This window comes from Paucisalibacillus algeriensis (genome assembly GCF_000577245.1).
Classification (GTDB): Bacteria; Bacillota; Bacilli; order Bacillales; family Amphibacillaceae; genus Ornithinibacillus.
In genome coordinates this window covers 1-57,671 of record NZ_CBYO010000011.1, presented here as the reverse complement: position 1 = coordinate 57,671, position 57,671 = coordinate 1, and the positions used below count along the sequence as shown (strand labels likewise).

Here is a 57,671-nt window from a genome sequence, read left to right as displayed (position 1 = left end):
TTATAATGGAATAGGCATTTGTCACAACTTTATTGCTCTCTACGTATAATAAGATGACTAAGGAGTGATAAAGTTGGGTACTCAAAGGATTCATCATAAAAATGGAAAAATAAATATTGTCTTACAAGATAATCACGCTGCTAAACTAGATAGTGTTCAACAAGAATATATTGGAAAAGACCCATTTGCTCATATTGATCAAGAACTATCCACTTTTGTTGGAATGGATAATTTAAAACGAAAAATAAAAGAAATCTATGCATCTATTGTTATTAATGAAAAACGAACTCAGATGGGTCTTTCCAATACAAAGCAAGTATTGCATATGCTATTCAAAGGAAACCCAGGGACTGGAAAAACAACTGTCGCTAGAAAATTAGCTAAGATATATTTTGATATGAACTTATTATCTAAAGGACATTTTATTGAGGCCGAAAGAGCAGATTTAGTTGGGGAATATATAGGTCAAACAGCACAGAAAACTCGTGCCTTAATTCATAAAGCGATGGGTGGAATTCTCTTTATCGATGAAGCTTATTCTTTAGCAAGAGGAGGGGAAAGAGATTTTGGAAAGGAAGCGATTGACACACTAGTGAAACATATGGAAGATAGTGGTGATGACTTTGTGTTAATCCTAGCCGGTTATCCATATGAAATGGACCGATTTTTAACACTTAACCCTGGATTGAAATCAAGATTTCCTTTCATTCTCGAATTCCCGGATTATGAAGTCGATGAATTGCTTGAAATTTCACGGCAAATGGCATCTGATAGAGAATATCAATTGTCAAAAGATGCCGAATGGAAATTAAGGAATTATCTATATAAGCAAAAGAATAATATTAATAGAAACTTTTCCAATGCCCGATTTATCCGAAATGTTATTGAACATGCTATACGAATGCAGGCGGTAAGATTACTTTATAAGGATAATATCTCACCAGACGAACTTATACTACTAACAGGAAATGATTTAAAATTAGAGGATATCGAGTCGATTTGGTAAGCCTTATATCATCTAATCATACTCATATATTCAGCAACAAAAGAAGGAGAGAAAAAGAACTCATGTCAGAAGAAAGAATTATTGCAATAGCTGTAAAAAAACCTAACCAACCTGATGATTTTTTTGAATCCTCCTTGGAAGAACTAATCTCTTTAGCAGATACTGCGGGAGGTAAAGTTGTAGAAGTGATTACACAAAACAGGGAGAGAATTCATTCTGCTTTTTATATTGGTGAAGGTAAGATGGCAGAAATAAAAGAAAGAATTGACGAACTAGACATAGACTTAGTGATATCCAATGATGAGTTATCCGCAGGACAGTCTAGAAATTTAAGTGATTTTTTCGAATGTCGTGTTATTGATCGAAGCCAATTAATTCTTGATATATTTGCTAGTAGAGCTAGAACGAAGGAAGGAAAGCTTCAAGTTGAATTAGCACAGCTTCAATATTTATTACCAAGATTACGCGGGCAAGGAGTCCAGTTATCTAGATTAGGTGCTGGAATTGGAACAAGAGGACCTGGTGAAACGAAATTAGAAGCGGATCAACGACATATTAGAAGACGTATCGACGATATTAAAAGACGCTTAAAACAAGTGGTAAGACAACGTGATCAATATCGGAAACGCAGAAAACAAAATGAAGTTTTTCAAATTGCGATTGTCGGGTATACCAACGCCGGTAAATCAACTATGTTTAATCGGTTAACAGGCAGTGACTCATTAGAAGAGAATAAATTATTCGCAACATTGGATCCATTAACAAGAAAAATTCAATTACCATCAGGTTTTCAAGTGTTACTTACTGATACGGTTGGTTTTATTCAGCAACTACCAACTACGTTAATTGCAGCCTTTCGTTCCACATTGGAAGAAGTAAGTGAAGCAGACTTCATACTTCATGTTGTCGATAGTTCACACCCAGATAATCAGCAACATCAGGATACCGTTTTAAAATTATTAGACGAACTAGATTGTAGCTCTATTCCGATGCTCACGGTGTATAATAAAAAGGACCTAGTAGATGATGAGTTCATACCTATCAATCGTCCCCATATAACAATTAGCGCCCTTGATGAAGGAGACTTGAAATTCTTAATCCAAAAAGTGGAAGATGTTCTAAAAGCAGAATGGGATCCATATCAAATTTCTTTAGAGGCAAAGGAAGGAAATTTGATAAATCGCTTTGAGCATGAGACAATTCTAGAGGAGAAAATATTTGATGAATCAAAGGAATCCTATATATTAAGTGGTTTTATTCGTCCAGAACATCCACTTAAAGGTAGTGTAAAGGAGAAAGATTAGAAATATGATAGAGAAAGTCGCAGAACAAGCAGAAAAAGATATTGCAACTATACATCAAAAAATCAATCAGACAGTTGAAGTAAATCAAAAAAGGGTACTTGACGCTTTTAAAAAGAATAGAGTAAGTGATAGCCACTTTAATTCAACAAGTGGCTATGGTTATGATGATATTGGACGAGATACACTTGAAGCGGTTTATGCCGATGTCTTTGGAGGGGAATCGGCAATTGTTAGACCCCAACTAGTATCTGGTACACATGCTATTACAACTGTATTATTTGGCTTACTAAGACCAGGGGATGAACTTCTCTATATCACGGGAAAACCGTATGACACACTTGAAGAGGTAATAGGAAATAGAGAAGAGAACACAGGTTCTTTAAAAGATTTTAACATTACATATAATGAGGTAGCTTTAAAAAAAGATGGAAGTATTGATTATCCTGCAATTAAAGAAAAGATTAATGCTAGAACAAAAGTTGTTGCTATTCAACGTTCTAAAGGATATGCAGATCGCCCATCTTTTACAGTCGACGAAATTGCTGAAATGGTTTCGTTTGTTAAATCAATTCGAGAGGATATAATTATTTTCGTGGATAACTGTTATGGCGAATTTGTAGAAGATAGGGAACCTTTACATGTTGGAGTAGATATCATAGCTGGCTCTTTAATTAAAAACCCAGGTGGGGGAATTGTACGAGCTGGTGGATATATCGTTGGTAAAGACGATTTAGTGACATTTTGTTCCTACCGTTTAACAGCACCAGGTTTAGGGAAAGAGTTAGGTGCTACCTTCCATTTACTGCAAGAAATGTATCAAGGTTTTTTCTTAGCACCACATATTGTTGGTGAAGCACTAAAAGGTGCTGTGTTTACATCTAGGTTTTTGGATTTATTAGGATTTATAACAAAACCACATTATCAAGCAAAAAGAACAGATCTTATTCAAACTGTAACCTTTGAAACGACTGAACAAATGATAGCCTTTTGCCAAGCAATTCAAAAGAACTCACCAGTCAATTCTTTTGTCACCCCGTATCCTAGTGAGATGCCAGGATATGAGGATGAAGTAATTATGGCAGCGGGTACCTTTATACAAGGATCAAGTATTGAATTATCAGCAGATGGACCAATCCGTTCACCATACACTGCATTTGTGCAAGGTGGATTGACCTACGCCCATGTAAAAATAGCTTTAATAGATGCAGTTAAAGTAATGAATTCATTGAAATAAAGAGTTATTAATAACTCTTTATTTTTTTGTAAGAAAACCTTACATAGCGTTGACAGAAAACCTAACACACTGTATACTAATTTTTATAAAAGGGAGGTCAGGTCATGAATGATAAGGATCGTCGTTCGATGCCTTTATTTGGAATTGGAATAGTTATGAAGCTTACAGAACTTACCGCAAGACAAATACGCTATTACGAAGAGCAAGGATTAATAAATCCTGAACGAACGGATGGCAACCAACGATTATTTTCATTCAATGATGTTGATCGTCTTCTAGAGATTAAAAACTACTTAGATAAGGGATTAAACCTTGCTGGAATTAAATTATTGCTATCCGAAGAGGAACTAAAAGAAATACCGGTTCAAGAGAAAAAACAGACTGAAATTTCTAAAAGAGAATTAAGAGAAATCTTAAAAAGCGAAATCTCTGGAGCTGGCCGTTTTGGAAAAGCAAGTTTACGCCAAGGGGAACTATCACGATTCTTTGTGAATCGTTAGTTAAATAATAACTACACTATAGGAGGGAATTAATTTATGGGTTATTCTCGTGAGGAAATTGAAAGAAAAATTAAAGAGGAAAATGTTAGGTTTATTAGACTTCAGTTCACAGATATGTTAGGTACGATTAAAAATGTTGAAATTCCTCTTAGTCAATTGGATAAGGCATTGGACAATAAAATGATGTTCGATGGATCATCTATTGAAGGTTTTGTACGAATTGAAGAATCTGACATGTATTTATATCCTGATTTAGATACCTTCGTTGTATTTCCTTGGACATCTGAAAAAGGAAAAGTAGCTCGCTTTATTTGTGACATTTATAATCCAGATGGTACACCATTTGAGGGGTGCCCAAGATACAATCTAAAGCGCAATCTTATAATGATGGAAGAGTTAGGTTTCGATGCGTTTAATATTGGAACAGAGCCGGAATTTTTCTTGTTTAAATTAAATGAAAATGGAGAACCTTCACTAGAGTTAAATGACCATGGTGGATATTTTGATTTAGCTCCAACTGATTTAGGAGAAAACTGTCGTCGTGATATTGTACTTGAACTAGAGGAAATGGGATTTGAAATTGAAGCATCTCATCATGAAGTTGCTCCTGGACAGCATGAAATTGATTTTAAATACTCTGATGCTGTTAAACACGCTGATGATATCCAAACTTTTAAATTAGTGGTTAAAACTATAGCAAGAAAGCATAATTTGCATGCAACGTTTATGCCAAAACCTTTATTCGGTGTGAATGGTTCTGGAATGCATGTAAATATGTCTTTGTTTAAAAATGGCGAAAATGCATTCTTCAACCCTAACGGTGAGTTACAATTAAGTGAAACTGCTTACCAATTCATTGCAGGTATTATGAAACACGCACTAGGTTTTACTGCGGTTACCAACCCAACTGTGAATTCTTATAAGCGCTTAGTTCCTGGTTATGAGGCACCAAGTTACGTTGCTTGGTCAGCCATGAACAGAAGCCCATTATTACGTATTCCAAATTCAAGGGGAGTTAGTACCCGTGTAGAAGTACGTAGTGTAGATCCTGCTGCCAATCCTTATATGGCATTGTCAGTTTTACTAGCGGCTGGACTTGATGGTGTAAAATCTAAATTAACACCACCACCAGCTGTCGACAGAAACATTTATGTGATGACCCATGAAGAGCGGATGGAAAACCATATTCAAAATTTACCTGCTACACTAATGGATGCTTTAGGTTTACTGAAGGAAAATGAAATTATTGTAAACTCATTAGGTGAGCATTTATTTGAACATTTTGTGGAAGCAAAAGAGATTGAATGGGATATGTTCCGTACGACAGTACACCCTTGGGAACGTGAGCAATACTTAACTATGTATTAAAAGATCATTTCAAATAGCTGTTTTCATAAAGTTTGTTGTTTTTATTTTCCGTATTGATAGATATTGTGCGGTAACTAGAGATTTATGGTTGAGCAACAACCCGCTACGGAAAGCGGAGTATTCTGCCGAAGCGGTATCTATAGCACTCTATTCGTCAAGAAAGTGATATTAGACAGTAGTTACCGCACAGTTTCTATCAATTGTATGAGAATCAACAATTCTATAAAAAACAGCCTTTTGAACAAAATAAAAAGCTGATTGACACAGGATATCCTGTGTTAACCGGCTTTTTTATTTTGTAAAACTATTTTATATGACGATATAGACCGACAACCTTGCCGAGAATAGAAACGTTATTATAGATTAGTGGTTCCATTGTAGCATTCTCCGGTTGCAGCCGAATATAATTTTTTTCTTTAAAAAATCGCTTTACAGTTGCCTCATTATCCTCTGTCATGGCAACAACAATGTCTCCATTTTGGGCACTGTTTTGTTGTTTGACAATTACCATGTCCCCATCCAAAATTCCTGCTTCAATCATACTTTCACCATCAATGACAAGTACAAATAAATTCTCATCTGGTCCAGCAGTAGAGCTAGGGATTGGGACGAATTCCTCGATATTCTCAACAGCTGTTATTGGTATACCTGCTGTTACTTTACCAATTACAGGAGCATAACGAGCTTCATCTTTTGGTATATTATTTTCTTCTTCCAAATCTAGTATTTCTATTGCTCTTGGTTTAGTAGGGTCACGACGGATAAAGCCTTTACTCTCTAATCTGGAAAGGTGGCCATGAACAGTGGAACTAGAAGCTAGACCTACCGCTTCAGCAATCTCTCTTACAGAAGGTGGATAACCTTTTATCTTAACTTGTTCTTTTATGTAATCAAGAATTGCTTGTTGTCTAGTTGATAATTTTGTCATCTATTAAACACCTCACACATATTATTTATTAATGATAGTTTACCATTGATAAACAGGAAAAGCAAACATTCGTTCGAAAAAGTGTTGACAAGAGCGTACGTTCTGTTATACTAGATGTAGCGAACAAAGGTTCTTACATTGAATAATCAGGAAAGGATGTTGAAGAAATGTTTAGTAAAGTAAATAAAACGGATCTTTTTTATATTGTTGCTTTTGCTTTAACCTTAGGTTTCTTATACATTTCATTAATTAGTGCATAATAGGAGTTTTTTAATTGGAAGTAATCATTTATTGTAGGGTAAGTACTGATAAAAAAGTGCAAGAAACATCATTATCAAGACAAAAGGAAGAATTGTATAGATTAGCAGAAAAATATAACTTCCATGTAGTAAAATGTATCGAGGAACAAGCAAGTGGATATGAGGTAGAGCGAGAAGGGATATTTGAAATGCTTGCTCTATTTGAGAGTGGACAAGCTAATGCACTTCTGATACAAGATGAAACCAGACTTGGTAGAGGCAATACAAAGATCGCTTTATATCACCAACTAGCAAAACAAAATATACCCATTTATACAGCCATACATGACGGAAAGTTAGAACTATCGGAATCAGATTCCATGGTATTACAAATTGTAGGAATCGTGGAAGAATATCAACGTAAAATTCATAATATAAAAATTAAACGTGGAATGAAAAAAGCAATCGAAAAAGGATACAAACCCATTAAAAACCTTTCTAATAATCACATGTCACCAGGGCGAGAGCGAAAGGATGTTCCGATAGCCGAAATAGTTCGGTTGCGAAATAACAACCTAACTTTTGGTGAAATAGCTAAAACTCTAAATGGACTAGGTTACCAAATTTCTAAAGCAACTATCCATCGAAGATATCAAGAATACCTATTGATTGATTCAAATAAATTGAACAGGTAATATTAAAAAGCAAGGGCATTTTATGTTCTTGCTTTTTAATATGGACTTAAATTTAGTTTAAATAGACGAATATAGGAGGTTATTGAAATGCTATCAAAGGAAAAGTTAGAACGAATTAATACGTTAGCCAAAAAAGCAAAAACGGAGGTGGGATTAACCGAAGAAGAGAAAACGGAACAGAAACAATTACGAGAAGAGTATTTAAAAAATATCCGTGGTTCCTTTAAGAATCAATTAAAAACAATGACCGTTATTGATCCAGCAGGAAATGATGTCACTCCTAAAAAGCTTCGAGATATGCAAGAACGAAACCGCCAGCATTAATCATAGTTATTCTAGTAATAGGCATACTATTACTTGTGAACCTCTATTAAAACTTGGTGTAACAACTGGTTAAAAATGAAAGGAGTTACAAAGTATGTCAAATAACGTCGAACAATTATCGATTGACACAATACGAACATTATCAATTGATGCAATTGAAAACGCAAACTCTGGTCATCCAGGTTTACCAATGGGTGCTGCACCGATGGCATATACATTATGGACAGATTTTATGAAACATAATCCGAAGAATTCAAAATGGTTCGACCGTGATCGATTCGTTTTGTCGGCAGGTCATGGATCCATGCTTCTTTATAGTCTACTTCATTTATCTGGTTATGACGTAACGATGGATGATGTAAAAGAATTCCGTCAGTGGGGCTCAAGAACACCAGGTCATCCCGAAGTTCATCATACAGACGGTGTTGAAGCAACAACAGGACCACTTGGTCAGGGGATTGCTATGGCTGTAGGAATGGCAATGGCAGAGGCACATTTAGCGTCAAAATATAATAAGGATGATGCAACTATTATTGATCATTGTACATACTCTTTAGTTGGTGATGGTGACTTAATGGAAGGTATTTCACATGAAGCTGCATCACTCGCTGGACATCTTAGATTAGGAAAGTTAGTTGTATTATATGATTCTAATGATATTTCACTTGATGGTGAATTAAATCGTTCGTTCTCTGATAATACTGAAGAGCGATTTAAAGCGTATGGATGGCAAGTAATAAGGGTTGAAGATGGAAATGACTTAAGTCAATTACGCTCAGCTATTAAGGCAGCAAAGGAAAACACGGAACATCCAACACTTATTGAAATCAAGACTGTAATTGGATACGGTTCCCCTAATAAATCTGCTTCATCTGCCTCACATGGCTCACCTCTAGGAAAGGATGAAGTGGTTTTAACAAAGGATTTTTATAAGTGGGGCCACGAAGAATTCTACGTTCCTGAAGATGTTTATGCTGATTTCAAAGAAAAGATTGTTGTTCGAGGTGTAAAAGAAGAAAGGGAGTGGGATTCAAAACTCCAATTATATAAAGAAAAATATCCGAATGAAGCGAAGGAATTAGAAGCGGCTATCAATGGAGAATTACCTGAGGGCTGGGACGATTCTCTGCCAAAATTTGAAGTTGGTAAATCGCTTGCAACTAGAGCTTCATCTGGTGAAGTTTTAAATGCTATTTCTAAAGTTGTTCCATATTTCATTGGTGGAAGTGCTGATCTAGCAGGATCTAATAAAACAACCATTAATGGCGAGGAAGATTTAACTAGAAATAATTACGGTGGTAAAAATATTTGGTTTGGAGTTCGTGAACATGCAATGGGCGCGGCTTTAAATGGAATGGCCTTACATGGTGGATTAAAAGTATATGGTGGAACATTCTTTGTGTTCAGTGATTATTTACGGCCATCAATCCGTTTATCTGCTATTATGAAAACACCGGTAACCTATGTTTTTACACATGATTCCATAGCTGTTGGAGAAGATGGACCAACACATGAACCAATAGAACATTTGTCTTCATTTAGAGGAGTCCCAAACCTTTCTGTTATTCGTCCAGCTGATGGTAATGAGACACAAGCTGCTTGGAGACTCGCAATAGAATCTACAGATCGACCAACAATGCTTGTATTAACAAGACAAAATTTACCGATACTTGAAGGTACAGATGAACATGCCTACGAAGGTGTGAAACGCGGCGGCTACGTAATTAGCGACTCCAAGAAAACAACAGCAGACGCAATTTTAATTGCTTCAGGTTCTGAAGTTCAATTAGCTATTGAAGCTCAAGAAGTACTTCGTGAAGATGATATTGATGTAAGGGTTGTTAGCCTTGCTTCTTGGGACCGTTTCGAAGATCAGGATGAAAATTATAAAGAACAAGTTCTTCCGAAATCTATCAAGAAACGTGTTGCAATCGAAATGGGATCTTCACTTGGTTGGGAACGATATGTTGGTCTAGACGGTAAAATTATGGGTATTGATACATTTGGCGCATCTGCAAATGGTGAAAAACTTATCGAAGAATATGGGTTTACAGTAAAGAATGTAGTGAAAAACGTAAAAGAATTAATTAAATAAAAGGATAAATGAGAGTGGACTGTTCGTCATAAAAATGGACAGTCCACTTTTAAATAGTGAAGATAGCACTTCCTAGCAGATATGATTTATGTAATTACCTCTAATTTTCACCTTCAATCAATAGTACGATTCAATACTTAGTTAATCTTCTATTTCGACAAAACTAGTGTTTTTTTATTTCATATAGTGACATAATTTTTTAATAGAATCGGTATAATAGAAGAAAAGGGGAGGGACGCTAACACAATGAAAGAATACAAGATTTACTGGATTAAAGAAGAATTCGCTAAACATTACTATTATAAAAGTGATATACTATATCGATTTTTAAGAGAATTTCATAACAAACAATATCGAGTAGATTTAGTATCGCAATTTAATTTCATTACAGAAAGCTTCCCTAAGGATCTATTAATGTTCCAATTACTAAGACAACCCAAAAACAAATTACAGAGCGACCATACTTTTGATAAAATTGAACTTGAAAATAAGCATAGCTTTATCTCTTTACATATCGAGGAAAAACAGATAAAATTTCGTTGTGAAACATTACAGGATGCTGAAACATTATTATTTCCTGCCTTAAGACGATTTCACCCATACCTTTTCATTATCGATGATTATTATGAAAACTATGGTTGGATTTCTCCTGTAAGGACAAGTGTTGGATATAATAATGAACAAGTATTGTATTCTTAGAACTGTTTTACTATACTGTATAAGAGACAGCACGAAGGAGGAAAACGATAGATGGACGTAATTTGGGTAGTACTTATTGCTATTGCAGCTTTAATCGCTGGTGTTGCTCTTGGATTTTTTATCGCAAGAAAATACATGATGAGTTATTTGAAAAAGAATCCACCAATTAATGAGCAAATGCTTCGTACGTTAATGATGCAAATGGGTCAAAAGCCTTCACAAAAGAAAATCAATCAAATGATGCGTGCAATGAATAATCAAATGGATAAATAGTATACCGGAATAATTACTATCATATTTTACATTGCACTGAGATACCCCATACTAACGATTAGTAGGGGTTTTTTCATGACAATATATTGTCATATTCATTACAAAAGTGTTAATCATATTCTGCTATAATGAAGGTAGAATAACAATTCAGGAGGATTCTTATGTCTGAAGTTAATATGTTTCTTGCCTTTGGTGCAGGATTTCTGTCTTTCATTTCACCTTGTGTATTACCACTCTATCCAGCTTTCTTATCATATATAACTGGAATGAGTGTAAGTGAGATAAAAGCAGACAATAAAATGTTGAATCGGAATAGTATATTACACACCATATTCTTTTTATTAGGATTTTCAACTATTTTTATTATTTTTGGCTTTTTTACATCTGCTCTCGCACAATTTCTAATTACATATCAAGATATTATTAGACAAGTAGGAGCGCTATTAATCATTTTCTTTGGCCTTGTTATTGTAGGTATTTTTAATTTCAAGTTTTTAATGAAAGATAAAAAAATCACCTTTAAAAATCGGCCATCAGGTTTTTTAGGCTCCTTTATAATTGGGCTGGCATTTTCTTTGGGGTGGACTCCATGTACAGGTCCTATTCTTGGGGTAGTATTTACTTTAACAGCAACTGACCCAAGTAAGGGCATGGTTATGATGATAGCTTATATCCTAGGTTTTTCAGTCCCATTCCTTGTATTATCTTTCTTTATCGGAAAATTAGGATGGATAAAAAGAAACAGTCATAAACTAGTTAAAATTGGTGGCTATATTATGATTTTATTGGGCATCGCATTATTCTTTGACTGGATGACAAAACTAACTGCTTTCCTAGCAGGTTGGATAGGTTTCTATGGATTTTAGTGGAAATCTGTATTATGATAATACGTAAAGATTCTACATAAGGACGTGTTATCATTGAACAAACCTAATAATTTGATTCTACAAACAGCTACTTCACTAATCGCTTTTCTTCTATTAGGGTTTTCCTTATATTTATTTTTTGCAGGGCATAATTCACCAGGTGGAGGATTTGTTGGAGGTCTTGTTACCGCTGCTGCAATCGTATTACTTTATATGGCATACGGTACAGATTTTGTAGATAAGATTCTACCAATAAATTTCCGAGTCCTAATACCAATAGGGTTATTAATTGCACTTTTGACAAGTATGGGATCGTTTTTATTCAATGTCCCGTTCTTATCTCACACATATGATTACTTTACTTTTCCAATTTTTGGAAAGGTGGAGCTCGCTACTGCAACATTATTTGATTTAGGGGTTTATCTTACGGTTGTTGGTGTGACAGTTACAATAATTGTTAATATAGCTAACGATCGAAAAGCGTAGATTTGGATTATTAAATAGTGGGGGATCTGTTAAATGTCTAGAATTCTAATCGTTGATGATGCAAAATTTATGCGCACGACACTCCATGCAATCTTATCTAAAGATAATCATGAGATTGTTGGAGAGGCAGAAAATGGTGAAGTGGCAGTTTCACTTTATGAAAAAACTAAACCTGATTTAGTAATTATGGATATTACAATGCCTGTTATGAATGGTATTGATGCAATAAAAAAAATAAAGGAAATTGATGTTAACGCTCAAATAGTTGTATGTTCGGCGATGGGGCATCAAAAGGTAGTTGTCGATGCTATTGAACTTGGCGCTAAAGACTTTATTGTGAAACCATTTGACGAGCATCGTGTACTAGAAACAGTAGAACGTGTATTGTCATATATTACTAGCTAATCATTAGACTGAAAAGAGTGTTACTATGTTTTGGATTATAGCAAGTACTATTGTAGCCTTTTTTATGGCATCATTGATGATTGTTGTGCGACTTAGAGCTTCCAGAAGACCAGCGTCTGTAAAGCGTATTATTTTACCACCGTTATTCATGAGTACTGGTGCATTTATGTTTGTTTTCCCAGAATTTCGTGTACAGTGGATGCAAGTTTTAGAGGCGTTAATAATTGGGGTTTTGTTTTCAGTCCTTTTAATTAAGACCTCAAAATTTGAGATTCGAAGAGATCAAATCTATCTTATTCCTTCTAAAGCATTTGCGTTTATTTTAGTTGGTCTTTTAATTATAAGACTGATTCTAAAACTAATTATAGGAAGTACAATTACATTGGGTGAAACAAGTGGGATGTTCTTTTTATTAGCCTTTGGAATGCTTGTTAGTTGGAGAATAGCAATGTTATATAAATATAAGCAATTAGAGAAACAGATAAAGGTGCCTTCATCAACGTGAAGGCACCTTTAACTAATTCTTCTTGTATTGTGCTTGCCAATTAGTTCGATAATCATCTTTAGAAAGTTTAAATAATGGTTCGTATAGCGTGACATCAATTCGCTTTTCTTTTAATTTTTTCCTTAGAAATTTATGGTCACGTTTTGGTGTTGCTAAGATATAGCCTTCAATAACAATCTCTTGATTAATTTTTGACTTTCCTTTTTCAAGAGCGACTTGTCCAATTTTACTAGCTATTTTTTGCCTTGCAACATCACGAAATAACTCTGGCACAGGGGAGACTAACTCCTCAAGTAATACTTTTTCATTTTCATCCCACATATGTTTCGACTTTTCAAGATAATGAACTTCCCAATCCATCATGGATTTTCCATCTGCTTTTGGTATCTGTTTTAGAAATTTACGAAACATGAAGTAACCACCGATTGCCATAAATATTATCATAAAAAATCCCCAAAACACTATAACATATGACATAATATCCACCTTTTTTCAGCCTATTTATTTACTAGATATCAACATTTTTGTTGAATTATATGTAACAATGCTGTAATTTTACTACTAAAGAGATAAATAATTCTGATAAGCCATTACTTTTAACTATTATCTATGCTACTATTATTATAATTATAGTTTTGATTTTAAACAACTTTCATATTTGTATATCATTCAACATATAGTATTATTAAGCTATGAAAAAGGATGAATTTGTAATAAAGGGGCGGATTCAATGGGGAAAGAACCAAATAAAAATAATTTAGATCCTGTTTCGTCAGTTACAATCAGCCCTTTTGAAAAAGTTTTTGCGATATCTAATAACTCTAGTCTAGTAAATTTACCCGATGCAATAGTTAGTTGGATTGGAGAGAATAGTAGTGACTTTTTCTCAGTATGGGATGAAAAAGGATACGGTCAATATTTCTCACCGGCAGTTGAGCGGGTGCTCGGCTTTAAAGCGGACGAACTAGTAGGAAAATCTTACCTTGATTTAGTTCTTCCCGAAGATATTAAGTATTTAAGAAAAGAGTTCAATAAAGAATCATTTACAAATCAAACATTTAATGTGAATATTCTAAGTCTTGAACAGAAATACATATGGTGTGAATGTAAACTTGCAAGATTAAAGGATTCTTCGAATGTAAATACATATTATGTAGCTAGTGTTCGGGACATTACAGAAAAGAAAGAAACAGAAGAGATGATGATTCGTTCAGAAAAAATGTCCATTGCTGGTCAACTTGCAGCCGGTATTGCACATGAAATAAGAAATCCCCTCACATCAATAAAAGGTTTTCTTCAATTGCTACAAGCAGGGGTTAACCGTAAAGATGTATATTATAAAATAATGATTGATGAAATCGAAAAGATGGAAACCATAACATCGGAATTACTGTTTATTTCTAAACCGCTTACAGATAATAAAAAACAAGAATCTATCTTAGAAATGATACGAGATGTGTCAGAGCTTTTAAAACCTCAAGCCAAATTAAAAAACATATTATTAGAGACGATTGGGGAAGATCAATTTGTTTTTTGTGATAGATCCCAGGTTAAACAAGTATTAATCAACATTATTAAAAATGCCATTGAAGCAATGGAGGAAGCCGGGAAGATAATTGTAAAGATAGTGGATTCAGAAATTGAAGTTAGAATAGACATAGTAGATGAAGGTCCAGGAATTGATGAGGAAGTCATACATAAATTAGGTGAACCATTCTTTACGACCAAACAACAAGGAACTGGTTTAGGATTAATGATTACAAAACAATTATTAGAAAGACATAATGCAAAGCTTGAGATACTACAGAATAAAGAAAAAGGTAGTACATTCCGGATTATTTTTCCAAAACCGAACTAATTCCATATACTTCATTATAATTAACTGTGAAAACAATAAATACAACCATATAAGAAACGCTTATCACCTTGAATAAGTTTTTCGTATAGTCAATCGAGTATGAAACAATTGTTTTATACTCGATTTTCATTTAATATGAATATGTAGAAAACTATTAGAATTTGGATATGCTTATTAGATTAATGAATGACCTAAGTTTCATAGCAAACATTCCAATTCTTGAAAAACAGCAGAAAGGGGTTTTTGCGAGTGGGAGAGAATTCTATCTTCGATGCAAAGAAGAAGTTCGACCTTAATGGTAAAACCTATAACTATTATGAATTAAAAGCTTTAGAAGAAGCTGGCCTAGGTAAAATTGACAGACTACCATTTTCTATTCGTGTTTTACTAGAATCTTTAGTTCGTCAATATGATGGCCGTGTAATTAATGATGATCATGTAAAAGCATTAACAAAATGGGGTACAAAAGAGGGCGTTGGGGTAGATGTACCTTTCAAACCATCTAGAGTTATCTTACAGGACTTCACTGGTGTACCAGCTGTAGTTGATCTTGCTTCTCTACGTAAAGCAATGGTTGATTTAGGTGGTAATGCAGAGGTAATTAACCCAGAAGTTCCAGTTGATTTAGTTATTGACCACTCTGTACAAGTAGATCAATATGGTACAGCAAGTGCTCTACAAGCTAATATGGATTTGGAATTTCAGCGTAATGGAGAGCGTTATGAATTCTTACACTGGGCTCAAAAAGCATTTAAAAACTATCGTGCTGTTCCTCCAGCAACTGGAATTGTACACCAAGTAAACCTTGAGTATATTGCCAGTGTTGTTCATGAACTTGAAAATGAGAATGGTGAATTTGATGCATTTCCTGATACATTAGTTGGTACTGATTCCCATACCACAATGATCAACGGTCTAGGAGTACTAGGTTGGGGAGTTGGAGGTATTGAAGCAGAAGCTGGAATGCTTGGTCAACCATCATACTTCCCACAACCAGAAGTAATTGGTGTTAAATTCACTGGTAGCTTCCCTCAAGGAACTACCGCAACTGACTTAGCTCTGAAAGTTACACAAGTACTACGCGCACAAAATGTAGTAGGAAAATTTGTTGAGTACTATGGTCCAGGCCTTGCTGACATGCCACTTGCTGATCGTGCTACAATTTCAAACATGGCTCCAGAATATGGTGCAACTTGTGGTTTCTTCCCTGTTGACGAAGAAGCACTCAACTATTTACGCCTAACTGGACGTAGTGAAGAGCATATTCAATTAGTTGAAAAATATTGTAAAGAAAATGACCTTTGGTATTCAGCTGATATGAAAGATCCTGAATATACGAACGTTATTGAAATTAATTTATCAGAATTAGAACCAAACCTTTCTGGTCCTAAACGTCCACAGGACTTGATTCCACTATCTAACATGCAAAAGGAATTCAAGAAGGCTATTACTGCTCCTCAAGGAAACCAAGGATTTGGTCTAGATAAATCAGAGTTTGACAAAGAAGTAACAGTTAAACTTTCTAATGGTAAAGAAACTGTTATGAAAACAGGTTCTCTTGCTATTGCAGCCATTACATCTTGTACGAATACTTCCAACCCATATGTAATGTTAGGCGCAGGACTGCTAGCTAAGAAAGCGGTAGAAAAGGGATTAGAAGTACCGGCTTATGTGAAAACTTCATTAGCTCCTGGTTCTAAAGTTGTTACACGTTACCTAGAAGATGCTGGTTTAATGCCATATCTTGATAAATTAGGATTTAGCTTAGTTGGTTATGGTTGTACAACATGTATCGGTAACTCAGGACCACTTCTTCCTGAAATCGAAGAAGCTATTGCTAAGAATGACTTAACGGTTTCATCTGTTCTATCTGGTAATCGTAACTTTGAAGGTCGTATCCATCCATTTGTAAAAGCAAACTATCTTGCATCACCTCCATTAGTTGTTGCTTATGCACTTGCTGGAACTGTGGATGTTGACTTAGCTAAGGATGCAATCGGTACAGATGCAGATGGCGAACCTATTTACTTAAATGATATTTGGCCATCAATGGAAGAAATTAAGCATGAAGTAAATCGTGTAGTAAACCCAGAAATTTTCCGTAAAGAATATGAAAATGTATTTAGCTCTAACGATAAATGGAATGAAATTCAAACAACTGATGAGCCTATTTTTGAATGGGATGAAGAATCAACTTATATTCAAAACCCACCTTATTTCGAAGGTTTATCAAAAGAACCTGGAAAAGTGGAAGCACTTAATAACTTGCGCGTAATTGGTAAGTTTGGTGATTCCGTGACAACTGACCATATCTCACCAGCAGGTGCTATCGCGAAGGATATGCCAGCAGGACTTTATCTACAAGAAAAAGGAGTTTCACCAAGAAACTTCAACTCTTACGGTTCTCGTCGTGGTAACCATGAAGTAATGATGCGTGGTACTTTCGCAAATATACGTATCCGTAACCAAATTGCTCCTGGTACAGAGGGTGGTTACACAACTTACTGGCCAACTGGTGAAGTTATGCCAATTTATGATGCAGCAATGAAGTATCAACAAGATGGAACTGGTTTAGCAATTCTTGCTGGTAAAGACTATGGTATGGGATCTTCTCGTGACTGGGCAGCAAAAGGTACTAACCTTCTTGGAATAAAGATGGTTATCGCTGAAAGCTTCGAACGTATTCACCGCTCCAACTTAGTTATGATGGGTGTTTTACCATTAGAATTTGAAAAAGGGCAAAGCGCCGAGACTTTAGGCCTGACTGGAAAAGAAGCATTCAACCTAGAAATTGGTGAAGATGTTAAACCACATGATCTTGTAAAAGTTACTGCTACTGACGAAAATGGCAAAACAACTGAATTTAAAGTCGTAGTTCGCTTTGATAGTGAGGTTGAAATTGATTATTACCGTCATGGTGGTATTTTACAAATGGTATTACGTAATAGATTAGCTAACTAATTTTTTAACGGGCTCCTATAGAAGGAGCCTGTTTTTTATTATATATGGTTCATTATGTACAAATTGAATATGTGAAATCTCTTTGACTTTTGTGTTTAATTCTTTATTAATGTAACCTAGAATGTATACTATTAATATAAGCGATAAAAACATATTGGTTGGGAGCACATAAAATGTTTAAAAAGATAATAGGGATAGCAGTTTTAGTAGTTCTAGGTGTTTTTTTAGTAATAAATATAATTGAAACGAATAAAAAAGAAGAAGCATCAGGGCCAAATATGGTGGATGTAACGGGAGATACTTCTGTTGAAGGGGTTCAAATTGTTTCTCCGGGTTCTGTAGGAATCCAAGAAGGTGATCAAGCTCCGGATTTTGAATTACCACTATTGGATGGTGAAATGGTAAAGCTATCCGAATTAAGTGGCCAAAAAGTGCTAATTAATTTCTGGGCTTCCTGGTGTGGACCATGTAAAAAGGAAATGCCTGAACTTGAACAATTATACGCAGAACATGGAGATGAAATTAAAATTATTGCAATTAATGCAACTGATTCTGAAAGAAATGAACAGGTTGTTCGAGAATACATCGATGAAAATGGTTATACATTTCCAGTTGCATTAGATGCAGACATGAGTGTTACGGATCAAATGTATAGAGTAGTATCTATTCCAACATCTTACTTTATAGATACAGAGGGTAAAATTCAAACTCGATATGTTGGACCAATGACTTATGAATTTATGATTAATACAATCAACTCTTTAAATTAAGCGGTTATAATTTTGCAAAAATTATTATAAAAAGAAGAAGAAATGGTAATACTTCTTATTAAAAGGGGTGATTACCATTTCTTTAAAGAAAAGACTTTCATTTGAAGAGCTGGTTCAAGCTAATCGTCAGCAAATATTAGAAGACAGGGCATTCTTGGACCGAATTGAAGATAATCTAGAAAAAAGAGCGAAAGAATTATTAACGAAACGTAAAGAAGCATGACAGTTTTATTGGATGTTCATGAATGTTACCTCTTAATGTTGTAATCAAATTGTTACAATATTAAGAGGTTTTTTCATTATCCTAATGATATTTATTGGTATAGTTACGCTAGATAATCAAAGAATAACAATGAAGTTTGACAACTATTAAAAAGGAGGATGTCAAATGACTGATCAACAACATACACCGAAACCTGACGATCGTAGCGATAATGTAGAAAAGCTGCAAAATATGATTCAAGACACCATTGAAAATATAGAAGCTGCACATGAAACAATGCAATTTGCTTCCGGTGAAGAGAAGCAGAATATTTCTGAAAAGAATAAACGTCGTGAAGAAGCAATCGAAGGGTTTCGTTCAGAAATTAAAGATGAAGTAAATAGTCAAAAATAAGCATCACAACCCCAAATTTTTAACCGATTTGGGGTTTTTTCTTGTGATTATAGGGTGCTTAATCAGTCTTGGAATAGAGAGAATTGTGGTAAACTTAGAATGGAGAGTAAGGAGGAATTATAGTTGTATAGTGTTAAAGTTCCAATTGAGGTTAGATATCAAGAAACAGATCAAATGGGTGTTGTGTATCATGCTAATTATTTAGTTTGGTTTGAAATTGGACGAACTAAATTCATTGAGCATTTAGGATTAAGCTATGTGGAGATGGAAATGAATAATGTTGTTTCACCAGTAGTTGATGCGCAGATCTCATTTAAAAAGCCAGTTAAATATGGTGAAAAGGTCTTTGTCGAGACTTGGATTGAACAATATGATGGACTAAGAACGGTTTATGGATACAAGATTATTGATGATAACGAGGAAGTAAGGGTTTCAGGAAGCACCAAGCATGTTATCGTTAAAAAAGATAGTTTTAGACCGCTATCGTTACGAAGGACGTTTCCTGAATGGCACGAATTATATTTGCAAAATATTGCAGGTGAAAAATAATGGCCTTTGGATTGAAAAGAAAAGAGGTTTTAAGATGGAAAACAAAAGTGGAAAATGGAGAAATAGCATTTTTAACACATTATTGGTTAGATGATCGTTTTCCTGGATGTACAACCGTTACAAAAGTAGGCTGTAAGAATATTAGTTCACTTATTGATTGGGGCCAACGATATGATTTAGATCCAAAATGGATACATCGTGATGAGAAGCATCCTCACTTTGATTTATTTGGTGAAAAACAAAAAGAAGTATTATCAAGGGAAGGGAAGTGGGATCAAATAGAAAGATTTAACCTATAATATAACGCTCAAGAAAATTATCTTGAGCGCGTTTTCTCTTTCTTATCAGGAACGTAATCTACACCACCAGGATGAAATGGATGGCATTTACTAATCCGCTTTATTGTTAAATACCCGCCTTTAATTGCTCCAAACTTTCTGATTGCCTCGAGCCCGTATTCAGAACAAGTAGGATAGAATCGGCATGTAGAAGGTGTGAATGGACTAATAGCACTTCGGTAAAATTTGATTAGTCCGATAAAAATGTATTTCATGAAATGACCTTCTTATAAAAGTTATTATATATCGTAACGTATTGTTGCGATTGCATCATGCATATGAATTGACTCTTCATTCTGGCATGTAACGGAAAAGCCTTTAACAAACGGTAATTCATATAAATCTGCTGCTACTAAACGTGCCATATCTTCAACGAATCGTGGATTTTCATAAGCTTCTTCCGTAACCATTTTTTCATCTGGACGTTTTAGAATAGGATGTAGTCTAGAACTTGCATTACTTTCAGCTGCTTCTAATAATGCATATTTCCAGTCTTCTGTATCATCAAAGCTATCTGAAAGAGTAACCTCCATAGTCACATTTCCTCGTTGATTATGTGCGCTATATTCACTTATTTCTTTTGAACATGGACAAAGTGTCGTGACAAGCACGGACATCCCAACACGTATTTGGTAACCTTTTGTTTCGTCATATGATACTTTTATTGTTAAATCCGCATGGTTCAATCCGGTTATGCCAGTACTCGGTCCCTTACGCTCATAAAACCAGGGGAAAGTAAATTCGACTGTTGCATCGCTTTGTCCTAAACGATCCGCTAGTTCTCTCGTAAATTCTTTTAAAACAGAGAATTCAACATGAAACCCATTCTTACTATAAGTCGCTAATTGCTCCATAAATCGACTCATATTTGTACCTTTACTTGATTGCTTAATACTAGATGTAAAGGTAAAAGATGCAATACTTGTTTGGACCTTCGGCTCTGCTTTGCTATGAATTAAGATAGGATGTTTCACATTTGTAATTCCAACAGCATCAAGTTCAAAGAGAAAATCCTTCTGTAAATTTTGTAGGTCTGCCATTTTTTCTTTCTCAACAGGCTTATTTTTAGGACCAGGTTCAACAGAGCCAAATAGTTTATGTCTTTCTTCCTTTGTAGGTAGACTTTTTGGCGATATATGATTTGAATTCATGATTGTTATCCCTTTCTTCACTGCAAGACTTGTCTCATATCAAAGTATAATCTAACTCCTTATTTTATTTCAATTATACCGCTTCTACATCCATTTGATTTTTGGTTCCGTTTTATTAATAATCCGTTTAATATTAGCAATGTGACGATATATAACAAATAACGTTAATGCTCCAACTACGATCATTAACCCAATATCCCCGAAAAAAATGGACACTATAAATGAAATCACACCAGTAATCATGGAAGAAAGTGAAACGTATTTAGAAATTTTTAATGATAATAAGAACGTGACAATCATAACAGCAAATAAGATTGGGTTTACTCCAAGGATAATTCCACCTGAGGTTGCTACTGCCTTACCACCTTTAAAACGAGCAAATATCGGATAAGTATGACCCAACACAGCAAAGATACCAATTGCAAGTTGATACACATCTACATCGAAGAATACTGGCATTAATGTTGCTAACGTTCCTTTTAAAATATCCGCTAACGTTACGATAATACCAGCCTTAACGCCTAACACACGAAATGTATTGGTACCACCTAAATTACCACTCCCATGCTGGCGAATATCAATGTTAAAGCCAACCTTTCCAACAATTAAGGCAGAAGGTATAGACCCCAAAAGATAAGCAACTATAGCAAATAGAACATATTCCATTTAATTCCCTACTTTCATTGATTATTTACTTAACATTATGTATACTCCATCCATTTTATCATGAACTATTAAGATTAGGTATTAATATATTAAGAATAGGGTATATCCTATTCAAAATTATACAAAAGATCTTTAAACTATAAAATATTTTTGTGGCAAAGTACTAAGATTGTCTGAAAGGATAAAACTGATAATATTTTAGTTAACATGTTAAACTAATACTAAGTATCAATCAAAAAGGAGAAACTTATCATGAAAAATCCATCAAACGATCAAATAAAAGAATTGCTAGAAACCGCAAAAACCATTGCAGTAGTTGGACTATCAGATAATCCCGAAAGAACATCTTACCAAATCTCAAAAATAATGCAAGATAGTGGATATCGAATTATTCCAGTAAATCCTACTGTTGAGGAGGTATTGGGTGAAAAAGCATACCATTCTTTACTCGATATCAAAGAACCTATAGATATAATTAATGTATTTAGAAGACCAGAATTTTTACCTGAGATCGCTAGAGAAGCTACAATGACAGACTGCAAAGTTTTCTGGGCACAACAAGGCATAGTAAACGAAGAAGCTTATCAATTTCTCACAGAAAAGGATTTTACCGTGATCATGGATTTGTGTATAAAAGTTGCTCATGCTGTACTTCTGAAAAATAAAAATAGGTAGCGCTATAGAACTTTCATTCTGAAATAACTTTCTTTACTTTTGTAAAAGGATGGCAATTGTCATCCTTTTCAAATTTGCAGAATCTATTAAGATAACCATGGATAATATGCAGGAGCGCAATAGAACTTCTATACATTTCAAAATATCTTGTAGTATACTAATTAGGATGCTGTTTTGGTAATTAACAGAGACTTTACAAAAACAAACACCTGTTCTACTATATAAAATATGACAATTTGAATTATTGGTGAAGGGAGAAAACGGAATTGGACAAGACACCATTACATTATTCTGATGATTCAATCCAAGTACTAGAAGGTCTTGAAGCGGTGAGAAAAAGACCTGGAATGTATATCGGTAGTACCGATCATCGAGGTTTACATCATCTTGTATTTGAGATTGTTGATAATGCGGTTGATGAGGCTTTAGCTGGCTACGGAAATGTTATTAAGGTAAAGATACATAATGATAATAGTATTTCTGTTGAAGATAGTGGTAGAGGGATTCCTAGTGGGAAACATAGCTCAGGAAAATCAACTATGGAAGTAATTTTTACAATACTCCATGCTGGTGGTAAATTTGGACAAGGCGGCTATAAAACAAGTGGAGGGCTACATGGTGTAGGTGCATCCGTAGTAAATGCACTTTCGGAGTGGTTAGAAGTAACTTCGCATCGAGATGGTGAATCATTTTTCCAACGCTTTGAAAATGGTGGTAAACCAATTGGAACAATCAAAAAGATTGGGACAACTAGGAAAACAGGAAGCCTGATTCACTTTAAACCAGATCCATCTATTTTTTCGACAACTGTTTTTAGCTTTGAAACCATTTCTGAACGATTGCGAGAAGCTGCATTTCTACTAAAAGGCCTTCGAATCGAACTAACAGATGAACGCACTGAAGTAACAGAAGTATATGAATATCCTGATGGGTTAAAATCATTTGTTCATTATCTAAATGAGGATAAAGATACCCTACATGAAGTGGTTCCTTTTGATGGAGAACAACAAGAAATTGAAGTTGAATTTGCATTTCAATTTAATGATGGTTTTTCTGAAAATATGCTATCCTTTGTAAACCATGTTCGAACAAAGGATGGTGGCACACATGAATCCGGAGCAAAAACAGCCATTACGAGAATTTTTAATGATTATGCAAGAAGAACAAACGCCCTCAAAGAAAAAGACAAGAACCTAGAAGGTACTGATATTCGTGAGGGGTTAACGGCAATTGTTTCCGTAAGAATCCCGGAGGAAAAATTGCAATTTGAAGGTCAAACTAAGGGTAAGCTCGGAACATCAGAAGCACGCTCGGCAGTTGACTCCGTAGTCTCCGAAAAGCTTAATTTCTTTTTAGAGGAAAATCCAGATGTATCAGGTCTGCTAGTAAAAAAGGCAATTAAAGCCAAAGAGGCACGTGAAGCAGCCCGAAAAGCACGTGATGATGCAAGAACTGGTAAAAAGAAACGACGTAAGGATACGATTCTTAGTGGTAAATTAACTCCTGCACAATCAAAGAATCCCGATAAAAATGAACTTTATCTAGTGGAGGGAGATTCTGCAGGTGGCTCTGCGAAACAGGGTAGAGACCGTAAATTCCAGGCTGTCTTACCTTTAAGAGGTAAGGTTATTAATACGGAAAAGGCAAAGCTTCAAGACGTGTTTAAGAATGAAGAGATTTCGACAATCATTCATACAATTGGGGCTGGAATCGGTCCAGAATTCACATTAGAGGATGCTAGCTACGATAAAATTATTATCATGACCGATGCTGATACAGATGGTGCACATATCCAAGTTTTATTATTAACATTTTTCTATCGTTACATGAGACCTTTAATTGAAGCAGGGAAGATTTATATTGCATTGCCTCCTTTATATAAAGTTTCTAAAGGAATAGGCAAAAAAGAGCAAATTGCTTATGCATGGGATGATGAAGAAATGCGTGCTGCTGTTAATAAGTTCAAGAACGGGTATATTATTCAGCGCTATAAAGGTCTTGGTGAGATGAATGCGGATCAATTATGGGATACGACGATGAATCCAGAGACTAGAACCTTAATCCGGGTAACAATTGATGATATTGCACGTGCAGAAAGACGTGTTACCACATTAATGGGTGATAAGGTAGAACCTAGAAGAAAATGGATTGAATCCAATGTTGCATTTGGACTTGATGACGAAACAAATATACTAGAAAACGAAAAAATACAATCCTAAAATATAGAGAGTTGTAAAAAGAAAGAGAAGGGGGAAATGACTTGACACAGTCAGAAAAATTTCTCGATCTTCCATTAGAAGAAGTAATAGGTGATCGATTTGGTAGATATAGTAAATATATAATTCAAGACCGTGCTATTCCAGATGCACGAGACGGACTAAAACCAGTTCAACGTAGAATCCTTTATGCAATGTACCGTGAGAAGAATACACATGATAAACACTTCCGTAAGTCTGCTAAAACCGTTGGTAATGTAATTGGTAACTATCACCCACATGGGGATTCGTCTGTTTATGAAGCAATGGTTCGTATGAGTCAGGACTGGAAGATGCGTAATGTACTAATCGAGATGCACGGAAATAACGGAAGTATGGATGGCGACCCACCTGCTGCGATGCGTTATACCGAAGCAAGATTGTCTAAAATATCATCTGAACTACTGCGTGACCTCAATAAAGAGACGGTAGATTTAATGCCAAACTTTGATGATACAGATTTTGAGCCAGTTGTATTACCAGCAAAGTTTCCAAACCTATTAGTAAATGGAACAACCGGTATTTCTGCTGGTTACGCTACTGATATTCCACCACATAATCTTGGTGAAGTAATTGATGGTGTAATAAAGCGTATTGATAATCCAGAAATTACTACAGATGAATTAATGAAAATCATTAAAGGTCCAGATTTCCCAACTGGTGGTATTATTCAAGGTGTAGATGAAATTAAAAAAGCTTATGAGACTGGAAAAGGTAAAATTGTTGTTCGTGGGAAGGCAACAGTTGAGCCGCTTCGTGGAAATCGCGAGCAGATTGTCATTGATGAAATTCCATTTGAGGTCAATAAAGCGTTACTCGTTAAAAAAATGGATGAACTTCGTTTTGATCGTAAAGTAGAAGGTATTGCAGAGATCCGAGATGAAACAGACCGAACTGGTCTACGCATCGTAATCGAACTCAAAAAAGATGTAAACAGTGAAGGTGTCTTAAATTACCTTTATAAAAATACTGACCTACAGGTAACCTATCATTTCAATATGGTTGCTATTTTAGATAGAACGCCAAAGCTATTATCCTTGGCAGCAATGCTTGATGCCTATATAGGACATCAAAAAGAAGTTGTAACGAGATCAACAAAATTTGATTTAAAACAAGCAAAAGATCGTTCTCATATTGTGGAAGGTTTAATTAAAGCAATTTCTATTTTAGATGAATTAGTAGCTACCATCCGTGCATCAAAGGACAAACAAGATGCCAAGAAGCAAATTATCGAAAAATATGGATTTACTGAAAAACAATCTGAAGCAATTGTTATGTTACAGCTTTATCGTCTAACAAACACCGATGTTACACTCCTTGAGGCAGAAGCTGAAGAATTGCGCAATAAAATCATGGAGCTAGAATCTATTTTAGCTAGCGAAGAAAAACTTTTAGAAACCATAAAAAACGACTTAAAACAAATGAAAAAACAATTTGCTGAACGTCGTAGAACAATGATAGAAGAAAAAATCGAAGAACTAAAAATAGATATTGAAGTGACTGTAGCTAGTGAGGATGTATTAATCTCTGTCACGAGAGATGGCTATGTTAAACGGACAAGTCTTCGTTCCTATGCAGCCTCAAATGGTGAGGACTTTGCAATCAAGGAGGAAGACCACCTCGTTGGTTTAATTGAGGCAAATACTACTGATAAGATTTTACTATTTACCAATAAAGGGAAGTATCTATATTTACCAGTTCATGAACTTCCTGACATACGTTGGAAAGATATTGGACAACATGTATCGAATATCGTCCAAATAGATAAGGATGAGTATTTCATTCACTCGTTACCTGTCCGGGAATTTAAAGAAGGCGACTTCCTTATTTTCTTTACGAAAAACGGAATGGTTAAACGTAGTGAAATGAAGATATACGATGCACAACGTCATTCTAAAGCACTTATTGCCTTAAATCTTAAAAAAGATGATGAAGTAATTAGTGTATGCCAAACAAAAGGCTATTCTGACATATTTATCGCATCCAATAAGGGGTTTGGGCTGTGGTACCATGAATCAGAAGTACCGGTAGTTGGGCAGAGAGCGGCCGGTGTAAAAGCAATTCAATTAAAAGAAGGAGAATTTGTAGTTGGTGGTCAGGTATTTGATGACCTTTCAGAACCTTCTTTAGTTGTTGTTACACAGCGCGGAGCCTGCAAACGTATGAAACTGAGAGAGTTTGAAAAATCAAGTAGAGCAAAACGTGGTTTAATCATGCTGAGAGAGCTTAAAAACAAACCACATCGTATTGTTGGATTCTTTGCGACTTATAAAAATGATTCAATCTGCTTCTCAACATCAAAAGGCGAAAGACATCATTTCTTACCACTTGACTTATCCAATAGTGACCGTTATAGCAATGGTTCATTTGTAATTGATGCGGATACACAAGGGGAAGTAATTGATGTATGGAAAGAAGCAAATTATGAAAAACCATTTGATCCATCATTAGATTAAGTATAGGGCAGACTGTTATAAAAAACAGTCTGCTCTTTATAAATGGCTGTTTTATATAAGATTGTTGTCTCTCGTACAAAAACAATTATGAATACTGATACAGGAAGAAATTTAGTAGTAAATTGAGGTATTACAGAAAGTTAGATGGGAAGATATTATTATGATAATTACAACACCTGGTAAGTCGTCTAGTAAAATTGTGGGAAGAGCAAAGAAACTTTCTATTTATTATGGTCTACCTTATAAAGAAAGACTTGGAGTATCAATTCAAACGATGAAGAAAAAGTATCGGGACGATATTGTTATTGTAGAAAATGATCGAATCGTTATATCTCCTCTTCATAGTGAGAAGGAAATGTTTTATCACCCAAATTTAGCGTTGATTAGAGCTAAACGGATTATGAATGGTGGAAAGGGTGGGCAGGAACCACTAATTTCAATAGCTAAACTAAAGGAAGGCATGTCCTTTCTTGATTGTACACTAGGATTAGCGTCTGATAGTATTATTGCCAGCCTAATTGTCGGTCCAACAGGTAAGGTAACCGGAATCGAGGGGAATCAGCTTCTTCATTTCTTAACACATGCAGGTTTAGCTTCATTTTCAAGTGGACATGAAGAGGTTGATGCTGCGATGAGAAGAATTGATGTTATCCATCAAGATCATTTAAATTATTTACGGGAATGTGAAACAGATTCTTTTGATGTCGTTTATTTAGACCCCATGTTTCACGAGTCTATTGACACTTCTAACGGCATAAATTTAATTAGGGAACAAGCATTAAGGACTAATATTTCAGATGAACTGATACATGAAGCGATACGTGTGGCAAGAGCTCGAGTTGTATTAAAAGATCACTGGAAAAGTGATAGATTTGCTCGGTTTGGGTTTACACAGTATAAAAGACAGTCCTCTTCGACTAATTATGGTATGATTGAAGTTTAAACTGAATTAAAATTACCTTTACTATTTTATGAAAATTGTGATAAGCTAATATAGGTAATGAAGAAAGGAGGACTTGTGACGAATTTAAGAGATAAAATCATCCATTCATCCTTACACTTATTTGAAAAACATGGTTTCCACGGTGTAACCGTCAACCAAATTGTTGAAAGTACGGGAACCTCAAAAGGTGGATTCTACCATCATTTCACATCTAAAGACGAACTATTATTTGTAATTCACGATACTTTTATTACGTATGTGCTTGAAAAAGCATACATAGCAAAAAACACCTATGACTCTCCAACAAAAAAACTACAAGAAATCATTAAAAGCTTTGTGCAAGTTTTTGATTTGTATAAACCTCATATCTCAGTATTTTACCAGGAAAATGTTTATTTAAAGGCAGATTACGAAGAATTGATTAAGAAAAAGCGAGACCAGTTCAAGAATATTATTATTGATACCATCCACGAAGGAAAAGCAAGTGGGGATTTTAGAGAGGATTTGTCAGAGGAAATTACTGGTATGGCAATACTCGGAATGGTGAACTGGACGTATAAATGGTATAAAAAGTCGGGAGAAAAATCTATTGATGAAATTGGTAATATTTACGTAGATTTAATTATGCGTTCTATTTTAAACAACTAAAATGAAAGCGCTATATTTATGAAACCATAGAGTAATAGCTTTATAAAAAGCTATATTTTTTAAGATAAGAACAGACCAACCAGTCGGTCTTAAATTATAGGAGGGGAAACTTATGGATTTTAATTTAACCAAAGAACAAACAATGATACGAAAAATGGTACGGGATTTTGCAGAGGAAGTAATTAGACCAAGGACTATCGAGATTGATACAGAGGCAAAATTCCCATTAGATATATTTGAACAGATGGGTGAGCTTGGCCTATTAGGAATTCCATTTCCAGAAGAATATGGTGGATCTGGTGGGGATACACTGTCCTACGCCATTGCAGTAGAGGAAATAGGTCGTGTATGTGGAAGTACAGGCTTAAGTTATGCAGCAGCTGTTTCTTTAGGGGCAAGTCCAATCTATTATTTCGGTACGGAAGAACAAAAGAAAGAATTTTTAACACCATTAGCATCAGGAGAAGCTTTAGGTGCTTTTGGTTTAACGGAGCCAAATGCAGGATCTGATGCTGGGGGTACGAAAACAACAGCTGTTCTGGATGGTGAAGACTTTGTTATCAATGGTGAAAAATGTTTTATTACCAATGCTAGCTTTGCAAAAACATTAATTGTTACAGCAGTTACAGGTAAAAATGAAAAAGGAAAGAATATCATCTCAGCTATTATTGTTCCAACTGATGCTGAAGGTGTTACTATAACAAGCAATTATGACAAAATGGGTGTACGTGGGTCAGATACTGCAGAAATTGTACTCGATAATGTTCGTGTTCCAAAAGCAAATCTATTAGGAGACGAGAAAAAAGGATTTAGCCAATTCTTATATACATTAGATGGAGGGAGAATTTCAATTGCAGCTTTAGGTTTAGGTATTGCACAAGCTTCATTAGAAAAAGCTCTGCAATATGCAAAAGAAAGAAAACAATTTGGTAAATCTATTTCTAATTTCCAAGCCATCCAGTTCAAGCTTGCTGATATTGCGATGGAAGTAGAATTAGCTAGAAATATGGTTTATAAGTCTGCTTGGTTAAAAGATAATGATAAACCATTTACGAAAGAATCCGCTTATGCCAAATTGTTTGCTACTGAAACAGCTTTCAGAGCTGCAAACCAGGCGATCCAAATTCATGGGGGATATGGGTATATGCGTGAATACGAGGTAGAACGATATTTACGTGATGCAAAGTTATTAGAAATCGGTGAAGGTACATCTGAGATTCAAAGACTTGTAATTGCTAGACAATTAGGTTGCTAATATCTGTACCAGATTTCCTATAAGTAAAGGAGAGAAGAAATGATTTCAAAGGTATTAATTGCAAATCGTGGGGAAATAGCTGCAAGAGTTATTAGGACTTGCAAAAAGTTAGGGATTCAAACTGTAGCTGTTTATTCAGAAGCAGATGCCAGTGCTCCGTTTGTTCTTATGGCTAATGAAAGCTATTTATTAGGCCCAGCACGGGTTAATGAAAGCTACCTAAATGTTGATAAGATCCTTTCTATTGCAAAAGAAGCGGGAGTTGATGCTATTCATCCTGGCTATGGATTTTTAAGTGAGAGTGGTCGATTTGCGGAAAAATGTGAAGCGGAAGGGATTACTTTCATTGGGCCAACAAGTAAAGTTATGGATATGATGGGGAGTAAAATTGAGGCAAGAAAAGCTATGAAACTTGCTAATGTACCGATTGTTCCCGGAACAGAAGATGCGATACCAACAGCTGAGGAAGCGGTAGAATTAGCAAAACAGATTGGTTACCCTATTATGCTTAAAGCTTCTGCTGGTGGTGGTGGTATAGGAATGCAGGTTGTGAACAGTGATGATGAATTACTGAAAGCATTTCAAAATAATGCTAAGCGAGCAGAGACATTCTTTGGTGATGGAGCAATGTTTTTGGAGAAAAAAATTGATGATGCAAGACATATTGAAATTCAATTATTAGCAGATAGTCATGGTAATGTAGTTCATTTATTTGAACGAGAATGCTCCATTCAAAGAAGAAATCAAAAGGTCATAGAAGAAGCTCCGTCACCGTTTATTTCAGGAACAACTAGAACCAAAATGGGTAACGCAGCAGTTGATGCAGCACTTGCACTAGGATATACAAATGCTGGTACCATTGAATTTCTAGTCGATAAAGATGAGAACTTTTATTTCCTTGAGATGAATACTAGAATCCAAGTAGAACATCCGATTACTGAAGAGATTACGGGTATTGACATTGTCGAAGAGCAAATTAATATTGCTAATGGAAAGGAATTATCTTTTAAACAAGAAGACCTAACCATTAATGGTCATGCCATTGAAGCTCGAATTTACGCGGAGGATCCAAAAACATTTTTCCCTTCACCTGGACATATCACATCTTTTGAAGTACCTAGCGGGAAAAATATCCGCTTGGAGTCTACTGTTACAGGTAATTATCAGGTAACACCATTTTATGATCCGATGATTAGTAAACTAATTGTTAAAGGTAGTTCAAGAGAAGCTGCAATCGAATTATTAAAAGAAACATTAACAAATACAAGGGTAGAAGGAATTAAAACGAATGTTCCTCTACTGCTAGAAATCGTAAATCATCCAGAATTTAATTCCGGAAATACAACAACTAAATTTATAGAAGAACATTTTAACCCAATTAAAAAATAGATGCCTACGAGGAGGAGAAAATAATGGAAGAAGTAAAAGCAATGATGGCAGGTAACGTTTGGAAGATTGTCGTAGCGGTAGGTGACACTGTTGAGGAGGATCAAGATATCGTTATCCTAGAATCAATGAAAATGGAAATTCCAATTGTAGCGGAGGAAGCTGGAACAGTAAAAGAAATTAAAGTTACTGAAGGGGATTTTGTGAACGAAGGCGATGTAATAGCTATTATTGAGTCTTAGTATAAGGCTGTTTCCAAAAGATTGTTACTAAGTAAAAGAAATAATAAGTAGCTATAATTAAGTTTTACAAGCGTAGTATAATTAAAAAATCTATTATTCGGGGAGGAAACTATGACCTTAGTAGATTTAAAAGTAATCGATGGTAATGTGGCCCTAATTACGTTAAATAGACCTGAGGCCGCTAATGCCATGTCAAAGGGATTATTAGATGATTTAAATTCTACTGTAAAAGAAATAAATAGTAATAAACAAATTAATTGTGTAATTATTACTGGATCCGGCGATAAAGCTTTTTGTGCAGGTGCAGATTTAAAAGAACGTAGCGGAATGAATGATGATCAAGTAGTGGATGCTGTCAGGTATATTGGACAATCGGTACGTGCAGTTGAATCTATTAAAGTACCTGTTATTGCCGCTTTAAATGGTGTGGCGTTTGGTGGTGGATTAGAGCTAGCTCTAGGCTGCGACATTCGTATTGCAGCAGATACTGCCAAAATGGGATTAACAGAAACATCTTTAGCAATTATTCCTGGTGCTGGGGGCACACAGCGTTTGCCACGATTAATTGGGATTGGCCGTGCTAAACAATTAATTTTTTCTGCAAAAGCAATATCAGCGAATGATGCACTTTCTATAGGATTAGTTGAAGAGATTATTCCTAAGGAAGAGCTACTTAGCTATGCAATTGACGTAGCAAAATCTATTGCTAAGAATGGCCCTATAGCTTTACGTCAAGCTAAAACTGCAATTAATCAGGGGATGCAAACTGAATTATCGACAGGTCTAGAAATTGAGCATTTATGCTATAAAGGAACAATTAAAACAAACGATCGTTTGGAAGGTCTAAAAGCATTCAAAGAAAAACGTACTCCAAATTACCAAGGAAATTAACCCTTCAAGGAGGTAATGCAAATTGTCTTATATAGAAGAGCTACAAAAAAGAGTACAACATATAGAAAAAGGCGGACAGGAGAAATATCACCAAAAGAACGAAGAAAAAGGGAAACTATTTGTCCGGAAGCGTTTAGAATTATTATTTGATGAAGGCATAGACATAGAAGATGCATTTTTCGCCAACTGTATGGATGATTCTTTACCATCAGATGGTGTCGTAACTGGTATTGGTAAAATCAATGGCCAAGATGTCTGCGTCATGGCAAATGATTCTACTGTGAAAGCAGGTTCTTGGGGTAAAAGAACCGTTGAAAAGATTCTTCGCATCCAAGAATCTGCGCTTACTTTAGAATTACCTATCCTATATCTGGTTGATTCTGCTGGTGCCAGAATCACAGATCAAATTGAGATGTTCCCTGGAAGAAGAGGGGCAGGACGAATTTTTCATAATCAAATCAAACTCTCTGGACGTGTACCACAAATCTGCTTGCTGTTCGGGCCATCTGCTGCAGGAGGAGCATATATTCCAGCATTCTGTGATATCGTTGTTATGGTTGACGGAAATGCATCCATGTATCTTGGATCTCCAAGAATGGCAGAAAAGGTTATCGGAGAAAAGGTTACGCTTGAAGAGATGGGTGGAGCTAAGATGCATTGCTCGGTTTCTGGAGTTGGCGATGTTTTAGTGAAAACAGAGCCTGATGCAATTAGTTATGCGCGTAATTATTTATCTTATTTCCCTAAGAACTTTAGGGAAAAGCCAAGAACATATGAAGCTAAAGCAGTAAAAGAATTTGAAAAGTCAATTGAGGACATCATACCAGAAAATCAAAACGCACCATTCAATATGTATGATTTTATTAATAGAATCATTGATGAAGATAGTTTTTGTGAAATCAAAAAGAAATTTGCTCCAGAATTGATAACAGGCCTTTCAAGAATAAATGGTAAATCAGTCGGTATTATTGCAAATCAGCCAAGAATGAAGGGTGGAGTGCTTTTTCCGGATTCGGCTGATAAAGCAGCGAAGTTTATCCAATTATGTGATGCATTTAATATCTCATTACTATTCCTTATGGACGTTCCTGGATTTATGATTGGAACGAAGGTTGAGCGAGCTGGAATTATTCGCCACGGAGCAAAGATGCTTGCTGCAATGAGTGAAGCAACGGTTCCAAAAATCTCTGTGATCGTTCGAAAGGCATATGGTGCTGGACTTTACGCAATGGCTGGTCCAGCATTTGAACCTGACGCAGTAATTGCTTTACCGACTGCTCAAATTGCGGTTATGGGACCAGAAGCAGCTGTTAATGCTGTTTATGCTAATAAAATTGCTGAATTACCAGAAGAAGAGCGCGCGGCATTTATTAAACAAAAACAAGATGAATATCGTGATGATATCGATATTTATCGTCTAGCAAGTGAAATGGTAATTGATGCAATCGTGGAACCAAACAACTTAAGGAAAGAATTAGTAAAACGCTATCAAATTTATGATGCGAAAAATGTTGTCTTTACCGAACGAAAACATGGTGTATATCCAGTGTAATAGAGAAGTCTCAGATGGGATCTGTTCCTATCTGGGACTTCTTTTTTGTATTAGGTAAGTATAAAAGTAACTACAAGAATGTGTTTTAAAAGGAGGGTGATTGAATCGGAATTCTAACAGATTAGCATAAAGTACATACACTATTGTAAAACGATTATTTAGTTTACCATAATAAAATTATGTTAACTAAATTAAGTTTCATAACTTTTGATATTCGAGTTATGATATAAGTAGGAAACAATGGTGAAAGTGGGGAAATAAATGGAAGAACGACAATTTCGAAACGCAATGGGGAAATTTGCAACCGGAATTACTGTTGTTTCAATAGAATATAACAATGAAATTATGGCCATGACTGTTAATGCGTTTATGTCTGTTTCTCTGTCCCCCAGACTAATTGCGATTTCTATCGATGAAAAGGCAAGGATGTACGCTAAATTAGATGAAGTGAAAGAATTTGGATTAAGTATTTTATCGAAGAATCAAGAAGATTACTCTAGAATATTTGCAAAACAAGAGGAGACCCAGGATAAGATTCAATTTATTAGCTTAGACACTGTTCCTGTATTACAAGGAGCATTAGCAACATTATCTTGTCGCATTATCAGTTCTTTAAAAGCTGGGGATCATATAGTTTATATAGGGGAAGTGACAGATTACACGACAATGGAAGAAGAACCAGTCATTTTTTTTAGTGGCAAGTACCGTTATTTAGATTAACAACAGAAACATACGATAAGTTGGTGAATTCATGCAAGTAAAAGACTTTATGATTCGAGATGTAATTAGTGTAACGGAAGGAACAACAATTAGGGAATTACTTGAAATTCTAGTAAACCACAAAATCGGCGGTGTACCAGTAATATCTAATGAAAATAAGTTAGTTGGAATGATAAGTGATGGTGATGTTATCCGTTATCTAAAACCTAATAGTAGAACTGTATTTGATATGTTTGCCATAATTATGGTAAATGAACAAGAAAAATTAACGGATAAATTAGGTTATTCATTGGAGAAGAATGTTTCAAACTTAATGAAAACAAGGGATATAAAAACAGTTAAACCCGAAAGTGATTTAGATATAGCATTAGCTATCTTTTCTAAACACCACTTTAAGAAAATTCCCGTTGTAGACAGAGAAGATAAAGTAGTAGGAGTAATAAGCAGAGGAGATTTACTCCGACATATTACCATGGAAATCATAAACAAAGAAAAAACTTCTTAAGATCTAGGAAGTTTTTTTTTGCTGTGTTAGTATTATGCTGTTATAAAGGGCTTTAACACAAACTTATTACCCACCATTTCTAAAAAATGCAATCATTCTGTTAGATAACACCTTTCCATTTTAAACAGGGTAGTAATAAGCCTTAAGTATGCGCTATAATAAAGATATTATGTTGAAACAAAGGGGTTTATTTCACGTGAAGGCAATCAAACAGTATACTTCAGTGTTAGATGATGATAATCTAACTGGAATCTATCATGTTATGAAAGAACATGGAGATGACATAAACGCAGAAAAAGTAATTGATTTATATAAGAAAAAACGATCAGATGAATTTACTATAAGTTTCACAGGGCATTTTTCAGCAGGTAAATCATCAATCATTAACGCTTTAATAGGTAGTGATATCTTACCAAAGAGTCCTATTCCAACCAGTGCTAATATTGTCAAGTTATCTTCTGGTGAGGGAGTTGCACGTTTATTTTTCCGCAATGATGATCCAATTGAATACGATGAACCTTATGATTTAGATATGATTAAAGAATATGCAAAAGATAAAGATACGATCACCAAAATAGAGATTAGCTCGAGTAAGCAAATTATTCCAGAAAAATGCGCCATCATTGATACTCCTGGTATTGATGCAGCAGATGACACAGATCGAATTATTACAGAATCATCACTTCACCTAGTTGATGTATTATTTTATGTTATGGACTATAACCATGTCCAATCTGAATTAAATATGAAGTTCCTAAAGAACATTCAAACTATGAAAATACCGTTCTATATCATCATTAACCAGATTGATAAACATAATGAAAATGAATTAACTTTCCAATCATTTGATAATAGTGTCAAACAAACGTTTGACCAATGGGGATTATCTCCTGAAGCAATATACTATTCATCATTATTAATTCCAGATGCTATGCATAATCAATTCCATATTATTAAAAGTAAAATTAAAAGCTTATTTACCGACGACAGAATTCAGCGATTAGATTTATCCGTGAAAAATATACTTACAGCTCATAAACGTTATTTAGATGAAAAGCGTGATGAAGATATCGGTAATCTGCCACTTGATGATCAAGCAGATGAAAGTTTACTGGAGATAGTAGATTCCATACAACGTTCGATTGAAACTTTGAAAAACATGTCAAATGATTTTCAAAACGATTATATAGAGGACTTAGATCACACATTAAAAAATGCATATCTCATGCCGGCCAACATCCGTGACAAGGCATTAAATTTTCTAGAATCGCAACAAAAAGATTTTAAAATCGGTTTTATTGGTGCTAAGAAAAAGACTGAAGAAGAAAGAACAAAAAGATTAGACGACTTTTTAAATAGTGTCAAAGAAAGTATGCAGGCAAGTATTGAATGGAAGCTACGTGAAAAATTTGCTGAACGATTAAAATCATATTCGATTACGGAACAAACGCTTTATTCTACTGTACAGCAATTAAGTGTTGCTATTAACGAGGAAGATTTACTTGATAACATAAAAAAAGGTGCGCAAGTAAACGGTGATTCGGTGTTGAATTATACAAATGACCTTGCAAGTAGCATTAAAAATAAATACCGAAAAGCTGCTCGTAAGACTCTTTCAGCTATCATCGATGTAATTGAACGTGAATCAGAAGAAAAGCAAACTAAATACAAAGAGCAACTTCAAACCTATAAAGAACTCGTAAAGGTGAATGAGGAATACCAAGCCATAGAGGAGAAGTATCAAAAGCAAATACACCGAATTGAGAACCAACTTCACACACCGGAGTTCTCTAAAGAAACGGAAAAAACAATCCAGAAAAGATTAGAAAAAGTTGTATTTGTAAAAGGGCAAACAATTTCCCATGTAAAAGTTATAAAAGAAACATCTACTGAAGTAAATACTGATGAAAGAGCAGAAGAAAAAGAAGGCTTACCAACTGTACAACGAGTTGTTCATGCCATTGATAAAACGGTAAAAGTCCTAGAAGATATGCCTACTTTTAAGTCTTTAGTTACTGAATTAACTGCTCGAAAAGGCAAACTATCAAATCGACAGTTAACGATTGCATTATTTGGTGCATTCAGTGCTGGTAAATCTTCCTTTGCGAATGCATTAATTGGAGAAGGGGTTTTACCTTCCTCTCCGAATCCAACGACTGCTGTAATTAATCGAATTACTCCGGTTACGGAAGATTATGAACATGGTACAGTAGTTATTCATCTAAAAGACCAAAAAACTATGCTACAGGATTTAGTAAACATTCTTAAACACTTTTCACCACCAACATCAGAAGATATTGGTGAATTGGTAAATTGGATTAAAGAACACGATATTCAGAACAATGATGAATTAAGTCATATGTTTCAAAGCTACTTACAAGCCATACTGAAAGGGTATTATGACCATAAAGAATTAATTGGTAAAAGTAAAACAATCCATTTAGAAGATTTTGAAGCATATGTAACGGATGAATCAAAGGCTTGCTTTGTAGAATCTATTGATTTGTATTATGACTGTTCCATAACTAAAAAAGGTATAACATTAGTAGATACCCCAGGAGCAGATTCTGTTAATGCAAGACACACTAATGTAGCATTTGACTACATTAAGAATGCAGATGCGATTCTTTATGTAACGTATTTTAATCATGCCATTACAAAGGCAGACAAAGATTTTGTTATGCAATTAGGTCGAGTAAAAGAATCGTTCCAGCTTGATAAAATGTTTTTTATTATTAATGCTTCAGATCTTGCCCAGGATAATACAGAATTAAATCTAGTAGTTAATTATGTAAAAGAACAACTAAACAAGTTAGGAATTCGTAATCCAAGATTATATCCTATTTCAAGTAAAAAATCCTTAAAGGAAAAACAAGAAAAGAAACAAATTAACGATCAAATACACAAATTTGAAGAAGATTTCTATGCATTTTTAGAGAATGAACTGTCTCATTTAGCAGTTAAATCAGCAGTCCATGAGCTAAAGCGCTCAATGCAATTAGTCAAGCAATTTAAGCATAAAGCTAGCCTAAATGAACAGGAAAAATCCAAGTATAAACAGATATTACTGGAAAGAAAAGACAGATTACTTAATACGGTTGATTCTGGTGATGATAGCACTTATAATGAACGAGTCTACCAGAAGATTTCGAAGCAGTTACACTATGTGGTTGAAAGAATTAGCATCCGCTTCCACGACATGTTTAAAGACAAATTCAACCCTACAACTGTTACCGAATCTGGGCGTAAAGCTATAATGCAACTTGAGAGAAACACCATGGACTTATTAGACTATTGTGGTTATGAATTATTACAAGAGGCGCGAGCAGTTTCACTTCGAATCGAAGCATTTATTAATGAACAGAATGTAGAACTGATGGAAGTATACAAACAGAAAATTAATGAGGTTGATAAAGATTTTACTCTACCAGCATTACAAAGTGTAAATTTAACAACGCCTGATTATCTACAGCCACTTCAGGATTTAGATGTAAGGATGTTCAAACAAGCTTTTTCACTTTTCAGAGGTACAAAATCATTCTTTGAAAAAAATGAGAAAGAAAAAATGAAGGGCGTAATGTACCAGATTCTAGTACCTGAAATACAACAATTTACTGAACAAACAAAAATAACGATGACTGATTCTTATGGTCAGCAATGGGACTCATTAGTTAGTCAAAACGTACAGGATATTCAAAATGAAATACACCAATATGTAATGAACAGCCTGGCTGCGTTAGAAGATCCTATTGACATCAATATTTTGATCAACAAGGAAAAAGAATTAGAGCAAATATTGAAGAGAATACATTAAAGGACGTGGAATAGATTGCAGCAATCAATTTTATTAGTAGATGGTATGGCCCTTTTATTTAGAGGATTTTTCGCAACATCAATTCGAGGTAACTTCATGAAAAATGAAAATGGGGTACCTACAAATGGTGTGTACCAATTTCTACGCTATTTTCTAAATGCGGTGGACACATTTCAACCAACACATGTTATTTGTTGCTGGGATATGGGAAGTAAAACATTTCGCACATCGATGTATGAAGATTATAAAGGTAATCGGTCAGCTCCTCCTGAAGAATTAATTCCGCAATTTGATTTAGTTAAAGAGGTTGTTGATGCATTTGATATGCCCAATATAGGAGTTGAAAATTTTGAAGCGGATGATTGTATTGGTACACTTGCCAAACAATTCTCTAAAGAGAATGAAGTGCTAATACTAACTGGTGATCAAGATATTCTTCAATTAGTTGAATCGGGAATTAGTGTAGCCATTATGAGAAAAGGTCAAGGGAATTATGATGTATTCACTGAGGAAAATTTTTATGAGAAGAAGGGACTTTACCCCAAACAAATAATTGACCTTAAAGGTTTAATGGGAGACACATCCGATAACTATCCAGGGGTTAAGGGTGTAGGGGAAAAAACAGCCTTAAAGCTATTACAAGAACATGAAACAATTGATTGTTTATTAGAGAATATTGATCAGTTACCTAAAGGTGTACAAACAAAAATAAAAGCAAATCTAGATATGCTTCATTTGTCCAGACGTCTTGCTGAAATTCGTTGTGATGTACCGATTGAAATCTCATTAGAAAAAGCGGGCTGGAAATACAACCGAGAAAAAGTAACTCAGAAATTTGAAGAATTACAAGTGAAAAATTTAATTAAACTTTTATCGTAGTACCGAAGTAAAAACCTGTATTGTATGACAATACAGGTTTTTACTTTTAATACTACTATTTACGTTTGTTGTTGTTACGATTGTTGTTGTTGCGATTATTATTATCGTTATTGTTGTTATCTAAATTATCATCATTTAGAAACTCATTCGCAAACTCAACATTATCATTATTATTGTTGTTATTATTGTTGTTGTTATTGTTGTTATTGCGATTTTTGTTATTCGCCATTTTCTACATACCTCCTATATTTTTTTAGTGAAAAGAACAAAGTAGTTCTATTTCACCTTACAAAATGTATGATACCCCGATTATATTTTTTAATTCATTTTTTTTACAAATTTACCCTTTTACTTTAATTATTTTTCTATTGTACATAAGAGTATCGATATGGGATAATCGTAATTAGATTCTGAAAAAAATATACAATTCACTCAAAGGTCATGATAGGGGAACTTTTATGGGGAAAAAATCAATTTATATTATCATAAGTACAATTATTACTTGTGGTTTTCTTGCCTTAATTGAACATGGTATTGAAATTAATTATTTAATAAAAACAGCGTTAAAAATATTTCTTTTTTACCTAAATATTCGAATTTACATTCTAATATTTAAGGATTTTCGATTTAGGGATGTTATTAGTATAGAGAAATTAACATTTAATGACTGGAAACGAATTGTTATTCTTGGGCTATCGTCTGCTGCAATCGTTCTAATTGCTTATTTAATATTTTTGCCATTAATAAATCTAGATGCCATAAAAACCGATTTAACGCAGCGTTTGGGGATCAGTGCTACTACATATTTTTTTGTGGGACTTTATGTGACATTTGGAAATTCCTTTTTAGAAGAGTATTTCTTTAGAGGATTTATCTTTTTTAATTTACCGAAAAAAGTAGGTTATATTTATAGTCCATTGTTATTTGCTGCTTATCATATTCCGATGATCGCATTATGGTTTAGTCCATTGATTATTGGGCTTTGTTTTTTCGGGTTGTGGATTATCGGTTTGGTATTTCATAAAGTTAATGAACGTAATCAAACGATTTGGACGTCTTGGATGATACATATTTGTGCAGATATTATGATAATTTTAATTGGATTAACATTGTTTTATTAACAGATCAGATTTAAGAAGGAACGTTAATTTTACCAAATTTTTACACCAGGGTAAATCTATGCATTACTATTGTTACATTAGAAACAATAGAAGCAGGGGATAACAATTTTACTAAATATGAGGTGACAAATTATGTTAAAGCGATTGATTCCCTTGCTCTTTGCGATATTGCTTGTATTTCCAATGGGAGCAAGTGCGCAAAATATCAAAATGTTTAATGAACCACCTTTTGATTACTATAAAGTTTCAAAAGGAGATTCGTTTTGGTTTATAGCAAAGCGATATGGGTTAGATTATCGTGAATTAATGCGATTGAATCCAAATGTCGTTCCTACAAATATGCAGGTTGGATCGGTAATTCGACTTCGCGCAACTGCTACTAGCCCAACTACCTTTGAGGAACAAGTTGCCCAGTTGGTGAACAAAGAGAGAGCTAAAAACGGATTATCACCATTGCTACACAGAGCTGATATTAAAAATGTTGCAGAAAAAAAAGCAATGGACATGATTAATTCCAACTATTTCTCTCATACTAGTCCGAACTATGGATCACCTTTCGATATGATGAGAACTTTCGGCATAAAATATCGAACAGCTGGAGAAAACATTGCCAAAGGGCAAAAAACTCCACAAGAGGTCATGAATGCGTGGATGAATTCATCAGGGCATAGGGCCAATATCTTAAATGCTAAATTTGACTCCATTGGTGTAGGTTATTACAATGGTGCATGGGTTCAAATGTTTACAGGATCCTAAAAGAAGTATTCAATGCTGAACGATTTAAAAGGTCCAATTTATGTATCAAATTGGACCTTTTATAATAGGAGGGAAGACGTTGCTGGAATGGTTAACTATAGAAACCGAAAAGAATCGCAATACAGAAAACGCAATGCAGATGGAAAAATATATGAAGAACCAGTTTACTTTTTTGGGGATTAAAACACCCGAACGCAGAAAAATTACAACACAACTTTATAAGGAAACAGGTTTACATAAGCAGCCTTTTAATTCTGATTTAGTATCAACATTATGGAATAAAGATGAACGAGAATATCAATATATAGCGCTGGATTATATCAATAAGCAACTTAAAAATTTTACGAAAGAACATCTGTTACTTTTTCAGAATCTAATTACGACAAAATCATGGTGGGATACAGTAGATATGTTAGCCCAAAAGCCAATTGGTAAAATCGCAGCAAAATCACCAAGTATTATCGATGAAACCATTGAGGATTGGTCTACAGATAAAAATATGTGGTTGAGAAGAACAGCACTATTATTTCAATTAAAATATAAAGAGAAAACAAAAGAAAAATTACTGTATGAATACATAAAAAGGAATGCAGACAGCAAGGAATTCTTTATTCAAAAGGCAATAGGATGGGCACTTCGAGAATATTCAAAAACAAATCCCATATCCGTTCGTAATTTTATACAACAAAACGAGCTACCAAAGCTCAGTGTTCGTGAAGGGAGTAAATATCTTTAATAAATATGACATTCCAATTTAATTATTTTGTGAACCGATTAGCATAGGAGCTTGCAACAAACGAGTCTGGTTTGATTTTAGGCTCTATACCTAATGATTCCATCCTTCCAACCATCTCGTTTACAAACACCCTTGTTTTATTTTTGTGAGAAGAACCAATATCAATATGCCCTTCAATTGTAAAGGATGATCCCTTATAGATATTGGGGAGAACGATATCGATTAATCGGGTCTTTTTTTCTTCTGTAAACATAGAAACTACTTCTTCTGTTAGGGTAGTTTCGTAGGATATTCGTTCATGGAGATTCATCATTTTTCTTGGTACGATTACTTTGCGTATACAGGCCCAGGCACCTTTGGATTCACGTTGAATAACAATCCCAGTTATAAATCTAGTGTAGGTTGGATGTACTTGAGAGTCGGTACCAAATATTAAACGGTATTGCCCGTTTGGTTCTTTCTCCATAAAACGTATAATATGTCCGAAAACCTCGTCGAAAGACATGCTCTTATGAGTTAAATTTTGAAAGCTAAAATCGAAAACCCTTAGTTTGGCCACAGTAGAAACCTCCTATAGTAACTCCTTATTCATTATTTTAGCTTAAGAATCCTATGACTATTCTTTAGTTTTTGTTAATTTTTTTAAAAATTGACTGTTTTTATTATTAAATACTAAATATCTCCTCCTATATTTTATTCCGGTACTAGTCGTTTTGTATCCATTAGAATCATCAATTTATTGATTGATATTTTGATTACGTATCCACATCGTATATGGTTAATAAGTCCTACTTATGTAAACTAATTAGTTATTTCGATATATTGACGAATACCTATTTTCACTCCAATCTAGATTGTAGAAATGGAAAATAAAGGAGTGCGGGTATTGCGAAATTATTTATTGATACTTATGATTGGTCTATTATTCGTAACTGCTGCATGTAGTCAAGATAATCAGACTATAGTAGAAGAACCTGTTGATGATGAAGAGCAGGTAAGAGATAAAAATCACCAAAAATCTGAAGTGGAAACCATGAAAGTTGAAATAGGAGAAATTGGTACCACAGAGAGCTTAGATAATATCAAAAATCAGCCTGTTGGAATTTTGGTAAATGATCTAACATTAGATAAAGAATTATCAACCGATACGGAAGAAGTACTTGATAGCTTAAATGAAGAATTACATAATCAATTGGTTAAAATCATAAATGAAACTAAGGATCCGAAAGTTATCGAAGGTGCTCTTATTAAACTATTAGGTAGTCCTAATTATAAAGAAGCAATTGAAAATGCAGAGGCTTTTCAGCCTGAGTTCGAGGTTCCATATCTTCCAAACCCTAAAAGAGTTAGTGAATCTGGTAATAGTGAAGAAATTGGTAAGGCAATTATATTACTAGATGCGAGTTCAAGTATGCTTTTAAGTGTTGATGGTGAGGTAAAAATGGACGTTGCAAAGGATGCAGTCATGCGATTTGCGGATGTAATTGGTCAAGAAAGTGAAGTTTCTTTAGTTGTATATGGACATAAAGGGTCTGAAGCCAATTCTGATAAGAAATTATCCTGTGAAGGTATTGAGGAAATTTATCCGATGGGTGCATACAACTCGGAATCATTCCAGGAATCACTATCTAATTTCGAAAGTAAAGGATGGACCCCACTTGCAGGAGCAATTAATAAGGCAACTGAGATGAGTGCTGAAATAGAAGGGACTATAACTGTCTATATTGTTAGTGATGGTGTGGAAACCTGTGATGGTAATCCAATTATCGCCGCAGAAGATTTTGTAAAGGAAAACGAAGATCGTTCAGTCAACATAATTGGATTTAATGTGGATAAAAAAGCAGAAGAACAGTTGACTGCTGTTTCTGCGTCCGGGAATGGAAAATATTATTCAGCTAATAACGCAGAAGAAATACAAGAGACGATTGAATACGAATGGTTACCTTCCATGGGAGAGTTAGCATGGGCTCATATGAAAGCACCTGGTCCATGGGAAATTTTAGCGGAGTACAATCGATATCGGGAAGAGCATAAAACAATTAGACAATTAATTGATAAAGAGAAAGAACGAATTGATGCTGCAATGAATATTATCATCACGAAAGAAATGGTATCACTTGATACATATAAAGAGATTGAGGAAATAATTTCTTCTCGATATAGTAGTAAAATAGAAATCTATAGAGAATTAGAATCTCAAAAAATCGAGGAAATAGATAAAATTGCTGATGAAATCAAAGACCGTGTATATCAGTGGATAGAAGAGATGGAAGAGCTTGTCTATGAATAATCGATAAATGGTTGATAAGTTTATAGTATGAGAGTGGTGACTGCATGAGAAAGGTTAGTTGGGTTGTTTTATTTTTGTGTCTTGTAATGTTAGTGGCTTGTGCACCAAAAAGTGGTAAAAGGAATGTTGATCTTGCATTGAGTGATTTAGAACACAAATATAAGGAAGAATTTGAATTTATTGAAGTAGTTGGGGTAAATAATGAAGGGTATGATGTGCTCTTAGTAGCTCCAGCATCTAATCTTGATATTCAGTTCCATGCTTACCTTTATCAAGGTGATGCCGGTGGGCTACCCACAATTGGTATGACAAACAATTATATAGATATTGCTTTTCTTCACTTTGCACCAGATCTGTACCAGAAACACTTTGGTATTTCTATTGACAAAGTAGAAGTACTAGATGATTATTTCAAATTTGTTGAAGAGGAGAATTATTCCAATTTAAGGAAATTCGATAAATTTCTAGCTACAACAGATTTTGTTATAAAAGATGTTAAACAAGAAAATATGGAAGAAATGTCTGAAAGGTTAGCAGATACGCTGCTTGATTTCTTAAATATTCATCCATTTAGCATGAGAAAAGTCGACGGTGGAAGTGCTTATGATGTATTTAGTATTGGTATTCCATACCAGTTAACCAAGGGAGATTACGATGAATGGCAAATGTTTGATGAGATATATTCAAGTTGGGTTGTCAATGAGGAAAATCCAGAACAAGCTGTTTATCAAGGATTTCTTTGGGATTTAGGGGAAAGTGAATAGTTTTCACATTAGATACTTTAATATACTAAAAATGCCGTTGATAATAGATATCTTACTTATAATCTAAATGAATAAAAATAATAATTCATGCGATCAACTTCTTGGTCGCTTTTTCTTTTGGATTTTACGTTAATTGTATAGGATTTAATAGTTCTTTTTAAAATTTCAAATCTAGATGACTACTTATAAAATTAGTAGAAATGGGCACTTAGAAATATTATGTGATATAGTATTTTAAGACTTATTAAATAACTTTAATAAGTCTTATAAATCAGGGGGTGACGATTTTGGGTCCTAATCCAGCAATTATTAACCCTCATACTATAATTTTTAATAGGGACGAAATCGAAAAAGAGGTATTAAACAAAATTACTGAAGTTAGTTCGAAATTTATCCCATCAGAACACCTCCCAGAACTTACTAGGAGTGATTGGAAGCAAGATTATTTATATGGATTACAAAGTCTTGGGCTTGAACTTATGTTAAATGAAAGAAATAAATGAAACAAGTTACTATTTTAGACGAGGTTAATATATGACAACTCTACTTTTAGTCATTATTTATTTGGCTTTTATCAGCTTAGGTTTACCCGATTCATTGTTAGGGGCAGCATGGCCTGCGATGCAATCGGACATTGTGGCTCCGCTTGAGGTTGGTGGAATTCTTTTTATGACCATTGCGGGTGGTACCATTATCTCCAGTTTGGTTAGTGGTAAGGTGCTTAAACAGTTCGGGACTGGAAAAGTTACACTTGTCAGCGTCACCATGACTGCTGTTGCATTGCTAGGATTTTACTTTGCACCATCTGTTGGTTGGTTAATTGTATGTGCTATCCCACTTGGATTAGGAGCTGGAGCAGTTGACGCAGGATTAAACGATTATGTGGCTACAAATTATAAGGCACATCATATGAGTTGGTTACATTGTTTTTGGGGAGTAGGAGCTACTCTTGGTCCTATCATTATGGCTCAGTTTATTTCAGGTGATACTTCTTGGCGTAATGGATATTTTGTTATTGCTTGCATACAGATATCATTAGTATTGATCCTTATTTTATCGTTACCTTTATGGAACAGAGTGACAAAAAACAGAAATACTACTATAGATGAAGAGACAAAGGATTCTAAGACTATCCATAATATTGAAGATAAGACAAATCTAAAACCTTTACAAGTGAAGGGAGTTAAACTGGCGCTATTATCCTTCTTATTTTATTGTGGGGTAGAAGCAACAATGAATCTTTGGGGAAGTAGTTATTTGGTAAATGTCAAAGGGTTAAGACCTGCAACTGCTGCTGGCTGGGTTTCCTTCTATTTTGCTGGAATAACAATTGGTAGATTGATAACAGGTTTTATCACGTTTAAAATGAATAACCGAACACTTATTCGCGGAGGGCAAATTTTAGCATTGACAGGTGCCTTTGTTCTACTTTTACCTTTGCCGTCGACTTTCTCACTAATAGGTTTTATCATAGTTGGACTGGGATTAGCACCGATATTTCCGTGTATGTTGCATGAAACACCAACACGCTTTGGAAAAAAACATTCTCAAACCATTATGGGCTATCAAATGGCGGTCGCTTATACAGGAACCACATTTATTCCACCTTTACTTGGTTTCACTGCATCCCATCTAACAATAGGAATCTTCCCAATTTGTATTGTTATATTTGTTGCAGCGATGATCCTAAGCTCCGAAAAATTAAATAGTGCACTGAAAAAAGCTACTACTAGTAAAGTTTAGATTAATAGAAATAAATAAATGCAAAACTCATTACAATTGTGGCAATAGAAGATTTGAAAGAATTGATTGAAGAGTTATATCGTCAAGATTCTGTTTGGAATCAACTAGGTCATTCATCTATACAAACAACTAAGATCTATACACACCTAACTAATGAAGGGAAATGCGGTTAATAATACTAGACCATCACTAAAGAGACCACATTTGTGTGAAAAATATAAAATGGACACAAATGTGATGTCATCTTATGTTTTTTTCACAATTTCATTGTCTTTTTGGACATAACCTCATCAAATTATTCTACAACCCCTTTTTCCAAAAGATTTACCTCGACATTAACAGTTATTTTGAGATCAGGGTAAAGTTCCTTCCATTTCTTTTGATCCCAGTTCCGAGTTCGGGTTCGAACTTCTTCACCAATTCCTAGCGGATCAATTCCTTTTTCTTGAAACTGCTGAATCATTTCCAGTGACTCTTGTTCAATCAATTTTTTAATTTCCTTCTCTAGATAAGTGATTTTTTCATTTTTTAGGGTACCATTTTGATATTCCAGAATACTTGACTTTAATTTAACATTTATTATTATTTCGGAATTTGTCAGCGGCTTCTGTATGTCGTATTTCCTTTCTGAACCTATATTATAAATAGAAATTTCTTCATCTTCATTCAGTTTTAGTGAGTATGAATCCTTGTTGCCTTTCCGTTCCAATAATATCTTGAAGATAAAGAATTGCTCTTCCTCTATTTGGCCAACCAATTTATCATTTTCAAACAGCCCGACTGCTGTTAGTTTTACTTGGCCGTCTTCTTGTTTAATTACAGGAAGGGCAGGATCAATCCCTTCCGCATAAAGTTTATATAAAAATTGATGAAGGTTCGTTTTATGGATCAAACCCGTTTCAATATTTTGCTCAATTAAATTTGATAGGTAAATGCCATTGTCCGGATTTCCATACTGTTTGCTCAATAATTCTTTTGGACTTCCATCAACTACAACCAAAAAGACATTAGAGCCAATTGATGGATCTCGCTGCAATGTATCCAAAAGGTTATTGATCCCTTTTTCTGCAGTCTTCCATTCATATAAAGTTACTTCAACTTTTCCACTAACAAATGGCTTTTCTGATTGTAAACTATGCTTATCTCGAACTTCTTTGCTTAAAGTGGAAGAATCCGTTATCGTTTCGCTTTTGATTGACTTATCGGTCTGAAAGCTGGGAAAAACAGTGGTAATCTCTAACGTGTCGTCCTCTATATACTCATATCCTGCAGCAGTTGATAATTGAATATCGTCTAAAATTCTTTGATCAATATTCATACATCCTGTAAGCAATAGAGTTAACAGTAGGCTTTGTAGGATTCTTTTAACCATTTCCGGATTTCTCCTTTCTTATTTTAGTTATGAAGAAAGATAGTATAGTAAGAAATGGTACATATAAGAAAATTAAGAATAACCCCAGAATGGACATATATTGATTGAGCTTTTCAATGCTTTCTCTGCCTTGTATCGCTACGGTTGAGCATAGTAAAATGAGTAAAGTGAATAGTATCACTTTTTGTGGCTTAAAATTGAACATCTTCTGAACGCCCTTTGTTGCAGCCCATACAGACAAACAAACATTTGGCAGAATAATTAAAATCCAAGATGTAATACCAATATACTCAAACCTTTCCACAAATGGAAGTTCCACAATTTTCCACATTGATAATGTTGCCCAAATCTGTTTACTAACTTGTTCTTCACTAAAAAAAGCAATGGTAATGATTAGTATGAATAAATAAATACCTAAAGTTAAAAAATTCCCTAAGTGAGCCCATTTTTGAGATTTTTTTGGATTTTTAATATACGGATAGTACATGAGCAAAGTGGAAAATCCCAAATAACCTAACATCATATCCTTTGTAGCAACAGAAAGTTCTTTTACGGAATGATTCCATATAGGCAGTAAATTTCGAAAATTGGCGTATTCGATTGGAAAAAAGAATGTTAGAAATATGTAGAAAGGGATGACAACCCCTAGAAAGCTAATGCCAGCAACAACTCGAAAACCGCCAGTAACGGTATAATAGACCAGACTTAATATGATGATGCTGAACATAATAATATTGATTAAAGGAAACACCCATACTTGAACTATTTCGATATAGCTCCTTAGTGCGATAAGCCCAATCATTAACCAATGTATAATCCAAATAAGGCTAAAAATTCCTCCAATCCATTTTCCAAACAAGTCCTTATGTATATCTATAAGGTCCTTTTGCTGCTTGTTTAATAACAGGTACATGACCATAATAATCGCATTCATCAATATACCCGCAGCAATAACAGCCATCCATGCATCATTTCCTGCCGACTTCATAATAGTACGCTGAAATCCTAACACGCCCACTCCCATTTGCACAGAATGAACTAAAAAAAATACGAGAAAAGGAGATATCTGCTTATGTTTTTCTTCCAAATTAACACCTCCATACTTTCTCTACTCTGTTATGGATCAACATTTTTCTTTGCTTTACTAGCACTATAACGCATGGTATCCTCCGTTTGTTCTTGAATTGGGCGCTTTGATTGGAGGGAAAAAGGTAAACGAATTAATGAATCTTTAAAATCCTGTACTCTTGGTGGGTAAAACGGTTCAAGAAACGGTCTGCCTAATGAAGTTAACCTTAATAAATGAATAAGTAAGTAACAAAAGCTAATGGCCACCCCTAGAAATCCCATATAATGGGCCATTAATAAAAATGGAAATCGTATTAATCGAATCGTATTACCCATTTGATAGACGGGGGTTGTAAAGGAAGCCAACGCCGCTAGAGCAACGATAATTAACAAAACATTACTAGTTAATCCCGCTTCAACCGAAGCGGTTCCAATTACAATACCACCCACGATACCAATGGTCTGACCAACCTTTGTCGGTAGTCTTGCGCCTGCTTCTCTTAATAGCTCAATGGCTAATTCTAAAACAAGTGCTTCCAGTATTGGAGGTAAAGGTATAGCACTTCTAGAAGTAACCAAGGTAGCCACCATATCCTTTGGAATTAATTCGTAATGATAAGTAAGAACTGCCACATAAATGGGTGTAGCTAAAATGGAAAATAATACAGCAAAAAACCGGACTAAACGAAAAAATGAGGCAACTAACCAATTTAAAAAGTAATCCTCAAATGCAGAAAAAAATTCAAAAATAGTAGTGGGGCCAATCAATCCGTGTGGTGCACCATCTACTAAAATCGCAATCTTTCCTTCCCCTATAGCCGAAGCAATCCTGTCAGGTCTTTCTGAGTCGATTAACTGGGGAAAAGGTGAATTCTGATTATCCTGGATTAATTGTGTGATAATGGAACTATCAGTTATTTGATCAAAATCTAAATCAGATAACCTTTGGATAACGGTACTGACATTCTCTTTATTAGCAATACCTTGAATATATAGAACCGAGACTCTTGTTTTTGATAATTTTCCAACGGTTAGTTCCTTTACTACAAACTCAGGAATCGGAAGTCTTTTTCGAACAAGATTAATATTCGTATCTAAGGATTCTACAAAAGACTCCTTTGGCCCTACTACACTAAATTCTACCTCCGGCAGGGAAACCTGACGTGTTTTATCAACATCTGATTTCACAAGCCCAAACTGGTTCAGGTTATTAACATCGAATATTAAGGTGTACCCTTTTAAAAGATTGTCTTTAATAATGGATGTATCGGAAGTTAGAATAACTTCTTCAATAGGCAGCAATGTTGGTAATGAAGAGATTACATCCAAGCCTTTTAGGAATGGAAGGACATCACGATGTAAAATCTCTGAATCAATTAGGGTTGAAAAATAACCGATAGAGAGAGAACACTTTTCAAACTGGCATGTAATGACATTAAAATCATTTGATGCGTTTAGCTGCTGAAACAGACTCTCTATGGATTCGTCTTTGTCATTCTCTTTTTCTATTCCCTTGGTTAACCTTCTTCTATGTCTCCATGTTCTCATCTAAATTCACCATCTATGTGTAGAAATCAAGAGTCTATTTTTTCTATTTTCTTCATTTATAGATAAGATATACCTTTAAATGTGCTGTCTTTTAGTATATGTTTTCCTAGAAGGCGCCTTTATAGTGAAAAGTATATTAAGGATCTATTGAGTGTCAATAAGTATTCCGTTACAGGTCCATTATGTGGCTATTGGTCGTAAAAATGAAAAAGATAGTGGTCAAAATCTTTACTTAGACGATTCACCTTCAAAAGAAGACAAATTGGGATATAAAGGAGTTCCATAATAAAACCTTTGATATAACTAACGTAGATAAGATATCCAGAAAACAAGTAAGTCTCATTGAAATAACTTGTAATTCCAAATAAGTTTTGATATCAAATATCATGAAAGCTTTATAATTGAACTCAGAATAGAATACGGTTCTCAAAATCTTGAAGTAACTTATGATTGCAAAGTTTGAATTTATGTGATTGAATCGGACTATTATAATAAAATTAAGAATATCTTGACAAATCCTGTTGTTTTCAGTAATATTCATTTTAATAGATAAATTGCGATGAGAAGGAGTAGTAGTAATTTGACTTGGGCCAAGAGAGGCAATGGTTGGTGAAAATTGCCCCCGAGTAATTTCGAACTCGCCTTTAATGCTGCAGAAGTGAACGTTAGTAGTTTTTGCCGTTAATCCGCGTTAAGGATACAAGTGAGCGAGTAATATCGTTAATTTGGGTGGTACCGCGTGAAAAATAGCTTCTCGTCCCTTAGTTGGGATGAGGAGCTATTTTTATTTGCCATAAAGGTAAAAAGACACTGCTATAGTTTATATACATTTGTCTGCCTTGAGCTTAAAGGATATTAGAAATTGTATTAGGTATGAAGGTTGGCTAAATAACATTATTTTATAAAAATAATAATTAGGAGGAAATAAGATGAGCTTCGATCATTATCAAATTGAAAAAAAATGGCAATCATATTGGCTTAAAAATAAAACATTCAAGACAAATACTTCATCTGATAAGCAAAAGTTTTATGCGCTAGACATGTTTCCCTATCCGTCAGGGGATGGTTTACATGTAGGGCATCCAGTTAGTTATACTGCAACAGATATTTTATCTCGAATGAAACGAATGCAAGGTTATGAAGTGCTTCATCCAATGGGGTGGGATTCTTTTGGTTTGCCGGCTGAACAGTATGCAATCGATACTGGTAATACTCCATCTGAATTTACGCTAAGAAATATAGCTACTTTTAAGCGCCAATTGCAAGATATTGGTTTTTCATATGATTGGGAACGTGAAATAAGTACTATGGATCCCAGCTTCTATAAATGGACTCAATGGATTTTCATTAAGTTATTTGAAAAAGGACTAGCGTACATCGATGAGGTTGCTGTAAATTGGTGCCCAGCACTCGGGACGGTTCTCGCTAATGAAGAAGTTATTGATGGTAAAAGTGAACGAGGAGGCCATCCAGTAATTCGGAGACCAATGAAACAATGGGTGTTGAAAATTACCGATTACGCTGACAGGCTTCTAGAGGATCTGGAAGAGCTTGATTGGCCAGAAAATCTTAAAGATATGCAACGTAACTGGATTGGACGGTCTGAAGGTGCAGAAGTTACGTTTAATATTGAAGGTCATGAAGATACATTTACCGTGTTTACTACTCGTCCTGACACGTTGTTTGGAGCTACTTATGCTGTTCTTGCACCAGAACATCCACTTGTAGAGAAAATTACTACTCCTCAACATATGGAAGCTGTTCAAAACTATTTGGATAAAGCCCAAACGAAATCCGATCTTGAGCGAACAGATCTAGCGAAGGATAAAACAGGTGTTTTTAGCGGTACCTATGCGATAAACCCAGTAAATCAAGAAAAAATGCCTATTTGGATTGCAGATTATGTACTTATATCATACGGTACTGGTGCAATTATGGCTGTTCCTGCACATGATAAACGCGATTTTGAATTTGCAAGCAAGTTTGATTTGCCAATTGTGGAAGTAGTAGCCGGTGGAGATGTTTCTGAAGAAGCCTACACAGGGGAGGGTGAGCACGTAAACTCAGACTTCCTTAACGGTCTAAATAAAGAAGAAGCAATTTCTAGGATGATTGAATGGTTAGAGGTGAAAGGCGTAGGGGAGAGGAAAGTAACATATCATCTCCGTGACTGGCTATTCTCTAGACAACGGTATTGGGGTGAACCGATTCCAGTGATTCATTGGGAAGATGGTACCATGACAACTGTTCCAGAGGAGGAACTTCCATTAATACTACCTGTCATGACAGAAATAAAACCATCTGGTACTGGTGAATCACCACTCGCCAATAGTGATTGGGTAAATGTAGTAGAACCGGTTACAGGTAAGAAAGGTCGTCGTGAGACGAATACCATGCCACAATGGGCGGGAAGTTGCTGGTATTTCCTACGTTATATTGACCCGAGTAACAATGAAAAACTAGCGGATCCAGAATTACTAGAAAAATGGCTGCCGGTAGATATTTATATCGGTGGGACAGAGCACGCAGTACTTCACCTGCTATATGCACGTTTCTGGCATAAATTCCTATACGATATTGGAGTGGTTCCTACTAAAGAACCTTTTGTGAAGCTATTTAACCAAGGAATGATTCTTGGAGATGGTAACGAGAAAATGAGTAAATCAAAAGGAAATGTAGTAAATCCAGATGATATCATTTCTTCTCATGGTGCTGATACACTTCGTCTTTACGAAATGTTTATGGGACCTCTAGAAGCTTCAGTATTATGGTCAACTAACGGTTTAGATGGGGCACGTCGTTTCCTTGACCGTGTATGGAGACTGATTATTAATGAAAATGGAAGTCAATCTAGTAATATAGTTGACGGTGCTGGTTTAGAGTTAGAAAAGGTTTATCACGAAACTGTGAAGAAAGTGACTGAAGACTTCGAGAATCTCCGTTTTAATACTGGAATCTCGCAAATGATGGTATTTATTAATGAAGTATATAAAGCAGAGAAACTTCCTAGAGAATATGCAGACGGCTTCGTAAAATTGATTTCACCAGTTGCTCCTCACTTAGCAGAAGAACTTTGGACTCAACTTGGTCATGAAGGAACGATCAGCTATGAGGCTTGGCCAACATACGATGAATCTAAGCTAGTTGAAGATGAAGTGGAAATTGTTGTACAAGTGATGGGTAAAGTTCGTGCGAGACTATATGTATCAAAAGATACCGCTAAAGTTGAGCTAGAAAAACTTGCACTAGAAAATGAAGCAATTCAAGAATGGATTGTAGGGAAGACAGTAAGAAAAGTTGTTGTTGTACCTGGTAAAGTAGTTAATATAGTAACGAATTAATGAGAAGAGGTTGCTGATTGAAAGCTTATCAGTAGCCTCATTTTTTAATGATATTTATAAGGAGAATGCAGTTTTTAACTTAAATATTATTCCAACTATATATAAATACACGCATAGATAACTAGAGAAATCATTAGGTTCTATATACAAATATAGGATATTATTGTGCAACTCGTCAATTAATCATCCTGACTAATACACAGTATATACCTTGTACTTTAGACTTTAGATAAGAAAATAGCTATTTAAAAGAACTAAAACGTATAAACAAAAGAGAGTTTTGACGTTTTTTTATGACTAATTAATATTTTTGAAACTTTTCATAACAGAAGTCTATCTAATGGTTAAGGAAGGGAGGAAGAAAATGAATCATATAAAACTTATAGAAAAAGCAAAATCTGGTGATGTAGAAGCATTTGAAGATCTATTGAAGTTGTTCAGTTACCAATTATATCGAACAGCATTTTTATATACAGGTAATCGTGAAGATGCTTTAGACATTGTGCAAGAAACGAGTTACAAGGCATTTGTAGCAATTAAGACATTAAAAAAGAATAAATATTTTTCTACTTGGTTAACCAGGATACTTATCAATTCTGCAAATGAGTTCTTAAAAAAGAAAAAAAGGGATATCCCACTGGCAAACGTAGAGCAATTTATCACACATCAAGAAGGAATTAACATAGAACAAATTGATTTAGTTAAGGGAATTAATAACTTGAAAAAAGCATACCGTGAAGTGATCATTCTATTTTATTTTCATGATCTTCCAATAAAAGAAATATCTAATGTGATGGACATCCCTGAAAACACGGTAAAAACTTATCTGCATAGAGGAAAAGAGCAATTAAAAATAAATTTAAAAGGAGCGGGCTACGTTGAAGGAAAAATACTTTCAGGAAATATATGAACAGATTGACGTTCCAAAAGAGGATGTCCAGAATTCTATTCGTAATGGAATTAAAAGGGCTGAGTTTAGTAGTAAGAAGAAAAAACGTTCATTAAGAGGTATAGCCGTTGCAGCTATTCTACTTGTTACTACCATTACTATGTTGAGTTTTTCTTTTCCTTCATTTGCAGAGAAACTACCGATTATCGGAACCATTTTTGAACTGTTCCAGGATGACGAGAAAAGATATATTTTTGATGAATATGAAAGCCACTCCACTTATTTAAATATGACAGAAGAAAGTAATGGTGTCAGCATTACCTTAACGGAAGCAGTTTATGATGGAGAAAATATCACCATAGCTTTTAAGATGGAAAGTGAGCATGATTTAGGAGAAGAACCCTTTATTGAATGGGATACTCCCCAAACAATAAGTACTGCCATGTTTAGTGGAAGTCAACTAATAAAAAAAATAGATGAAAATAAGTATGCTGGCATATTAATGTTCAATTTTGAAAAAGGACATCGCCCTGATACGTTTGATTTTACATGGGAAGCATATAAAATCGGTACATTTGATAAGGAAATTGATCAAACTCAATTAATAAATACAATCGAAGGCAACTGGTTATTTGACTTAACTCTAGATAATATTGGAAGTCAATCACAGGAGTTTGATAATTTGTTATCTACAGGGGATGGCATGGAAATAGAATTAAAAAATATAACTAGAACACCAATTTCTACAAGTTTTTACACCAAAGAAAAGGTTAGCAAAAACTTAAAAGAGTGGGAAGAGGAAAATTGGTCAGCTGTCATTTTTGATTATGAGTTGAAGGATAATTTAGGAAATGAATACACCGTAGTAACAAATGGTTCTTATGGAAATCATCAATACGTAATGAATGGAAGGTTTATGACTACAAATATCGCTGAAGAAGCAAAATCCATCATCATTACACCGATTGCAACTCCCTGGAAACAAGTAGATGAACCAGGCCGAAAATACGGTACTGGCATAGCACCAGCAAAGGAGCCATTCAAACTTAATCCTATTGAGGTTCAATTGGATTAGAATGAGACTCAAATTTTGAAAGAAATGAAGGATAAAGTAGGTGAGAAGCATCTCTTTTATCCTTCTTTATTTTACATCATAGATAAAGACATAAATCGGCATCTTTTAAGTTACTTATAAAAAGATATGAAAGAGAATTACAAAATTAAAGCTAGATTGTAAATAGAAACACTTAAATTAAACGGGTGCAAGAGTTTAAATAGGTGATCTCATTGGGTCGTCTTTTCTTATGGCAAAAATCCCAATACTACTTTTGGAATATTATGATAGTATTTAGATAAAGAAGTTATTAGCTAAAGGGTCAGTTTAGTTGAAGTAGGGAAAAAAATTAAGCAGGTAATTCAATTCAGAACTTTCTGAATCAGGTCATCTTATGTAACGGGTGCGTTAGTTAAATTTGATCAACTGCTTCTTGTACTAAACCAGCTAATAGTTGTCAATATTTTTCTCTAAAAATCTAAAATAGCTTATGATATACTAAATTTACGCATGCCAAATAACCCTCCTTTATTCTTTAATTGGAAGGTTTTGGTTTACTTGGTTAAGTTGTCAAATTAAGCAATATCTTGGAAGGTAGTGCTATTTTTCAATAATGCGTAAATCCAATGTAACAACTTGTTTGCACATGCTATTATGGCTACTTTATAAGGCTTTCCTTCATCTCGCTTTTTATCATAGAAGGCTCGTAACTTCTTGTTACGGGGGATGATTTCATCCGTTGTTTTCTGTTTACGAGAATCACGGATTCCTGAGCGAACTGCCATAAATAAGGCATGTCTTAACCGGCTAGATCCTCTTTTAGTGATTCGATTGACTGTTCCTTTGAATCGACCAGATTCATAGACTCTGGGATCCATGCCTGCGAATGCAACTAGTTTTTTAGGATTATCAAATAAATCTATTTCCCCAAT

Annotated in this window: 57 protein-coding genes and 1 other annotated feature; of the genes, 46 read left to right on the top strand and 11 right to left on the bottom strand. The window is 34.7% G+C overall.

The window, feature by feature from the left end:
* Nucleotides 1–73: 73 nt before the first annotated feature.
* From spoVK to glnA, 5 genes are all read left to right on the top strand, one after another.
* Nucleotides 74–1,006, top strand: a complete 933-nt coding sequence (spoVK, locus tag TY11_RS07550; RefSeq protein ID WP_042144675.1) for a stage V sporulation protein K — start codon at nt 74–76, stop codon at nt 1,004–1,006.
* A 62-nt stretch (nt 1,007–1,068) separates the two neighbouring features.
* The gene (gene hflX / locus TY11_RS07545; protein WP_042144673.1) at nt 1,069–2,310 is read left to right on the top strand and encodes a GTPase HflX; all 1,242 of its coding nucleotides are present in this window, start codon (nt 1,069–1,071) and stop codon (nt 2,308–2,310) included.
* Nucleotides 2,311–2,314: 4 nt separating this feature from the next.
* Nucleotides 2,315–3,544 carry a methionine gamma-lyase family protein gene (locus TY11_RS07540; RefSeq protein WP_042144671.1) on the top strand — a complete coding sequence of 410 codons (1,230 nt, stop codon included), beginning with the start codon at nt 2,315–2,317 and terminating at the stop codon, nt 3,542–3,544.
* Between the two features lie 104 nt (nt 3,545–3,648).
* Nucleotides 3,649–4,044 (top strand): MerR family transcriptional regulator, encoded by a 396-nt coding sequence (locus TY11_RS07535; protein WP_042144669.1) that lies wholly within the window; start codon nt 3,649–3,651, stop codon nt 4,042–4,044.
* Nucleotides 4,045–4,080: 36 nt separating this feature from the next.
* Nucleotides 4,081–5,412 (top strand): type I glutamate--ammonia ligase, encoded by a 1,332-nt coding sequence (gene glnA / locus TY11_RS07530; RefSeq protein ID WP_042144667.1) that lies wholly within the window; start codon nt 4,081–4,083, stop codon nt 5,410–5,412.
* A 304-nt stretch (nt 5,413–5,716) separates the two neighbouring features.
* Here glnA and lexA read toward each other — a convergent pair whose 3' ends face one another.
* Nucleotides 5,717–6,340 carry a transcriptional repressor LexA gene (lexA, locus tag TY11_RS07525; RefSeq protein WP_042144665.1) on the bottom strand — a complete coding sequence of 208 codons (624 nt, stop codon included), beginning with the start codon at nt 6,338–6,340 and terminating at the stop codon, nt 5,717–5,719.
* A 274-nt stretch (nt 6,341–6,614) separates the two neighbouring features.
* Here lexA and TY11_RS07520 point away from each other — a divergent pair, with 274 nt between their 5' ends.
* The 9 genes from TY11_RS07520 (at nt 6,615) to TY11_RS07480 (ending at nt 12,927) form a co-directional block, all read left to right on the top strand.
* Nucleotides 6,615–7,274, top strand: coding sequence for a YneB family resolvase-like protein (locus TY11_RS07520; protein ID WP_042144663.1), 660 nt, complete (start codon nt 6,615–6,617; stop codon nt 7,272–7,274).
* A gap of 87 nt (nt 7,275–7,361) precedes the next feature.
* Nucleotides 7,362–7,598, top strand: a complete 237-nt coding sequence (locus TY11_RS07515; protein WP_042144661.1) for a DUF896 domain-containing protein — start codon at nt 7,362–7,364, stop codon at nt 7,596–7,598.
* Between the two features lie 94 nt (nt 7,599–7,692).
* Nucleotides 7,693–9,693 carry a transketolase gene (tkt, locus tag TY11_RS07510; protein ID WP_042144659.1) on the top strand — a complete coding sequence of 667 codons (2,001 nt, stop codon included), beginning with the start codon at nt 7,693–7,695 and terminating at the stop codon, nt 9,691–9,693.
* A 246-nt stretch (nt 9,694–9,939) separates the two neighbouring features.
* Nucleotides 9,940–10,392 carry a sporulation inhibitor of replication protein SirA gene (sirA, locus tag TY11_RS07505; protein ID WP_042144657.1) on the top strand — a complete coding sequence of 151 codons (453 nt, stop codon included), beginning with the start codon at nt 9,940–9,942 and terminating at the stop codon, nt 10,390–10,392.
* Between the two features lie 51 nt (nt 10,393–10,443).
* Nucleotides 10,444–10,665 (top strand): YneF family protein, encoded by a 222-nt coding sequence (locus tag TY11_RS07500; RefSeq protein WP_026907542.1) that lies wholly within the window; start codon nt 10,444–10,446, stop codon nt 10,663–10,665.
* A gap of 161 nt (nt 10,666–10,826) precedes the next feature.
* Nucleotides 10,827–11,531 (top strand): cytochrome c biogenesis CcdA family protein, encoded by a 705-nt coding sequence (locus TY11_RS07495; RefSeq protein ID WP_042144654.1) that lies wholly within the window; start codon nt 10,827–10,829, stop codon nt 11,529–11,531.
* Nucleotides 11,532–11,585: 54 nt separating this feature from the next.
* The gene (locus TY11_RS07490) at nt 11,586–12,017 is read left to right on the top strand and encodes a Na(+)/H(+) antiporter subunit B (RefSeq protein ID WP_042144652.1); all 432 of its coding nucleotides are present in this window, start codon (nt 11,586–11,588) and stop codon (nt 12,015–12,017) included.
* A 33-nt stretch (nt 12,018–12,050) separates the two neighbouring features.
* Nucleotides 12,051–12,422 (top strand): response regulator, encoded by a 372-nt coding sequence (locus tag TY11_RS07485; protein ID WP_042144649.1) that lies wholly within the window; start codon nt 12,051–12,053, stop codon nt 12,420–12,422.
* A 25-nt stretch (nt 12,423–12,447) separates the two neighbouring features.
* The gene (locus TY11_RS07480; RefSeq protein WP_042144646.1) at nt 12,448–12,927 is read left to right on the top strand and encodes a CcdC family protein; all 480 of its coding nucleotides are present in this window, start codon (nt 12,448–12,450) and stop codon (nt 12,925–12,927) included.
* 12 nt (nt 12,928–12,939) lie between these two features.
* Here TY11_RS07480 and TY11_RS07475 read toward each other — a convergent pair whose 3' ends face one another.
* Nucleotides 12,940–13,404 (bottom strand): DUF2621 family protein, encoded by a 465-nt coding sequence (locus tag TY11_RS07475; protein WP_042144644.1) that lies wholly within the window; start codon nt 13,402–13,404, stop codon nt 12,940–12,942.
* 253 nt (nt 13,405–13,657) lie between these two features.
* On the opposite strand from TY11_RS07475, the gene TY11_RS07470 reads away from it, so the two are divergent.
* From TY11_RS07470 to TY11_RS07445, 7 genes are all read left to right on the top strand, one after another.
* On the top strand, nt 13,658–14,785 hold the full coding sequence (locus TY11_RS07470; protein ID WP_052345776.1) for an ATP-binding protein: 1,128 nt from the start codon (nt 13,658–13,660) through the stop codon (nt 14,783–14,785).
* A gap of 249 nt (nt 14,786–15,034) precedes the next feature.
* On the top strand, nt 15,035–17,746 hold the full coding sequence (gene acnA, locus TY11_RS07465; protein WP_042144642.1) for an aconitate hydratase AcnA: 2,712 nt from the start codon (nt 15,035–15,037) through the stop codon (nt 17,744–17,746).
* 173 nt (nt 17,747–17,919) lie between these two features.
* Nucleotides 17,920–18,516, top strand: coding sequence for a TlpA family protein disulfide reductase (locus TY11_RS07460; RefSeq protein WP_042144640.1), 597 nt, complete (start codon nt 17,920–17,922; stop codon nt 18,514–18,516).
* A gap of 76 nt (nt 18,517–18,592) precedes the next feature.
* Nucleotides 18,593–18,739: an FbpB family small basic protein gene (locus TY11_RS20080; RefSeq protein ID WP_155982687.1), complete on the top strand. Its 147-nt coding sequence runs from the start codon at nt 18,593–18,595 to the stop codon at nt 18,737–18,739.
* A 165-nt stretch (nt 18,740–18,904) separates the two neighbouring features.
* On the top strand, nt 18,905–19,132 hold the full coding sequence (tlp, locus tag TY11_RS07455) for a small acid-soluble spore protein Tlp (protein ID WP_042144638.1): 228 nt from the start codon (nt 18,905–18,907) through the stop codon (nt 19,130–19,132).
* A gap of 123 nt (nt 19,133–19,255) precedes the next feature.
* Nucleotides 19,256–19,681: an acyl-CoA thioesterase gene (locus tag TY11_RS07450; RefSeq protein ID WP_042144635.1), complete on the top strand. Its 426-nt coding sequence runs from the start codon at nt 19,256–19,258 to the stop codon at nt 19,679–19,681.
* Nucleotides 19,681–19,980 carry a hypothetical protein gene (locus TY11_RS07445; RefSeq protein ID WP_042144633.1) on the top strand — a complete coding sequence of 100 codons (300 nt, stop codon included), beginning with the start codon at nt 19,681–19,683 and terminating at the stop codon, nt 19,978–19,980. The genes TY11_RS07450 and TY11_RS07445 overlap by 1 nt, the downstream gene beginning before the upstream one ends.
* Before the next feature lie 17 nt (nt 19,981–19,997).
* On the opposite strand, the gene yidD is transcribed toward TY11_RS07445, so the two are convergent.
* From yidD to plsY, 3 genes are all read right to left on the bottom strand, one after another.
* Nucleotides 19,998–20,234, bottom strand: a complete 237-nt coding sequence (gene yidD, locus TY11_RS07440) for a membrane protein insertion efficiency factor YidD (RefSeq protein WP_042144630.1) — start codon at nt 20,232–20,234, stop codon at nt 19,998–20,000.
* Nucleotides 20,235–20,258: 24 nt separating this feature from the next.
* On the bottom strand, nt 20,259–21,170 hold the full coding sequence (folE2, locus tag TY11_RS07435; protein WP_042144628.1) for a GTP cyclohydrolase FolE2: 912 nt from the start codon (nt 21,168–21,170) through the stop codon (nt 20,259–20,261).
* An 84-nt stretch (nt 21,171–21,254) separates the two neighbouring features.
* Entirely contained in the window at nt 21,255–21,836 is a 582-nt protein-coding gene (gene plsY, locus TY11_RS07430) for a glycerol-3-phosphate 1-O-acyltransferase PlsY (RefSeq protein WP_042144625.1), read from the bottom strand.
* A 252-nt stretch (nt 21,837–22,088) separates the two neighbouring features.
* On the opposite strand from plsY, the gene TY11_RS07425 reads away from it, so the two are divergent.
* The 14 genes from TY11_RS07425 to TY11_RS07360 all read left to right on the top strand — a co-directional run bounded on the left by TY11_RS07425 (nt 22,089) and on the right by TY11_RS07360 (nt 40,057).
* The gene (locus TY11_RS07425) at nt 22,089–22,511 is read left to right on the top strand and encodes a CoA-binding protein (protein WP_042144623.1); all 423 of its coding nucleotides are present in this window, start codon (nt 22,089–22,091) and stop codon (nt 22,509–22,511) included.
* Between the two features lie 266 nt (nt 22,512–22,777).
* Nucleotides 22,778–24,730: a DNA topoisomerase IV subunit B gene (gene parE, locus TY11_RS07420; RefSeq protein ID WP_042144621.1), complete on the top strand. Its 1,953-nt coding sequence runs from the start codon at nt 22,778–22,780 to the stop codon at nt 24,728–24,730.
* A 41-nt stretch (nt 24,731–24,771) separates the two neighbouring features.
* The gene (gene parC / locus TY11_RS07415; protein WP_042144618.1) at nt 24,772–27,222 is read left to right on the top strand and encodes a DNA topoisomerase IV subunit A; all 2,451 of its coding nucleotides are present in this window, start codon (nt 24,772–24,774) and stop codon (nt 27,220–27,222) included.
* Between the two features lie 160 nt (nt 27,223–27,382).
* Nucleotides 27,383–28,165 carry a class I SAM-dependent methyltransferase gene (locus TY11_RS07410; RefSeq protein ID WP_042144616.1) on the top strand — a complete coding sequence of 261 codons (783 nt, stop codon included), beginning with the start codon at nt 27,383–27,385 and terminating at the stop codon, nt 28,163–28,165.
* Between the two features lie 75 nt (nt 28,166–28,240).
* Nucleotides 28,241–28,813 carry a TetR/AcrR family transcriptional regulator gene (locus TY11_RS07405; RefSeq protein ID WP_197025070.1) on the top strand — a complete coding sequence of 191 codons (573 nt, stop codon included), beginning with the start codon at nt 28,241–28,243 and terminating at the stop codon, nt 28,811–28,813.
* 112 nt (nt 28,814–28,925) lie between these two features.
* Nucleotides 28,926–30,068 carry an acyl-CoA dehydrogenase family protein gene (locus TY11_RS07400; protein ID WP_042144612.1) on the top strand — a complete coding sequence of 381 codons (1,143 nt, stop codon included), beginning with the start codon at nt 28,926–28,928 and terminating at the stop codon, nt 30,066–30,068.
* 39 nt (nt 30,069–30,107) lie between these two features.
* Nucleotides 30,108–31,457 (top strand): acetyl-CoA carboxylase biotin carboxylase subunit, encoded by a 1,350-nt coding sequence (locus TY11_RS07395; RefSeq protein WP_042144610.1) that lies wholly within the window; start codon nt 30,108–30,110, stop codon nt 31,455–31,457.
* 20 nt (nt 31,458–31,477) lie between these two features.
* Nucleotides 31,478–31,696 carry an acetyl-CoA carboxylase biotin carboxyl carrier protein subunit gene (locus TY11_RS07390; protein WP_042144608.1) on the top strand — a complete coding sequence of 73 codons (219 nt, stop codon included), beginning with the start codon at nt 31,478–31,480 and terminating at the stop codon, nt 31,694–31,696.
* A 111-nt stretch (nt 31,697–31,807) separates the two neighbouring features.
* A complete protein-coding gene (locus tag TY11_RS07385) occupies nt 31,808–32,587 on the top strand; it encodes an enoyl-CoA hydratase (RefSeq protein ID WP_042144606.1) in 780 nt (259 codons plus the stop codon).
* Between the two features lie 22 nt (nt 32,588–32,609).
* Nucleotides 32,610–34,139 (top strand): acyl-CoA carboxylase subunit beta, encoded by a 1,530-nt coding sequence (locus TY11_RS07380; protein WP_042144603.1) that lies wholly within the window; start codon nt 32,610–32,612, stop codon nt 34,137–34,139.
* Between the two features lie 261 nt (nt 34,140–34,400).
* Nucleotides 34,401–34,859, top strand: coding sequence for a flavin reductase family protein (locus tag TY11_RS07375; RefSeq protein WP_042144601.1), 459 nt, complete (start codon nt 34,401–34,403; stop codon nt 34,857–34,859).
* Nucleotides 34,860–34,890: 31 nt separating this feature from the next.
* On the top strand, nt 34,891–35,364 hold the full coding sequence (locus TY11_RS07370; protein ID WP_042144597.1) for a CBS domain-containing protein: 474 nt from the start codon (nt 34,891–34,893) through the stop codon (nt 35,362–35,364).
* A 196-nt stretch (nt 35,365–35,560) separates the two neighbouring features.
* Nucleotides 35,561–39,178 (top strand): dynamin family protein, encoded by a 3,618-nt coding sequence (locus TY11_RS07365; protein WP_052345775.1) that lies wholly within the window; start codon nt 35,561–35,563, stop codon nt 39,176–39,178.
* A 15-nt stretch (nt 39,179–39,193) separates the two neighbouring features.
* Nucleotides 39,194–40,057: a 5'-3' exonuclease gene (locus TY11_RS07360; protein WP_081755866.1), complete on the top strand. Its 864-nt coding sequence runs from the start codon at nt 39,194–39,196 to the stop codon at nt 40,055–40,057.
* A gap of 55 nt (nt 40,058–40,112) precedes the next feature.
* Here the strand turns inward: TY11_RS07360 and TY11_RS20645 are convergent, their stop codons facing one another.
* A complete protein-coding gene (locus TY11_RS20645) occupies nt 40,113–40,286 on the bottom strand; it encodes a hypothetical protein (RefSeq protein ID WP_197025069.1) in 174 nt (57 codons plus the stop codon).
* A 229-nt stretch (nt 40,287–40,515) separates the two neighbouring features.
* Here TY11_RS20645 and TY11_RS19830 point away from each other — a divergent pair, with 229 nt between their 5' ends.
* The 3 genes from TY11_RS19830 (at nt 40,516) to TY11_RS07345 (ending at nt 42,670) form a co-directional block, all read left to right on the top strand.
* A complete protein-coding gene (locus TY11_RS19830; RefSeq protein ID WP_052345774.1) occupies nt 40,516–41,178 on the top strand; it encodes a CPBP family intramembrane glutamic endopeptidase in 663 nt (220 codons plus the stop codon).
* A 132-nt stretch (nt 41,179–41,310) separates the two neighbouring features.
* Nucleotides 41,311–41,934 carry a CAP domain-containing protein gene (locus TY11_RS07350; protein WP_042144594.1) on the top strand — a complete coding sequence of 208 codons (624 nt, stop codon included), beginning with the start codon at nt 41,311–41,313 and terminating at the stop codon, nt 41,932–41,934.
* 79 nt (nt 41,935–42,013) lie between these two features.
* Complete coding sequence (locus TY11_RS07345; RefSeq protein ID WP_369797402.1) at nt 42,014–42,670, top strand: DNA alkylation repair protein; 657 nt, start codon at nt 42,014–42,016, stop codon at nt 42,668–42,670.
* Between the two features lie 22 nt (nt 42,671–42,692).
* Here the strand turns inward: TY11_RS07345 and TY11_RS07340 are convergent, their stop codons facing one another.
* Entirely contained in the window at nt 42,693–43,175 is a 483-nt protein-coding gene (locus TY11_RS07340; RefSeq protein WP_042145236.1) for a ribonuclease H-like YkuK family protein, read from the bottom strand.
* A gap of 381 nt (nt 43,176–43,556) precedes the next feature.
* Between TY11_RS07340 and TY11_RS07335 the strand changes: the two genes are divergently transcribed.
* The 4 genes from TY11_RS07335 (at nt 43,557) to TY11_RS07320 (ending at nt 47,467) form a co-directional block, all read left to right on the top strand.
* The gene (locus TY11_RS07335; RefSeq protein WP_042144592.1) at nt 43,557–44,960 is read left to right on the top strand and encodes a vWA domain-containing protein; all 1,404 of its coding nucleotides are present in this window, start codon (nt 43,557–43,559) and stop codon (nt 44,958–44,960) included.
* A 44-nt stretch (nt 44,961–45,004) separates the two neighbouring features.
* Nucleotides 45,005–45,724 carry a hypothetical protein gene (locus tag TY11_RS07330; RefSeq protein ID WP_042144590.1) on the top strand — a complete coding sequence of 240 codons (720 nt, stop codon included), beginning with the start codon at nt 45,005–45,007 and terminating at the stop codon, nt 45,722–45,724.
* 287 nt (nt 45,725–46,011) lie between these two features.
* Nucleotides 46,012–46,227 (top strand): hypothetical protein, encoded by a 216-nt coding sequence (locus TY11_RS07325; RefSeq protein WP_042144587.1) that lies wholly within the window; start codon nt 46,012–46,014, stop codon nt 46,225–46,227.
* A gap of 31 nt (nt 46,228–46,258) precedes the next feature.
* The gene (locus TY11_RS07320; protein WP_042144585.1) at nt 46,259–47,467 is read left to right on the top strand and encodes an MFS transporter; all 1,209 of its coding nucleotides are present in this window, start codon (nt 46,259–46,261) and stop codon (nt 47,465–47,467) included.
* A 295-nt stretch (nt 47,468–47,762) separates the two neighbouring features.
* On the opposite strand, the gene TY11_RS07315 is transcribed toward TY11_RS07320, so the two are convergent.
* The 3 genes from TY11_RS07315 to TY11_RS07305 are packed head-to-tail and all read right to left on the bottom strand — an operon-like array spanning nt 47,763 to nt 51,455.
* A complete protein-coding gene (locus TY11_RS07315) occupies nt 47,763–48,839 on the bottom strand; it encodes a Ger(x)C family spore germination protein (RefSeq protein ID WP_042144580.1) in 1,077 nt (358 codons plus the stop codon).
* Nucleotides 48,832–49,926, bottom strand: coding sequence for a GerAB/ArcD/ProY family transporter (locus tag TY11_RS07310; protein ID WP_042144577.1), 1,095 nt, complete (start codon nt 49,924–49,926; stop codon nt 48,832–48,834). Before TY11_RS07310 ends, TY11_RS07315 begins: the two co-directional genes overlap by 8 nt.
* Before the next feature lie 29 nt (nt 49,927–49,955).
* Nucleotides 49,956–51,455 (bottom strand): spore germination protein, encoded by a 1,500-nt coding sequence (locus TY11_RS07305; RefSeq protein ID WP_042144574.1) that lies wholly within the window; start codon nt 51,453–51,455, stop codon nt 49,956–49,958.
* Nucleotides 51,456–51,606: 151 nt separating this feature from the next.
* On the opposite strand from TY11_RS07305, the gene TY11_RS20995 reads away from it, so the two are divergent.
* The 4 genes from TY11_RS20995 to TY11_RS07290 all read left to right on the top strand — a co-directional run bounded on the left by TY11_RS20995 (nt 51,607) and on the right by TY11_RS07290 (nt 56,760).
* The gene (locus tag TY11_RS20995; RefSeq protein WP_255342661.1) at nt 51,607–51,741 is read left to right on the top strand and encodes a hypothetical protein; all 135 of its coding nucleotides are present in this window, start codon (nt 51,607–51,609) and stop codon (nt 51,739–51,741) included.
* Nucleotides 51,742–52,005: 264 nt separating this feature from the next.
* Nucleotides 52,006–52,220: a binding site (T-box leader), on the top strand.
* 164 nt (nt 52,221–52,384) lie between these two features.
* Nucleotides 52,385–54,796 carry a leucine--tRNA ligase gene (leuS, locus tag TY11_RS07300; protein WP_042144572.1) on the top strand — a complete coding sequence of 804 codons (2,412 nt, stop codon included), beginning with the start codon at nt 52,385–52,387 and terminating at the stop codon, nt 54,794–54,796.
* 364 nt (nt 54,797–55,160) lie between these two features.
* On the top strand, nt 55,161–55,706 hold the full coding sequence (locus TY11_RS07295; RefSeq protein ID WP_042144570.1) for a sigma-70 family RNA polymerase sigma factor: 546 nt from the start codon (nt 55,161–55,163) through the stop codon (nt 55,704–55,706).
* Complete coding sequence (locus tag TY11_RS07290; RefSeq protein WP_042144568.1) at nt 55,675–56,760, top strand: DUF4179 domain-containing protein; 1,086 nt, start codon at nt 55,675–55,677, stop codon at nt 56,758–56,760. The genes TY11_RS07295 and TY11_RS07290 overlap by 32 nt, the downstream gene beginning before the upstream one ends.
* Before the next feature lie 554 nt (nt 56,761–57,314).
* Here the strand turns inward: TY11_RS07290 and TY11_RS07285 are convergent.
* The coding region (locus TY11_RS07285) for an IS110 family transposase (RefSeq protein ID WP_042144526.1) at nt 57,315–57,671 on the bottom strand (357 nt) is incomplete at its 5' end.

Coding starts and splice junctions, on each gene's coding strand:
- tlp (WP_042144638.1), top strand. CDS start 18,905: ATGACTGATCAACAACATACACCGAAACCTGACGATCGTAGCGATAAT.
- TY11_RS07535 (WP_042144669.1), top strand. CDS start 3,649: ATGAATGATAAGGATCGTCGTTCGATGCCTTTATTTGGAATTGGAATA.
- TY11_RS19830 (WP_052345774.1), top strand. CDS start 40,516: ATGGGGAAAAAATCAATTTATATTATCATAAGTACAATTATTACTTGT.
- TY11_RS07475 (WP_042144644.1), bottom strand. CDS start 13,404: ATGTCATATGTTATAGTGTTTTGGGGATTTTTTATGATAATATTTATG.
- TY11_RS07375 (WP_042144601.1), top strand. CDS start 34,401: ATGGAAGAACGACAATTTCGAAACGCAATGGGGAAATTTGCAACCGGA.
- TY11_RS07540 (WP_042144671.1), top strand. CDS start 2,315: ATGATAGAGAAAGTCGCAGAACAAGCAGAAAAAGATATTGCAACTATA.
- TY11_RS07495 (WP_042144654.1), top strand. CDS start 10,827: ATGTCTGAAGTTAATATGTTTCTTGCCTTTGGTGCAGGATTTCTGTCT.
- TY11_RS07350 (WP_042144594.1), top strand. CDS start 41,311: ATGTTAAAGCGATTGATTCCCTTGCTCTTTGCGATATTGCTTGTATTT.
- lexA (WP_042144665.1), bottom strand. CDS start 6,340: ATGACAAAATTATCAACTAGACAACAAGCAATTCTTGATTACATAAAA.
- TY11_RS07340 (WP_042145236.1), bottom strand. CDS start 43,175: ATGTCTTTCGACGAGGTTTTCGGACATATTATACGTTTTATGGAGAAA.
- TY11_RS07460 (WP_042144640.1), top strand. CDS start 17,920: ATGTTTAAAAAGATAATAGGGATAGCAGTTTTAGTAGTTCTAGGTGTT.
- TY11_RS07445 (WP_042144633.1), top strand. CDS start 19,681: ATGGCCTTTGGATTGAAAAGAAAAGAGGTTTTAAGATGGAAAACAAAA.
- TY11_RS07480 (WP_042144646.1), top strand. CDS start 12,448: ATGTTTTGGATTATAGCAAGTACTATTGTAGCCTTTTTTATGGCATCA.
- TY11_RS07425 (WP_042144623.1), top strand. CDS start 22,089: ATGAAAAATCCATCAAACGATCAAATAAAAGAATTGCTAGAAACCGCA.
- TY11_RS07370 (WP_042144597.1), top strand. CDS start 34,891: ATGCAAGTAAAAGACTTTATGATTCGAGATGTAATTAGTGTAACGGAA.
- yidD (WP_042144630.1), bottom strand. CDS start 20,234: ATGAAATACATTTTTATCGGACTAATCAAATTTTACCGAAGTGCTATT.
- TY11_RS07395 (WP_042144610.1), top strand. CDS start 30,108: ATGATTTCAAAGGTATTAATTGCAAATCGTGGGGAAATAGCTGCAAGA.
- TY11_RS07400 (WP_042144612.1), top strand. CDS start 28,926: ATGGATTTTAATTTAACCAAAGAACAAACAATGATACGAAAAATGGTA.
- TY11_RS07295 (WP_042144570.1), top strand. CDS start 55,161: ATGAATCATATAAAACTTATAGAAAAAGCAAAATCTGGTGATGTAGAA.
- sirA (WP_042144657.1), top strand. CDS start 9,940: ATGAAAGAATACAAGATTTACTGGATTAAAGAAGAATTCGCTAAACAT.
- TY11_RS07485 (WP_042144649.1), top strand. CDS start 12,051: ATGTCTAGAATTCTAATCGTTGATGATGCAAAATTTATGCGCACGACA.
- TY11_RS07330 (WP_042144590.1), top strand. CDS start 45,005: ATGAGAAAGGTTAGTTGGGTTGTTTTATTTTTGTGTCTTGTAATGTTA.
- TY11_RS07410 (WP_042144616.1), top strand. CDS start 27,383: ATGATAATTACAACACCTGGTAAGTCGTCTAGTAAAATTGTGGGAAGA.
- TY11_RS07500 (WP_026907542.1), top strand. CDS start 10,444: ATGGACGTAATTTGGGTAGTACTTATTGCTATTGCAGCTTTAATCGCT.
- plsY (WP_042144625.1), bottom strand. CDS start 21,836: ATGGAATATGTTCTATTTGCTATAGTTGCTTATCTTTTGGGGTCTATA.
- TY11_RS07320 (WP_042144585.1), top strand. CDS start 46,259: ATGACAACTCTACTTTTAGTCATTATTTATTTGGCTTTTATCAGCTTA.
- hflX (WP_042144673.1), top strand. CDS start 1,069: ATGTCAGAAGAAAGAATTATTGCAATAGCTGTAAAAAAACCTAACCAA.
- TY11_RS07515 (WP_042144661.1), top strand. CDS start 7,362: ATGCTATCAAAGGAAAAGTTAGAACGAATTAATACGTTAGCCAAAAAA.
- folE2 (WP_042144628.1), bottom strand. CDS start 21,170: ATGAATTCAAATCATATATCGCCAAAAAGTCTACCTACAAAGGAAGAA.
- TY11_RS07305 (WP_042144574.1), bottom strand. CDS start 51,455: ATGAGAACATGGAGACATAGAAGAAGGTTAACCAAGGGAATAGAAAAA.
- TY11_RS07385 (WP_042144606.1), top strand. CDS start 31,808: ATGACCTTAGTAGATTTAAAAGTAATCGATGGTAATGTGGCCCTAATT.
- TY11_RS07470 (WP_052345776.1), top strand. CDS start 13,658: ATGGGGAAAGAACCAAATAAAAATAATTTAGATCCTGTTTCGTCAGTT.
- leuS (WP_042144572.1), top strand. CDS start 52,385: ATGAGCTTCGATCATTATCAAATTGAAAAAAAATGGCAATCATATTGG.
- TY11_RS07315 (WP_042144580.1), bottom strand. CDS start 48,839: ATGGTTAAAAGAATCCTACAAAGCCTACTGTTAACTCTATTGCTTACA.
- TY11_RS20645 (WP_197025069.1), bottom strand. CDS start 40,286: ATGGCGAATAACAAAAATCGCAATAACAACAATAACAACAACAATAAT.
- tkt (WP_042144659.1), top strand. CDS start 7,693: ATGTCAAATAACGTCGAACAATTATCGATTGACACAATACGAACATTA.
- glnA (WP_042144667.1), top strand. CDS start 4,081: ATGGGTTATTCTCGTGAGGAAATTGAAAGAAAAATTAAAGAGGAAAAT.